The sequence below is a fragment of the Ruegeria sp. D3 genome (assembly GCF_056534465.1).
Genome location: NZ_JBQFPK010000018.1, coordinates 1 through 57,671 on the forward strand (window position 1 = coordinate 1; position 57,671 = coordinate 57,671).

Sequence of the window (57,671 nt, forward strand, 5' to 3'; positions counted from 1 at the left end):
TGGGCATGGGGCAAGACCCGCAAACCTATCTGAAACCCGGCGACAAGATGGAGCTGGGGATCGAGGGACTGGGCGTGCAGCGGCAGGATGTCATTCAAGGCTAGAGCTGGTCCAAAAAACTATTAAATCGCGACCCCGGTTGGTATTTGCCAGCCGGGTTTTTGTTTGTTGGAGCCCTCGGAAAGAAATGCAGTTGCTCTTGCCCCATTGGTGCCAAACCGACCTACGGTTCTTAGTGACCCTACGAAACGAACCTGCAGTGTCCTGCCATGTCGATTTTTCGTCCTCTTCTGACATTGAACGATACGCGGATCGCCTGCAGACAGAATTCATGATCGGCGGGTCACGGTTTTGCGTATCGCGACCTGTCGCCGGATTGAGCGCTTTACGCGATTTAATTGGAGGAAAAATCAGTGACCGAAATCACGTCTGAAGTCATTTGGCCCGATATGGGAGTGGAAATTAACCCCGATAGCTATAGCTCGGTGGTCGAGATGTTCGAGCAGGCCTTTCTAACCTACTCGGAAAAGACGGCCTATGTCGGTCTGGGCGGTAGCCTGACCTATACGGATGCAGATCGGCTATCGCGCGATTTTGCTGCGTATCTGCAATCGAAACTGGGCGTCAAAAAGGGTGACCGCATCGCGCTTATGGTCCCGAATATCCTGGCCTTCCCGATTGCCATGCTGGGTATCATTCGCGCCGGAGGCGTTCAGGTGAACGTCAACCCGATGTACACGCCGCACGAATTAGAGCATCAGTTGAACGACGCAGGCGCCGAGATCATCGTGATCTTCGGTGGTTCGACTCCGACACTGGCAGAGGTTGTCGACAACACTCCGATCAAGACTGTGATTACGGTTGATCTGGGCGATATGACCGCGACGCCGATCCCAAGTCCGGCTGCGGACACGCGCCTGAGCGAAACGCTGAGTTTTGCCAAGCTGGTAGAAGAAGGTGAGGATCTGGAATTCAATCCGCCTGTCATCACTGGCGATGACCTGCTGTTCCTGCAATACACCGGTGGTACTACGGGTCTTTCCAAAGCCGCCGTTCTATCACACCGGAATCTTGTTGCGAATACTGAGCAGACGAAAGCCGCTTTGCCTGAAGCCATGCGGCACGGCCAAGAGGTCATCGTTACCCCGTTGCCACTGTACCATATCTTTGCCCTGATGGTGAATATGATTACCTACAGTTCGATCGGGTCGACCAACTATCTTGTGGCAAACCCGCGTGACCCCGAACAGCTGATCTCGGCTTATCGAGACAGTGGTTTCACTGTCTCAACTGCCGTGAATACGCTTATTGCCGGGCTATGTGCACATCCAGGCTTGAAGGATGTCGATTTTTCTAATTATCGCGCAATGATCGGCGGCGGTGCCCCTGTGCAAGAGGCCGTCTCGAACCGCTGGAGAGAGATCACCGGGCACCATGTTCTAGAGGGTTATGGCATGTCCGAGACCTCTCCGGTCTTGACCCTGAATCCAATGGGGCAAGATGAGTTCTCGGCCGCAGTGGGATATGCCCTGCCGTCGACTGACATCATATTGCTGGATGATGAAGACAACCGGGTCGGTGTTGGCGAAGCCGGTGAGATCTGTGCCAAAGGCCCTCAGGTCATGCAGGGTTATTGGAACCGCCCGGAAGAAACCGCATCAAACTTTACCGAAGACGGTTACTTCCGCACCGGCGACATCGGGGTGCGGGACGAGAAGGGCCTGATCAAAATCGTTGACCGCAAGAAGGACATGGTTCTGGTTTCTGGCTTTAACGTCTATCCGAACGAAATCGAAGCCCATGTGGCCATGCTGGACGAAGTGGCAGAAGTGGCCGCAGTCGGCGTCCCAGACGAAAAGACGGGCGAGGCAATCCGGTTGTTCCTTAGCGTCACGGAAGGGTCTGACCTTACGTCTGAGCAAGTCATCGAACATTGCCGCAAAGGACTGGCCGGATATAAAGTTCCTAAACAGATCAAGTTTTTGGATGAGCTGCCCAAATCGACGGTGGGTAAAATTCTCAGAAAAGACCTGCGGGGTTTGTAAGCCATGAGCGACGACAAGACGTTTCCCATCGACTACACAGTCGAGAATATTGAACAGCATGTGGGCCGAACCTTCGGCCCCAGCGCTCCTGTTACGGTGGACCAGGACCGCATCCAAGGCTTTGCCGATGTTACAGGTGATCAGCAGTGGATTCATGTTGATGTCGAGAAGGCTGAAAAGCACAGCCCGTTTGGCGGCCCGATTGCCCATGGCTATTTGACGTTGTCACTGTTGGCTGCGGCGCAGATGGGCCTTGGTATCGTACCTGACGGCTGCAAGGGCGTGATGAACTATGGTCTGGACAAAGTGCGTTTCTTGGCACCCGTTCCAAGTGGGGCAGCGGTCGAGATTTCGGCAATTCTGACCGGAGTCGAAGTCAAGAGCGGCGGTCGTATTCTTATCAGATCCACCGTTACGGCTCGAGTCGCTGGGCAGGAAGATCCGGCCTTGATCGCCGAAACTCTGGCGATGGCCTTTACCTAATTTCGTAGAATACGGGAGGACATTGAAATGTCTGACAAAGACTTGAAAGACGACGGGTTTGCCGGAGCGATCTCAAATTTCTACAGCGCTATGGCAAAGCAACCCATGGAGTTCATGCGCATGGGTATGAACACTGGGAACCAGATGTTTGGCATTTTCAGTGGCCTTGGCCCTACTCAGGACGCACCTGCCGACAAACGTTTTGCGGACCCGGTTTGGGAAAGCAATCCGGCTTACCGTTCGCTAAAACAAAGCTACTTGGCTTGGTGCAGCAATACGATGAACTGGATTGACGAGCTGGATCTGGATTATCGCGACGCCGAGCGTATGAAGCTGTTGACGGGGACGTTTCTGGATACGTGGTCTCCGACCAACGTACTGATGGGCAACCCGTCGGCTATGAAAAAGACGCTTGAGACGGGCGGTGAAAACATCGTTGCCGGGATGCGGAACTTGTTGGACGATGTTGTCAACAATGGCGGCATGCCGTCTTCTGTAGACCGGTCCAAATTCGAAGTGGGCAAGAACCTCGGTATCAGTAAAGGCGACGTTGTTCACCGTGACGAACTGCGCGAACTGATTCAATATTCGCCTCAAACCGACAAGGTTAAAGGTACTCCGATCCTTATCGTGCCGCCTCAGATCAACAAGTTTTATGTGTGGGATCTCTCACCGGAACGCAGTCTGGTCGAGTTTTTGGTGCAGCAAGGGTTCACCGTTTTCATCGTATCGTGGCGCAATCCGGGCTCGGAAGACGCTGACTACGGTCTGGATGACTACGTGCGGTCGCTGGACGATGCCTCTGAGATCGTGACAAAGATAACCAATTCGCCAAAAGTTCATATCGCGGGTGCTTGTTCGGGTGGGATCACGATGTCGATGCTCCTGAGCTATTGGGCGGCCAAAGGGATTGACCGAGCAGCCAGCGCAACCTTCCTTGTGACTATTTTGGATACGGACGGCGCGGCCAACACCTCGATGGGCCTGTTTGCCAACATGGAGATTCTTGAGCTGGCAAAGACAATATCGCGCGCCAAAGGTGTGATCGATGGGAATGATCTGGCCAAGGTCTTTGCATGGTTGCGTCCCAACGACCTGATTTGGGCATATTGGATCAACAACTATCTGATGGGTCAGAACCCGCCAGCTTTTGACATCCTGTTCTGGAATGACGACACCACCAATATGTCCGCTGGTTTGCATAGCGACTATATGGACCTGTTGCAGGCCAACGGCTTGAAATCCGGGACGGCCGAGGTTTTGGGCGAAGCAGCGGATTTGTCCAAAGTAACCTGCGATTCCTACGTTCTAGGTGGAACCACAGACCACATCACGCCTTGGGATGGTTGCTATCGTACGGTGCACATGCTGGGCGGGACGTCAGAGTTTGTTCTCAGTTCCAGCGGTCATATTCAGGCCATCGTGAACCCACCTTCCAACCGCAAGGCCAAGTTCCGCCGCATGGTCAATCCGCCGGAATCGACCGAAATGTACCTTGAAAACAGCACCGAGGTTGACGGCACCTGGTGGCTGCACTGGGTTGAATGGATGACCGAGCGGTCTGCCAAGGAAAAAGCAGCGCCCAACTCGACTGGGAACAAAGATTATCCCGCCATTTGCGCCTCACCCGGTACCTATGTCCATCTTGAAGCGGGTAAGGCATGAATATAGAACCCCAGCAGACAGAAAAAGCAAAGATGGTCATCCGCACAGCGGATGTATGGGGTCGGCCTGTTCGCTATGCGGATTACCATCCCGAATCCGCTGGGCAAACGCTGTTGCTGTTTAACGGTATTGGCGCCAACATCGAAAGCGCCGAGCGTTTCATCACCAGCTTCGGAAATGTCCGGGTTATCATTTTTGATGCGCCCGGCGTCGGAGGAACGCCGACACCGACACTGCCGTATCGATTGTCACATGTCGCGGATATGGCTGCGTCGCTTCTTAATCAGCTTGGTATTGACGACGTCCATGTCTTTGGCGTGTCATGGGGTGGTGGCGCGGCACAGCAATTCGCGCACATGTATGGCAACCGTGTTCTGTCTCTTACGCTTGCTGCCACGGCTGCGGGCGCAATCATGATCCCGGGATCTCCGAAGACGTTGTTGAAGATGGTCACGCCCAAGCGCCACAGTGACCCAACCTTTATGATTCAGAACGCTTTGACTTTGTATGGCGGTACTGTTGCCGTGCAGGAAGAGTTGATGCGCGAGTTTTCCGAGGCTCTGGATCACGGCACACCTGTCGGATACATGTATCAACTGTCTGCGATTGTCGGTTGGACCAGTTGGCATTACTTGCCCAAGTTGAAAATGCCGGCCCTGGTTCTGATGGGCGAAGACGATCCAATTGTCCCCGTCGCCAATGGTCGTATCCTGGCCAGCCGCCTGGATCGGGGCAAGTTGGAAGTCATGCCCTGCGGTCACTTGTTTATGGTGACCATGCCGGTCGAAACTGCCCAACGAGTCGAGCGTTTTATCTTCGAACCACATTAAGGGTAGCCCGGCATGGGACAACGAGAATTGGACCTGCCGGCCATGCGAAAATTCGCAACGGGAACGCTTGTTGTTCTTGTTGCGATCTATCTGGTGACATTTGTACCAACGGATCCTGGCTGGCCTCTTAAACTTTTGCGCGCTGCCGCCGGTGCTGGAATTGTTGGGGGATTGGCAGACTGGTTTGCAGTTGTTGCGTTGTTTCGGCACCCGCTGGGTTTGCCGATTCCGCATACCGCCCTGTTGCCGCGAAATCAGTCGCGAGTGGCCGTCAATGTCGGGCGGTTCATCGAAGAGAATTTCCTGCAGACCGAACTGATCATGGAAAAGCTGAAGGGCAGCGCCATCTCCGCGAAACTTGCGGCCTGGTTGCTGCGTGAAGGCCAATCAGGATACTTTATAGAAAGACTTTTGCAGGGTGTCGTACAGGTCTTGCGGGCCGATATGCCTGACAAATTGATGCGAATGCTCAGTAAGCTGGTTCGACAGCTGACAGGAGAGGCTGCCGGGAACCCCAAAGTCGCACAAGAACTGTCGAAATTGCTGCAACGGGGCCTAAAGGGCGAGACCCTGACGGAGATTGTTGAGTTTCTGCACGAAACGGTTGATCAGAATCGTGGGGCAGTCGAACGGCTTGTACGTGACAACAGCCGGTGGTGGATCGCATCGAGGCTGGATCGTAATGCCTCGGAGTTGATTGTGAATGGATTGCTGTCGGTCCTTGAAGACCTGGCAAAGCCCGATAGCAAGCTGCGTAAAGACTTCGAAGACGCTGCCGTTCAGGTGCTTGGCGATTTTGCCAAAACGGATCACCTTCAACACGTTATTGAAAACGCTGCCGCTGACTATTCGGGTACGGTAAGTTTCGAGCATAACTTGCGGGCGCTGATTACAAGTATGAAAGGCAAAATGGCGGATTATCTGGAAAGCGACGAAGCTGTCAGCGCCATCCAGACATACATTCGACAGATGGCCGAACGTTTGGCCGATGATGAGGCGCTGCAGCAAAAGCTCGACGCATCCATTGCCGACTTTGCTGCGCGCATTATACCAGAAGCCCGACCTTATATTGGTGAGTTTGTCACTCAGACGATTTCGGGTTGGGACCCAGATTTGCTGGTCGAGCGGTTCGAAACCGAGGCTGGGAAAGACCTGCAATTCATCCGTATCAACGGCGCTTTGCTGGGCTTCGCGATCGGCGGCATTCTTTTTACAGTTGAACATCTGATCGGATAACAAAAAAACCCCGGCGCGAGGCGGCGCCGGGGTATCAACACGTAAACCGTGTTGATCTTATTTCTTGTCGGCTTTTGCGACGGCGTCTTCAACTGCGCTGAACAGAGGTGCCAGAGCTGCTTTGGACTGCTCTTCTGCGATGTCGCTCAGCTCTTTGATCTGGCCGCTAACGGCTTCGATCTGCTTGGTAACAAAGGCTTGCTGCAGCGAAGCGACGTTGGCGATGTTCGGTGCTTTCGCGATGTTGCGGCCATGCTCGACAGTGTTGTCCAGGTTGGCGCGCAGGAAGTTGATCAGCGCACGGTCAAATGCGACGACACCGTCAAAGGTCTTGCGAACAGTTTCGTTTGCAACCGAACCATACTGGGTCAGGTTTTCGCTATAACCTTTGAAGTTGCTGGCAACATCCTTGTATGAGGACGTGATCGAATTCACCATCGAGGTGACGTTGTTTTCTTCAGCTGCGGGTGCCTTGGCAGCGGTTTTTGCAGTAGCCATGTTGGCCTCCTTCCGGGTCTGATTTCGTTGGCACTATGATCATATATTGAGACTTCGCTGCAGCGCAACAAATATTCTGCACTGCAGCATAAGTGCAGGTCAGCGTTAAATCACATCAAAACCAGTGGCTTACGTGTTCATGCGGTCGCTGGATGATTGTTACGTTGGGTCACAACCTGCCATGAGCTACGACCACAGTCATTTGGTGTCGACCCCAGGCATCATCTTCATGAAAACGTTTAGCAGATCAGTGTTTGGAACCAGTGCCCCGGCCCATTTTTCAGCCAGCGCCTCGGGCGACATTTTGGCAATTTCTTCGTTTAGCGACTCTTCCAGTCTGGCGACCCAACGATCCTGCACGGATTTAACATCCGGAAGACCAAGGGCATCGCGTAGCTCTGCCGGAGTCATATCGAGGTCAATGGTAATCTTCATATCAGGTCTCCTCCTGTTTTGCTGTCCTTTTGACGATGCCGAATGCACCACCTAATTTGTCGCGTCATGAAATCTGTGACTTTGAACCCTGTGATTTGATTCATACGGTAGATTCAGACCTAAGCGATGCTAACCTGTCGATGTCTTGTATGTTTATTACCGATCAGGACATAATGGATGACTAGAAAGGCCAACCAGTCAGATTTCTGGTTGAAAGAGGTTTGGGAGGAACCTTGCTGGGACGGGTACACAACGTCGCGAAGATAAACGCAGCACTCGACGTATTGCGGCGGCGTGGCTTAGAAACAGGTCATATGTTCGACGATACGGGGATTGAAACGTCCCAATTGCACGACGTCGATCTTCGGATTTCCAATGATCAGCTGTTGAAGGCGTTCAGGAATATCTCGGACCGGAAATGGCACCCTCACATACCATATGAGATCGGCCAAAACCTGCACGTTTCTTCTTACGGGCTTTACGGATACGCGGTTCTCTGTAGCGTGGATTATCGCGAGACCGCGGAGTTTGCGCAAAAGTACCACTTCTTGGCTGCTCCTACCGCATCGATGGAGTTTGTGCAGGACGAGGGTGCTGAAGGGTGGGGTTTTGAGCCTGTCCCGGCCTCTTACGCCGGAAAAGAGTTTTACGAATTCCTCGTCAATCTACAGTTGGGCATCTACAACTCGCTGCACAGGGATGTCATGGGCGCTGGTTTTACCTCACGCCGTATCGAAGTCAGATATTCCAATGACAGCGCATACACCTTGCCGGCTGATGCAGCAGACGAGATCATTCTGAACGCAGGACGGAACCGGTTCCATGTCGGAGTGGAATGGTTGGAGCATAAAGTCGAACTGGGAAACCAGTTGACTTTCAATCAGCTCGTTCGAATTTGCGAAAACGAACTGTCCGAGATCACCCAAAAAGACGGTGTCAGTGGTCAGGTCCGTCGGAGCTTGATTCAAAATGTTGCACTTTCGTCAAGTATGGATACCGTCGCTCAGAGCCTTGGTTTGACCAGTCGTACCCTCAGGCGGCACCTGAAGCGAGAGCAAACGACTTTTAGTGCAATTGTCGACGCTGTTCGAATGGAGCTTGCGCTAAAGTATTTGCGCGAAGCGACACTGAGCACCGAGCAGATCGCACACGTTCTGGGGTTCTCAGAAACAGCTAGTTTCGTCCGCGCGTTCCGGCGATGGACCGGACGCACGCCTAAATATTATAGAACCTCACAATAAATATGCTTTATGGGTTTGACCACGGAACGCCTATTGTAGGGCCGGGATCCGCAGAAGTTCGCAGCGCGTGCATAAATTGCTTCAAAGAACTTGGATGACCCTTCCGCTCAATCGTCCGTAAGAGTGAAGGCAATTCCATGCGATACAACAGTGTTTCATCGCTTTCCACGAGGTCGGCATTCAACCCTTCGAACAAACCCTTGGCCTTATAGTTTCCGAACAGAACTTCAGCATGAGCGAGCTCGACCCCTAAAGCCAGACAGTCGAACACGGTGGCCGCCAGTAAAAGGTGGGATATGCCGTGACCGTGATAGTCGTCCAAAACCGTACAAGCGATTTCGACATCCTTGTCTTGCCGGTTACCCCGGATTGCATGCACGGCGGCGATGGGCCTCCCATTCTGTTCAGAGTCTACGGCACCCCAAGCTACGTGTTTGTCGCCATCCACGTTGGCCAGAAGGTCCAAAACGGGTTCTGGGGCGTCGTGAAACGCAGAAAAGAAGCGCATGTATCGGGATTGGTCGGACAGATCATGGATTGCTTGCGCAATCAGATGTTTGTCGGAAACGCCCATTGGGCGCACGTAGATGCTGACACCGTTGTCCAACCTTGCCTTGAAGCCTCGGTCATTGTCCAGATGTAGGGAAGTTGAACCCATTGCACCGCCGCTTTCGTTTGGTTCCCCGTTTTTCTTGTCTTCGCGGATCTTTCAAATCACGCTCTGTAATTTAGTCTTATGACGCATTTGGCAAACTTTTTCGAACTGACCTAGCGTTCCAGATGCTTCCTGTCCTGAGCTGTCAGTAAACTGTCCGATTTTGCTTGTTTGATACATGAGTCAGCTATGCACCATGCGCCTCGTGCCGAGTGTTTGTGAGGTAGCAGGCGGGGTGCCCGGCACGTCGTGCCGGGCATATACGTCACACCCATGTGACAATATCGGCCATCTCGCGGCGCGTTTTGGCGAACATCGGACCATCCGCACGATAGCCGAACGCCACCATAACGGCAGGTTTGTAGACGTTGGTATCAATCCCGAAATGATCGCGCAAAACAGCTTCGGTTTTGTCCAACTCGAACCCTTCGATGGGGCATGAATCAATTCCCATCAGCGCACCGGCGGTCATCATGTTGCCGAGAACGATGTAGGCCTGACGCGCAGCCCATTTTTCGATATCCGCGTCGCTTTCCAGTTTGAAATCATGCGCTTGAAACTTGGCGTAAGCCCCGCCGAGCATCTCGATGACTTCTTCGGGGAACTGTTTGACCTCGCGGTTGTGCTGGGCCAAGTAATCCGATCCTGCTTTCATGGTTGCGCCGGTATGTGACAGGATGATCACGTAATGGCTTGCGGTTCCAAGCTGTCCGGCAGTACCATTCGTGGCGCCGTTCGCGCCCCAGGTGAAGTCACGAAACAGCTCTCGTTTCTCGGGGGATTGCACAACCAGCAACTGGAACGGTTCGGTCCCGAATGAGGTCGGCGACAGGCGTGCCGCTTCCAGAATTGTGTTGAATTCGCTCTCAGTGATTTTTCGCTCAGGATCGAACACTTTAGTTGCGTGGCGGAAATTGAAGGCGTCGATGATCTGAGTCTGAACATCGCTGGTTTCGATGAGGTCTTTCATGGAATGAGGCTCCGAATTGGTGATGAGCCGCATCTATGCCCTTCCATTGTCTGCCGCTATCTGCAGAATTCGGAAATGATAATCCCGTATACCGGAAGAATAGCTTCAGATCAGGTCGGCGTAGAGCACCTTGTTGGCGGCGATGATTCGAACACGCATGAAATCCAAAAACGCGCGGACTCGGGCATGCATCAATCGGCCCGGTGGGCGCACGGCCCAGATTTTCGAATCCGGCCAGGCGCGCAGATGTGGCAGAACCCGAACCAGACGCCCGGATCGAATATGCTCTCCGGTCTGCCACAAGCAGGCTTTGTTGATCCCCAATCCGGCCAGCGTCCAATCCATCGCTGCATCACCAAGGCTGACGGTCGCGGGGCCAGACACACGCACATCATGCATGGTGTCCGATTGATCAATCAGGTGCCAGACCTCGCGCGGGTGCATTGTCAGGCAAGCGTGATTGGCCAGGTCGGCCGCAGTTTCAGGCGCCCCTGCCCGTTCCAGATAGGAAGGTGCCGCAACCAGCAGACGCGGATCGTCGTCCAGTTTCTGGGCCAACAGGCTGGACGGGCCAAGATCGCCTAGACGAAACGCCAGATCGTACCCCAGTTCCACAATGTCGAGCACCGTATCGGTTAGGTTCAGATCAAGCTCTACATGCGGGTAGAGCCGAAGGAATTCGGGTACATGTGGCACTATATGTGACCGCCCGAATGAGGCGGATGCTGTTACCCGCAGTTTGCCTGATACTGTTCCAGAGTTTCCAGACAGCATGGTGCGCGCATCTTCGACGTCTTCGAGGATGCGCTTGGCATGCTCTAGAAACAGCTCTCCGTCCGGGGTTAGGGATACAGCCCGCGTGGTGCGGTTCAGCAGTTTGACATCCAGTTCGGTCTCAAGCGCCTGCAGGCGTTGTGAGGTGTTGGTGGCCGAGAATCCGAACTCTGCCCCTGCCCGTCCAATGGCACCCAGGGTGGCCACTCGGACAAACAGGTTTAGGTTTTTCAAATCAAATGACATGCCGTCAGGGATAGTACGAAACACCCATCTGCGCCACTAGCCGGGCCAGGGCAGCGAATAAGTTTTGACGTTGGTAAAGAACTTCATCGCTTCGATTACGCCTTCTTTCACGCCGTTGCCGCTGTCCTTGATCCCGCCAAAGGGCGACATCTCGATCCTGTAGCCTGGTTGTTCCCAGATGTTGCAAGTGCCGACGTCCAACCCGTTGATAAAGGCGATTGCCCGGTTCAAATCGTTGGTGCACACGCCCGAGGACAGGCCGAACTCGGTACTGTTCGAGATTTCCATAACCTTCGCATCGTCATCGGGCACGCGCACGACAGGTACGATGGGCCCAAAAGTTTCTTCCATCACCAACTCGCTGTCATGGGGAACCTTGTCGACCACAATCGGAGGCAGCAATGCCCCCTGGCGACCGGGGTGGTACAGGATTTCCGCACCTTCGGCCTCGGCCATGTGGACGCGTTTTTCAAACAGCGCGGCGGCTTTGTCATGGATCACACAGCCCAGTTGAGTTTCCGGGTTCTGAGGGTCACCGAACCGGATCGCCTTCGCTTTCTCCAACACCAGAGGAACGAATTTGTCGGCCACGCTTTCTTGTACCAAAATGCGTTTGATCGCAGTGCAGCGCTGGCCCGAATTGCCGGTTGCACCTGCGACCGCGATGGTGGCGGCCTTGTCCAGATCATCATCACTGAGATCGTTCAGAACGATCAATGGGTCATTTCCGCCCAACTCCAGCGCCTGGCGTTTGTATCCGGCTTTCGACGCGATCAATTTGCCAACCGGAACACCTCCGGTGAAGGTGATGATGTCGATGTTTTCGTTGGTGATCATCTCGTCACCAATATCCTGCGGCCAACCGGTTACAACCTGGAACATCTCGGGCGGCAGACCGGCCTCATACAGAATATCGGCCAGCGCCAAACAGGTTAGCGGCGTCAACTCGGTGGGTTTGCAAACCATACAGTTATTGGTCGCAATTGAAGGTGCGATCTTGTGGCTGACCATGTTTAGCGGATGGTTGAACGGTGTAATGGCGCTGATTGCCTTGACGGGTTCACGTTTGGTGAAAATCTTACGCTCTTTCCCGTTATGGGTCAGATCGCACGAGAAAATCTCCCCATCGTCTTTTAACGCCTCGGCAGCGGCAAACTGATAGACGTCCTGCGCGCGTTTCGTTTCGTAAATCGAATGCTGATGGCAAATGCCCAGTTCCAACGTCAGCCATTTGGCCAGGTAATCCCGCTTTTCACCGATCAACTCGCCCGCGCGCTGCAGGATCTGGCTGCGTTCGTATCGAGTCAGTTTCGGCGTGTAGTTTGCGGCAATCTCAAATGCCTTGCGTGCGTGTTCCGCTGTCCCTGCCGGGACGGTGCCCACGACCTCATTCGTATAGGGGTAGTGGACCGGTACAGTCGCATCGGTAAAGACAACCTCTCCTCCGATACGCATTCCTTCGTGGCGAATGTCTGAAGCGTTCATGATCCCGTCCATTTTATTGCGCTGCGGCGGTGGTAGCATAGAAAAACGCGTCAAAGTTCCTCAGTTCTGGTTGCGAGGGTAAATCCAGGACGCGGTTGACGATAAAGGGAACTTCTTGCTCGGTCAGGCCGCCATGGCTGCGCAACGGTTCCTTCAAGGCGGCCAGATCGTGACGATCCTCGGAGGTGCCGATGCAGATATTCTCACCCGAGACCATGACAATATCCCCAATCCGATCACCAGGAAGTTCGTATTCCGCGATGGCTTCTTCCTTGGTCAGGACATGGGTGATACCGTCGGTCGCTTTCAGCTTGTCCAAAATATCGGAACGGTTCGCACCTTCAGGAAGATAAGCGGTGGCAAAGCTGCCAAGCGCGCCATGGTGAACCACATAAGGGTCAGTGATCGGCAGGATCACACGGGCTGCATCCTTCCCCATCCAGTCGTCCATTACGTCCTGGACATAAACTACGTTAGGTGTTCCGTCCGTATGGTGTTTGGGCTTCATGCCATGATCTGCAGTGACGACGATGGCTGCGCCCATAGCATCCAACTGCGCCAGATACCGGTCGAACATCGCGTAGAAATCCAGTGCACCCTGCTGGTCAGGCGCGAATTTGTGCTGAATGTAGTCTGTGGTCGAAAGGTACATGATATCAGGCTTGAACTCCTCCAACAGCTTCACACCCGCAGCGAAAACAAATTCCGACAAGTCCGCCGAGTACACTTCGGGCACAGGCATTCCCAGCCATTGACTTGCGTTGTCGATACCGTGTTCGGCCTTTGTCGTCTCGCCCGAGCGTTCGGACGAGAACGCGACGGCGCGCTCTTCGTCAAACTTCAATCCGGCACCAAGCAAAGCGCGCAGCTTGTCCTTGGCAGTCACCATGGCGACCCGGTATCCAGCCTCGTAGAACTTTGAAAAGATAGTAGGCGCGCGCAGAAAACGAACGTCATTCATCATTACTTCTTCACCGCTGTCGGGGTCGATCAAGTAATTCCCACAGATTCCATGAATGCTTGGCGGACGTCCGGTCGCGATTGACAGGTTGTTGGGGTTGGTAAAGGACGGAATGACCGAGTGCGCCAGTCGGTCCGTGCCGGTCTCACGTATTCGCTTGAGCGTGGGCATCAGCCCTTTGGCGATGGCTACATCCAGATACTCTGGCTCGCAGCCATCGAGACAAATCGCAATCGCGGGAACTTTGGGAGTCGGATAAACTCGTTCATTTGCGGTGATTGGGGTTTGAGCTGTCATAGGGCGGTCCTTGCGTATGAGCGATAGTCAGATCAAAAGTAGCTGACACACGGGGTCTGTTTTGAAAGATGGTTCAGGCGACCTTGGGTTTTTTGCCATCCTGCGCGTCCAGCGTTTTCAGGAATGCCTCTTTTGTGCCCGCAAAGTTACGGCCGCGTTCACCGGCAAAGGCTTTATCGACAATATCCATTCGTTGAGCGTCGGATATGCCGTAGTCCGCAAACCGGGTGGAAACACCTAGCCGATTCAGCAAGGTCGTCAGTTCAATCGAAGCGGAACTCAGATCCGAACCGAAAACATCGTGCAGGGCAGCCTGTCTAAACCCGCCAATGCCGTCGACTGAACTTAAGATCACTGGCAGCGTGAACGAACAGGCAATTCCGTGCTGTATACCCCAGCCGAGGGTTATTGGATAAGACAGGTTATGGGCGATGGCAGTCTTTGTGTTGGAAAAGGCCAGCCCGGCGCTGAGTGCTGCATCTGCGATCTGCGTGCGCAGACTAAGGTTGCCTAGATCGTTTAGCAGATCGGGCAAAGTGTCTAGAATGGTGCCAGCTGCATGGGCGGCATGTCGGGCCGAAATAGGGTTTGCATTGATGTTCCAAATGCTTTCCAAAGCATGGGAAAGTGTGTCCAACCCAGTGGACAGGGTCAGTTCATGGGGTTTGTTGACCATAAGTTCAGGATCAATCACCGCAGCTTCTGGGTAGAGATTTTGTCGCGAAAGCGAGTATTTTCGGCCGCGCCGCTCGTCCCAAACTGTGGCCCAACATGTAACCTCACTACCGGTGCCAGCAGTCGTCGGAACCGCAATAATGGGAATGGTTCCCAAGTTTGCCGCGCCGCCGCCGGTTTCTAAATACGTCACTACATTGTCAAAACTGCCATCTGCGGCCGCAAAAACCTTGGCCGAGTCGATTACGGACCCACCTCCTAAGGCTACAATCACCTCGATTTGGTGCCGTATTCCAGCTAACTGCGCGCACTGCTGCCCAAGCAGCTGGAAATCCGGGTTGGGTGCGATGTCGTTTATTACTACCGCAGCTGGTCCAGCGGCTTCTTCGACCCGCTGCGCCAGGCGCTGGAAAGGATCACTTGGATAAGTGACCAAAGCATAATTTCGGCCGCCAATCAGTTTTGGCAGTTCCGAAACAGAACCGGCGCCAAACATGATTTCAACCGGATTGTAATAGCGCCACATTGGACCCTCATAGGAAATTGGCCTACTTTGTTCGGCGGCAATCTGGATCACTTTATTCCATCGGTCCAATAGATTGTTTGGATGATAAGTATTGAGTGTTGCAATAGAATTGCAAAATTCTGACATTACTTATTGAGAGCCTTGGAAATACGCAAGTTACTTTGTATTTTGGATACATACTCCACCACTCGAGATACAACATATGAGCGGAACACGCGCGATCCCACGGCAAAGCCTGCCCGATGTCATAACAAACGATCTGCGCGAGCGGATACTAAGCGGGGAGATGGCCGAGGGAGAGGTTATTCGGCAAGAAGCGCTGGCCGAGGATTATGACGTTTCCCGCATGCCAATCCGCGAGGCACTCAAACGACTGGACGCCGAAGGTCTTGTTCAATTGACGAACAACCGTGGCGCGTCGGTGACCACACATTCTCTGTCCGAGATCGCCGAGATTTTCGATCTGCGCGTTTTGCTTGAGGTCGATCTTTTCCGGCACGCAATACCGCGGATGACCCTAACCCATTTTTCCGAGTGTGAGCGCATTCTGGAGGAGATGGAGAAGTCTTACGATGCCAATGACGTGGGCCGTTGGGGCGGGTTGAACAATGCTTACCACATGGCGCTATATGCTGCCGCTGATCGCGGGTTGAGCAATGAAATCCTGCAACGCGTCAACTTGCAATCGGACCGCTATGTCCGAATGCACCTGAGTGTAATGAAACAGCGAGAGCCTGCTAAGAAAGACCACCGCGAGCTGCTATCGCTAGCCCGAGCCGGACAGGTCGAGAGCGCCTGCGCTCTGTTGACCCGCCACATAGCACGCACCAAGGATCAGTTGCTGGAGATGGTGACTGCCACGCGCAACGGTGACTAAAATCAATCCAGCGGGTGTAGGCAAGCCACCTGATGCGACTCACCACTCAGATCTGGCGGTGCGGCGCGGCATTCATCGGTTGCAAGCCAGCAGCGTTGCGCGAAGGCACAGCCCAAGGGGATGTTCATGGGTGAGGGCAACTCGCCCTCCAGCTTGATCCGTTCCTTGCGCGCCTCAGGGTCCGCGCGCGGCGTGGTCGATAACAGCGCTTTGGAATAGGGATGACGGGGGGCGGCGAACAGTTGGTCTTTCGTGGCGTGCTCGACCGCGCGGCCCAGATACATAACGATCACATCATCGGCGAAGTGTTTAACTACCGACAGGTCATGCGAGATGAACAGATAGGCAAGGTTCAGGCGTTCTTGCAACTCGACCAGCAGGTTCAGGATTTGGGACTGGATCGATACATCCAATGCCGAGACCGGTTCGTCCAGGACCAACACCTTAGGATTCAACATTAGAGCGCGGGCAATGGCGATCCGCTGGCGCTGACCGCCCGAGAACATATGCGGATAACGGTCGTAGTGTTCGGGACGCAGGCCGACAAGGTTAAGCATTTCGCGCGCCCGCGCCTCGCGGTCGGAGGCGGACATGTTGGGGCGGTTGATAGTCAGCGGCTCCTGTAGGATCTGCCCGATCCTTTGCCGGGGGTTGAGCGAGCCATACGGATCCTGGAATACGATCTGAACGGTCTCACGCATTTCGGCCCATTTCGATGGGGTGACATCGGTGCCGTCTATTGTAAGTGTTCCGGACGTCGGTTCTTCGATCATAGTGACGACACGTGCCAATGTGGACTTGCCGCAGCCGGATTCTCCGACGATGGCAAGTGTCTTGCCAGGATTCAGTTCAAAATCTACTCCGGACAGGGCTTTGACCTTTGCGGATTTCGACAACAGCCCGCCTCTGACCTCGTAGTGCCGAGCCAACGCAGTTGCCTGAACGATAGGGGCCGTCATGCGATTTCTCCGGCTGCAATTCTTTCGACATGGTGACACCGGGCTTTGCCGAATGATTCACTATGTGGTGTGGGGGGGATGGATTGGCAGGTGTTATCCGCAAACATGCACCTCGGGCTGAATAGGCACCCCTTTGGTCGGTCAAACTGGCCGGGAACGACACCGGGGATGGTTGGCAGCATTTTCGAAGTTGCCCGTTCCGGCAGTGCGCTTAGCAACGCCGAGGTATAGGGGTGGCGCGGGGTTCGAAACAGATCTTTGACGGGCTGTTCTTCAACCTTTTGACCAGCGTATTGTACCTGCACGCGTTCGGCGGTTTCGGCTACCACGCCCATATCGTGGGTGATCAGCACCAGACCCATCCCCTGTTCATCGCGCAGGCGCACCAGCAGATCCAGAATTTGCGCCTGAATGGTGACATCCAGCGCTGTTGTCGGCTCATCAGCGATCAGCAGCTTGGGGTTGCACGCAATCGCCATGGCGATCATGACCCGCTGGTTCATCCCCCCAGACATCTGGTGTGGAAAGGTGTTCAGCCGGTTTTCCGGCGCGGGAATGCCGACCTGATCAAACAGCTCGATCGCGCGTTGGTGACGATCTTTGCGGTTCATGCCCAGATGGATGCGCAGCGCCTCTTTGATCTGGAACCCCACAGTGAAACAGGGGTTGAGCGACGACATCGGTTCCTGAAAGATCATGGCGATGTCCTTGCCGATGATCTTGCGCCGGTCGCGAGCCGAGATTTTGGTCAGGTCGATGCCTTCGAAACTCAGCTGGTCGGCCGTGATCGTGGCGGTCCAGGGCAACAGGCCCATCAACGCCAGCATCGACACGGATTTGCCCGAGCCGCTTTCGCCGACGATGGCCATCAGCTCGCCCCGGTCGACAGACAGGTCCACCCCGTCGACGGCGCGGAACTTACCCGAGGCGGTAGCGAATTCTACAGTGAGGTTTCGGATGTCCAACAAACTCATATCGTCAGCTCCGCTTCAGTTTCGGGTCCAGCGCGTCGCGCAGGCCGTCGCCCATCAGGTTGATCGCCAGCACCGTGATCAGAATGGCAAGACCGGGGAAGGTGACGACCCACCAGGCGCGCAGAATGAACTCGCGCGCTTCGGCCAGCATGGTGCCCCATTCCGGCGTGGGGGGCTGTGCGCCCATTCCCAGAAATCCAAGGGCAGCGGCGTCCAGAATAGCGGTTGAGAATGACAGCGCCGCCTGCACAATGATCGGGGCCAGACAGTTGGGCAGCACAGTCTTGAACATCAACCGCGCCTTGCCCGCGCCCGCGACACGGGCCGAGGTGACATAGTCTTTCTGTCGTTCAGACAGAACCGAGGCGCGGGTCAGGCGCACGTAATGCGGCTGAAATACGATAGCGATAGCGATCATCGCATTGGTCAGCGACGGCCCAAGGATGGCTACCAGTACCAGCGCCAACAGCAGCGAGGGGAAGGACAGGATGATATCCATTACCCGCATGATCAGCGTATCGACCCATTTCGGCGCAAAGCCGGACAGAAGCCCGATGATTACGCCGCCTGTCACGGCCACACAGACCACAACGATGCCCACAAAGAAGGAATAGCGTGATCCCATGATCAGCCGCGACAGCATGTCCCGACCCAACGGGTCGGTGCCCAGCGGGAAGGCCCAACTGCCGCCCTCTTGCCACGCGGGGGGTTGCAGAATGTTGTCGCGGAACTGCTCGGTAGGGTCATAGGGCGCCAGCAAAGGCGCAAAGGTCGCGCAGATTACGAAGGCCATGAACACATACAACCCGATCACTGCGCCGCGGTTTTCGCTGAAATAGAACCAGAATTCGCGCAGGGCGCTTGGGCGGTCCTCGGTCTTGGGGGTGGTTGCGGAAAGCTCGGCCATCACCGTCTCCGGATTTTGGGGTTGATGATGCCGTAAAGGACATCGACCAGCAGGTTCACCAGCATCACGATCACGGCGATCATCAGCAGCCCGCCCTGCACAACCGGGTAGTCGCGGCGGAAAATACTGTCGACCATCCACTTGCCGATGCCCGGCCAGCTAAAGATTGTCTCGGTCAGGATCGCGCCGGCCAGCAGCGTGCCGACCGACAGACCGATCACTGTTATCACCGGGATAAGAGCGTTGCGCAGCGCATGCAGCCCGTTGATCCGCGTGGGCGCAAGGCCCTTGGCGCGGGCGGTGCGAATGTAATCCTCGCCCAAAACTTCCAACATGGCCGAGCGAGTCTGGCGCGCGATCACCGCCAGCGGGATGGTGCCCAGTACGATGGTCGGCAGGATCAAGTGACGCACGGCTGACGTAAACGCCCCCTCCTGCCCAGATAGCAAGCTGTCGATCAGCATAAAGCCAGTCACACTGGGGAAGTAATACAGCAGGTCGATCCGCCCTGATACGGGCGTCCAGCCCAGATTGCCCGAGAACACGATGATCAGAAGCAGGGCCCACCAGAAGATCGGCATCGAATAGCCAACCAAAGCCGAGGACATCAGCGCGCGGTCAAAGAACTTGCCTCTGTTCACCGCAGCAATCACCCCCGCGGGCAAGCCCAGAGCCACGGCAAAGATCATTGCGCAGATCGACAGTTCCAGCGTGGCGGGGAACAGGGCGAAGAACTCATCCCAGACCGGTTTCTTGGTGACAAAGCTCTCGCCCAGATCGCCATGCATCACGCCGACCAGATAGTCCCAGTATTGCTGCAGTACCGGTTTGTCGAAGCCCAGCTTGACCACCATCTCCTGATAGCGTTCCTCGGTCATGCCGCGTTCTCCGGCCATGACGATGATGGGATCGCCGGGAAGCACCCGGATGAACATGAAGGAAATCAGCGTCACGCCCAGAAATGTCGGAACGAACATTCCTAGGCGCGAAAGGAAGTAGCCAAACATCAGCGACCTATGATTGTGAGATCTTTGGGAAAGCGGGTCAGTGACCGGCAGCCATCCTGCGTCACCAGAACATCATCTTCGATCCGAACACCAAAATTTCCGAGGTCATAAAGCCCGGGCTCATTGGTCCAGACCATGCCGGGAAGGATGTCCTGATGATTTCCACGCATGATATAGGGCGCTTCATGTACGTCGCGGCCCAACCCGTGCCCGGTTTTGGTGCGGATACGGTCAGCATATGGCGATGCCTCAAGTACGCGGGTGACAGCATCGTCGATGTCATGCGCAGTAGTGCCCGGGCGGCAGGCGTTGAACCCTTCAAGGTTGGCACGCAGGACGGTGTCATAAACATCCCTGCCCTCGTCCGAAACTTCGGCCACAAAGAAAGTGCGGGTGATATCGGCGGCAAAGCCGTGTTTGCGCGCGCCAAAATCGAACAACAACGCATCGCCGGGTTTGATCTGATAATTCGCTCGCGCCTTGCCATGCGGTTGGGCCGAATTGTCACCAGCCGCCACAATTGGTGTGAACGCCAACGAGGCCGCACCCTCGGCGAACAGTGCCTGAATCAGCGCCTGTTCGATCTGTTTTTCCGTCTGCCCGATGCGCACATCGGCTATCACACTCTCCAGCGCGCGTTCCGAGATATCAATGGCAGCTTGCAGTGCCGCGATATCGTCATCGGTCTTTATGACCCGCAAGCCCGAGATTTCGCGTTCGGCATCCACAATGCGCAGATCGGGCAGGGCGTTAGTGAAAGCCTTCGACACAAAGACCCGCATCACTTGCCCTTCGACTGCCAGCGATTTCAGCGGCATGTGCGCAGCCAAAGCGGTAAAAGCGCTGTCATAGCCCGTCTGGTCCATCCAATCGAACACTGCACCGTCAAAGCCGACCAGCGCCCAAGTGCCAAGCTCCAGATTGGGGACAACCGCGGCGGGACTACCTTGGGCCGGGATAACGACCACGAAGGGACGCTCATGGCTCATGAAGGGTTTCCCCAACGCGCGGGTGAAATTGGGACCGGGCACGAGGGCCACGGCATCGACTGAGATGTCTTTTGCCAGTTGACGGTACTCGGACAAATCCGGCATGAGGGCCGACCTCCAAAAAAGAAAACCGGAGCCGCCACGTGGGCGGCTCCGATCCGTGAGTGATGATTTATTCGACGCTGACGCCGTAGAAGATGTGGCCGCCCAGCGGGTGGACTTTGTAGCCCTGCACTTCGTTGCGCATCGGCATGTAAACGACCGAGTGTGCGATGGTGGCCCAGGGGGCTTGCTCTTTGAAGATGACCTGCGCCTCTTCATACAGCTTGGTGCGCTCGGCCTGATCAGTGGTCTGCTTGGCCTTCAGGATCAGATCTTCGAAGGGCTCGTGGCACCATTGTGCACGGTTCGAGGCTTCGCGGCCGTCGCAACCCAGCAGCACGGCCAGGAAGTTGTCTGGATCGCCGTTGTCACCGGTCCAACCCAGTAGAACAGCACCGTCGCGGTTCAGTTCTTTAGAGCGTGACAGGTACTCGCCCCATTCATAGGAGACGATCTCGACATCCACGCCGACCTTGGCGAAATCTGCCTGGATCAGCTCGGCCATGCGGCGGGCGTTCGGGTTATAGGGGCGTTGAACCGGCATCGCCCAGACTTTCATCGACAGATCGCTGACGCCTTCGGCTTCCAGCATCGCCTTGGCCGCTTCGGGATCATAGGCATCGTCGGTGATGGCCTCGTTATAACCCCACATGGTTGGCGGAATCGGGTTCTTGGCCGCTTGCCCCGAACCCTGAAACACCACATCAATGATCGCCTGCTTGTCGATCGCCATGTTCAGCGCTTTGCGCACCTTCGGGTTGTCGAACGGCTCCATCGTGGTGTTGTAAGCCAGATAACCCACGTTCAGGCCCTCTTGCTCCATCATGTTGATGTCGGCGTCATCCTGCATCGCCTGAATGTCGGCGGGGTTCGGATAAGGCATGATGTGGCATTCACCCGCCTTCAGCTTTTGATAACGGACCGACGCATCAGGCGTAATCGCAAAGATCAGATTGCTCACTTCCGCCGGTGCTTTCCAGTAATCAGCGTTCTGGGCATAGCGGATCACGGCGTCTTTCTGATAGGCCACGAATGAAAACGGGCCGGTGCCGATGGGCGCGGTGTTCAGCTTTTCAGGTGTGCCCGCTTCCATCATCGCATCGGCATATTCCGCCGACAGGATCGAGGCAAAGTCCATCGCCATGTTGGCGACAAAAGGCGCCTCGGGTTTAGACAGCGTGAATTTCACTGTGTAGTAGTCGATCTTTTCTATGGACTCGACCAGATCGGGCATACCCATGCCCTGGAAATATTCCCACGTACCACCAGACACCTGATTATAGGGGTGGCCTTCATCCTTCTGGCGCATGAACGAGAAGATCACGTCATCGGCGTTGAAGTCGCGGGTTGGGGTGAATTCGTCATTCGAGTGGAATTTGACGCCCTGACGCAGCTTGAACGTATATTCCAGACCGTCATCGCTGGCCTCGACGCTTTCGGCCAAGCCTGGGAGCACATTGGTGGTGCCGGTCTCAAATTCCAGCAGGCGGTTATAGATCGGGTGCGAGGACGCATCAAAGGTGGTGCCAGCGGTGAACAGCGCCGGGTCAAAACCTTCGGGCGAGCCTTCCGAGCAATAGACCAACGTATTTGCCTGTGCCGCAGCGCTGGACAACGCAATCGCTGCGGTTGCGGCCAAAAACTTAAGTTTCATGAGTTTCTCCCAGTAAATATTGCTTGGTTTTCGCTTAGCTTTTTTTTGTCAGAACACTCTTTGGCAACGCTTGCCGTCGCGAAATCACTGCTCAATGTATCCAAAATACAAAATCCATTGTCAACAAAGTTAACAATTCCGCTAACACGTACCCGCAAAGACAGCCATCCGTCGCGGGACGGCCCGGTTCAGTTCCTAGCTTTGAGGGGAATCAGTCGCGCCGACTTTGATACAGCGCAAGTTTCCGGCTTTCCGCGATCACATCTGGAATGTTGGGGTCACACCGATCGGAGGCTGTTCCAGAATGAAAGCCCCGATCCGATCCAAGAGCGGCCGTCTTGGACAGCCCGGACGGGTCGCCGCGCCGAGATCACGCAGGTTGCCCGGCGCGTCAAAGGGGATAAAGCATAAAGGCCAACGGTCGCGTTTGAATTGCTCGGCTGCAAGTGACGACACGATTGTGCAATCGTCGGAATGGCAGATATGTCGACAGATCGTCTCGAACCGCAGCGCGCTCAGGTCGAACCGCTTGCTGGCGCGATTTGCCGGGTCGATTTTGGGCAAGCGGTTTTCCATCTCATAGCCGAAACTATGCGGCAGTCGGATGAAGTCGTGACGGGGCACGTCCTCTGGGGCAATCGATGGCAAGGTGCTTAACGGGTGACCGTCACGAACAGCCAAGAACAGAGGTTCGGACCAGATCGAGGTAAACTCGAGCGCTTCGGAATTGTTGACTTTGGCGACCAGAGCAAGATCCAACGTGTGGTCTTCGACCATACGCAACATATTCTGTGGCAAATCCTCGATCATCGTCACGCGCATATTGGGAAACAATGCGCTAAACAGATCTGAGAAATATTGTGTCAGGTAGGGCGCGAGAGTCGGCGTCATTCCGATCGTGTATGGAACCGCCTCGGGGTCGCGGAACTGGGTCGCCGTATCGCGGATCTTTTGCGCATCGTTCAGAATGCGTTCGGCAATGCGCAACACTTGAACACCGCACAGTGTCGGTCGAACCTCGTTATTGAGGCGCAAAAACAGTTCGGCCCCTAACTCCTGTTCAAGTTTTTTGACCTGATTGGACATCGCAGGCTGAGAGACGTTGCAAGCTGCTGCCGCCTGGCTGAACTGCCCATATTTAGCGATGGCCAGAACGTATTCCAAGTCTCTGAAATTCATGATCACCAACTACTGATACAATTCGCGCACCTTGATGCACCTTCGGATTCATACCCTGACGGTGAGTGTTGCGCATGAAGAAACGATCACTTTCAAACACATAAGTGTCAATAGCCGCTAGTGAATAGGCGGTCAAAGTGACTAGAGGCACGATAACTTATTGATTTCACGTACTACTAACTCACAGATTTTGTGAGTATTCGCGTTGGTTATACCCCTAATTCGAAGGATGAATTTTAGCTGGCCGAAGCGGCTGACTACCCATTGGATACGTGGAACGCCCAAAGCAGCGGGCGGCCCGCAGAATGCAACAATTCTTGACGGAGTATCCCATGCTGTCCCAACTTCTTAGCAGTCTTCGCGCCCGTCTCTTGACATCGTCCACGCTGGCGCAAGAGACCACCCGCGATGGTCAAACCCTTATAAACAACTTTTTCCAGAGCACTGTGGTGGATGACACCCCGGCTTTTGTGCTGGCTAATGATTTTTCGCGCCTGTTGAACTTTGGCGAAATCATCACAAACAACGCTGTTGCTGCAGTGCAGGCGCAAGGTCAGGACGTCGACATCTTTAACTTTCGGTCCGGTCGGATCGAAGCCAATAACGGTCCAGATGCGCTTGCAACAGGCGTTCAGGTCACTGGAAGCGCATCGATCAGAAACTTTGGCGAGATTGTAGGCGAGTTCAACGGCGTTCAGTTTGCGGGGGCTGAAAGCTCGGGCAGTCTGGATAACTTCCGCGGCGGTGTGATCAGTTCTGACAGTCGTGCTGTCGACATTCAGGGTCAAGGTATCGATGTTCGTAACTTTGGTGACATCATCGGTACAGGTGATCAGCGCAACGGAACGATTTACACCAATTCGACTGCGGAAGACATTTCGATCTCGAACTTTTCGGGCGGTACGATTGACGCAGGCGAAGGCAACCAAGGTGCAGGGGTTTCTCTGCAGGTCGGAGATGAAATTGGTGACCGTGTCGAAACCGATATCTTGAATGGTTTTGGTGCAACAATCCAAGGTCGCGGTCAGGCGGCTTCAAACACGTCGCTGGCCGGCGACGGCGTGCGCATCGATGACGGTGCCGAGGGAGCCATCCTAGAAACCGAGATCGTTAACAGCGGGGTCATCTCGACCGAAAGCGATCAGGGTACGGCAGCAGGTCTGCGCATCGCTGATGGCGCCAATACCGAAGGTGAGATCCTAAACACCTCGACCGGTGTGATCGAAGGGCCGCGCAACGGTCTGTACATCGGAGATGGCGAACATGATCTGGACGTTCTGAACTTTGGAACCATCCAGTCCGGCAGCCGCGCTGTGAACATCGATGGTTCCGGTGTTGATCTGATCAATGGTGGCGACATTCTGGGCACCGGAGATCAGCGCAATGGTACAGTCTACGCTGATGACACTGCACGCGACTATTCGATCCAAAACCTTGCATCGGGTACTATTGACGCGGGCGAACACAATGATGGCGCGGGCGTTTCGTTGTCACTTGCCGTCGAAGGTAATGGCGACGTTTCGATCACCAACGACGGCACGATCGCGGGTCGGGGCAATGCAGGTGCAGCTTTGGGCACAGCTGGCGACGGTATCCGTCTGGAGGGTGTCCGCCAGGAGGGCGGCGGCTTTGGCCCGGCCCTCTTTGAAGGTACCATCACAAACACCGGTACGGTGTCGTCCGAAGGTGCAAACGGAACGGTCGGTGCATTCCGCGCCGTGAACAACGTCAACTTCCGTGGCCAGCTGATCAACGAAGAAACCGGCGTTTTCGCAGGCGGCCAGAACGGTGTGTACTTTGGCACCGGTGATCACACAGGCGGCTCGTTCGTCAACCGCGGCACTGTGACTTCGGACAGCCGTGCGGTGAATATCGACGGGATCGGTCTGGATGTTGTCAACGAAGGCGAAATCCTTGGCACTGGCGATCAGCGCAACGGCACCGTCTATGCCGATGGCACTGCTGACAACTACAGCTTCACCAACTCGGGTCTGGTCGATGCAGGCGAAGGCAATAACGGTTCCGCCGTTTCGTTGCAAACCGGCGACGATTCGGGGGACATCGTGTCCGCTGCAGTCATCAACGAAGGTACGCTGCAAGGTCGTGGAGATGCGCTGGAAGGCAACCAGGTCGGTGACGGTCTGCGCCTGTTCACCAGCCAGGACGACGCCTCTTTCGCGGGTGTTGTGGTCAACGAAGGTCTGATCGCCGGTTCCGAGGACTCGGACGCCGCAGCAGGTATCCGCGTTGATGGCGGCCTGAACCTGGTTGGCGCGATCCTGAACGAAGGCGAAATCCGCGGCACGGTCAATGCGATCGACGCATCGGATGCAGGCTTCGTGACCATCGTCAACGACGACGAAGGCGTGATCAACGGCAACGTTCTGCTGAGCGACGGCGACGACATCTTTGTCGACCTGGGCACCACCAACGGTGATATCTCGGGCGGCGCAGGAGATGACGTTCTGATCGCAGGCGACGCAGACAACGTCATCACCGGCGGTCTGGGCAATGACTTCATCGACGGTGGCGAAGGTATCGACACAGCCGATTTCTCGGATCTGGATGTCGCGGTCGAAGTCAGCCTGGATGCAAACGGCAATGGCACTGCCACACGTGACACCGGCTTTAACGTCACCGTCACCGACGCGGTTGTTGCAGCGCCGGATCAGTTCGGATCGTCCATCACCAACGGCGCCGAGTTCGTGGAGCAGGCAGTCCAGGGCAACCTGTACTACAACATCCACACGTCGGACTTCCCGGCTGGTGAAATTCGCGGGCAACTGCTGGTTGACAGCGATGTAACTGTCGAAGGCATCCGCACAGTAACCCTAAGCGGTGGACTGGATGCTGCGCAGGAGCCTGATCCGCTGTCGGATAGTGAGGCGACCGGTCAGGCCACTTTGGTCGTGACCCAGAACCTGTTGACCGGCGAGGTTTCGTATTCCAGCGAACTCAGCGTTACCGGCCTGAACGAAGCAGACTTGCAAACGCCGATCCCGGGTGTTGTCTCGGCCATCCATCTGCACAATGCGCCTGCCGGTCAGAACGGCCCGGTGGTGCAGGACACGTTGGTTGACGCAGGCGCCACACTGGATACCGAAGCCACAGGTGGCACCGGTGTTATTGGTGAAGATGTCATCGACAACCAAATCGAAGTGGACATCCTGCGCTCGATCGAACGGGTTGTTGGATCGGATGACAGCGACACAATCGACGTCTCAGGTTCTGACGGTGTAACCGTTGATCTGGACTTGAGCGGTCCTGCGCCGAATGCGGCTGGAAATGGTGACGAAGGCCCGCAGGATGGCGCCATCATCCAGAACGGTCAGATTGTCGCTGAAATTGACGATTTCGAAAATGTCGTGGGCTCGGACGGGGATGACCTGATCCTTGGTAACAATGAGTTCAACATCCTCGATGGTGGTGCCGGTAACGATGCGATCCATTCCTTTGGTGGTGCTGATATCATCATCGGTGGCGAAGGGATTGACACCGCATTGTTCACCGCAGGGCCGGGCGTTGTTCTGGATCTGGACGAGGACGGCAATGGCGTGGCGCAAGTCAACGCACCCGATGGCGCGCTGATTGATCAGGTGTTCGGCTTCGAAAACATCAACGGGTCGAACAATGCGGGCAGCCCGAATGGTGGCAATGACATCCTGTCGGGCAATTCGGGGTCCAACACTCTGAATGGGCAGGCTGGCGATGACGTCCTGAACGGTGAGGGTGGCGACGACATCCTGATCGGCGGCGCTGGCAATGACACTTTCGTCTTCGAGGGTAACTTCGGTAACGACGTCATTCAGGACTTTGAAGTCGGTCTGGATCAGCTTCAGTTCGGAGACTTTGGGCCTGACTTTGGCGGCAGCGTCGGCGTTGCTCAGGATGGTGATGATGCCGTGATCACCTTCGGCAATGAAGGCTCGGCCCGCCTTGTCGGTATCAATAGCGCCGATCTGAACGACGACGACTTTGTCGCGTAACTGACCAACAGCGGGGCGGCTACGTGCTGCCCCGTTTTTCAAACCGGAAAGGGTCAAGGAAATGTTCAAGCAAGCCAATCCCGTCAAAACTGCCTGGGGGTCACTGCGCAAGGGCTTTGTCGCTGTCGCCTTCTTCAGCCTGTTCCTGAACTTGCTAATGCTGGCCGGGCCACTTTACATGCTTCAGGTCTATGACCGCGTTCTGACAAGCCAAAATGCCGACACCCTGATCGCACTCTCCGTGTTGCTGGCGGGTGTATTCGTCGTGATTGCGTGCCTTGATCTGATGCGGATGCGCATTCTGGGACGTTTGGCGGCCCGTTTTGAATTAAGCGTTGGCGCACCGGTTCTGAACGCAGCCATGCGTCGTCGGGTTCAGGGCGAAACTTCCAGTGGGGAAAACCTGGTCGAAGACGTCAACGGATTTCGTGAGTTTATTTCGGGCACCACCTTAACGGCCTTTTTCGATGCTCCATGGATCCCGATCTACTTGATGGTCCTGTACGTCTTGCATCCGCTTCTGGGCCTGTTGGGCCTGGTCGGAGCAGTTACTCTGACAATCATGGCGCTGATCAACAACGCCCGTGCGCGTGGTCCGATGGAGCAAGCATCGCAGGCCCGAGGTCGCTCGGACGCTCTGTTCGACACAAGCGACCGGAATGCGGAACTGGTTCATGCGCTGGGAATGAAGGGCGATTTGGTTCGCCGCTGGACTGCTTTGCAATCGGACGCGCACCGTTACAAAACAAGCGCAGCGGATCGTGTAGCAAGCTTTTCGGTGGTGTCCAAGACCGTTCGTATGGGTCTGCAATCGGCCATTTTGGGTTTGGGTGCCGCGTTGGCTATTTCGGGCGAGTCGACTGCGGGTGTCATGATCGCTGCGACTATTGTTCTGGCTCGAGCGTTGTCTCCCATTGACCAACTAATCGGCCAGTGGCGCACCTTCCTGGCCGCGCGCGGGTCGTATTCCAAGCTTAAGCAGTTGACCGAAGATTACGCTGATGCGCCACCGAACGTGATCCTGCCCCGAGCCTTCAAGACCCTGGACGTCAAGATCGCGCAGGCTGGCCCTCCGCGCGCTATCAATGCCAACATCCGCATTATCGATTTCAGCCTTAAAGCCGGGGATGTTCTGGCCATTATCGGCCACAGCGGATCTGGCAAAACCACCTTGGGCAAAATGCTTGCCGGTATCTGGTTTCCTCAACGCGGAGAGGTCTTGCTGGATGGAAGTCCGCTGTCGAAATGGAACGGGGAGGATTTGGGTAAACAGATCGGTTACTTGCCGCAGGATGTTGAGCTGTTTGACGGGACCATCCGTGAAAACATCGGGCGCTTTTCCACCGCGATAGACGATGCCGAAGTGCTGCGCGCGGCGCGTGAGGCCGGGGTCCACGAGATGATCAGCAGCTTGCCGGAAGGCTATGAAACACGCATCGGTCAAGGGTTTTTCCTGTCAGGCGGGCAACGTCAGCGTCTTGCTCTGGCCCGCGCCTTATACGGTGATCCGTTCGTTCTTGTGCTGGATGAGCCCAACTCGGACCTTGATGCCGATGGTGAGCAGGCTCTGCGCGATGCGCTGTTGGCGGCTCAAGCTCGTGGTGCCATCGCGATCGTCATGACCCACCGTCCGGCGACATTGCAGGCGGCAAACAAGGTCATGGTGCTGCGCAATGGGAACCAGACCCAGTTCGGCGAAAAAGACGATGTCATGAAGGTCAACCGCCGCAACGTTTTGAACACCCCGACGCAATCGGGCGCGGTCAAGCCGGTTGCCCACCCATCAAGTGAAACTCAGATCAGCGGAGCAGCCCAATGACCGACCTGGTGAAGTATTCCAAATCCAACACCGCGGTGTCCTTTCACGAGGCACAGCTGAAAGAGATCAATGAAACCTCGGCGGGCATCGGACGCTATGTTCTTTTCGGCCTGTTCACGCTGGCGGTTTTCGTCGGCGGCAGTGCCTATTGGGCGGTCGTGTCCAAGCTGGATGGCGCTGTGGTTGCCCCTGCCTCATTCGTGGTCGAAGGCGATCGCAAAACGGTCGAGCATCTGGACGGCGGCATCATCCGTTCGATCCTTGTGGCAGACGGAGAATTCGTGCAGCAAGGCCAACCTTTGGTTCAGTTAGACAGCACCGAGATCGACGTCGAACTAGGCGTGCAAATTAGCCAGTTGGGTGAGCTGTCTGTTCGCCGCGCGCGCCTACTGGCGCAAATGAGCGGGCAGGAGCAATTCGACGAAACCACTGCGATGTCGGCTTATCGGGACGGTATGGATCGCTTGCACTGGGTCTCGCCTTATCTGACACAAAAACAATTATTCGACGCCGAAGCGCGGGCTCGTCGGACCGAGGCGCAGATCAATGCTCAACGTATCTCGGCTCTGCGTAACCAGATTGCAGGGCTTGAGGAACAGCGTCGCAGTACAAAAAATCAGATCGACATTACCAATGTCGAGTTGGCGAACCTGCAAAAGCTATTGGACAAGGGTCTGGTCGCGGTCACGCGCGTCAGCGCACGCCAGATCGAGCTTGAGCGTCTAAACGGCGCAGATGCATCGTTGCGCACTCAGATTGCGCAGGCCGAAGACCAAATGCAGGAACTGGAATTGTCCCTGCTGAGTCAAAGGAAGCTGCGTGATGAGGTGATCGCCGGAGAGCTGGCCGTGGTTGAGGCGCAGCTTGATCTGGTCCGGCCTCAGTTCGCGGGAACGCTGACGCGGTTGCAACGTACTCAAGTTCTCGCCCCAACCAGTGGTCGGGTCGTAAACCTTGCGGTGTCCACCAATGGCGGCGTCATCCGTCCGGGTGAACCCATCATGGATATCGTTCCGGCGGATCAGAACCTGATCGTAGAAGCGCGGATCAAAACGGGTGATATCGACAAGCTCTATATCGGTCAGACCACCCGTATCCGTCTGTCCGCCTTTGCCCAAGCCGATGTGCCGGAGGCCAGTGGCGAGATCTTTGATATCTCGGCTGACGCGCTGGAAGACGACCGCACCGGCGAGGCGTACTACAAGGCGCGCGTCAAACTCGACGCCCGGCAGCCCATCGCTGTAACGGCGCTGGACCTCGTGCCGGGAATGCCCGCCGATCTGTTTGTGAACACAGGCGAACGAGCAGTGTTCACCTATCTGGCTCAACCTATCAGTGACCGTCTTGCGAAGACATTTATCGAGTAAGCCAGATCGCCCGCGCCTAATTTTTGGGCGCGGGCAACTCAATTGACCGGAATTTCGACAGAATGGATTTACATCCCACAAAGCGGGATTTTACCGTTTCAGGACATGATACAACGAATTGACTTAAGCCCGAGATGAAACGCCCGCTGCCTACACTGGTGTTTTCTGATTTGGATGGGACGCTACTGGACCACAACACCTATAGTTGGTCTGCCGCCAAGCCGGGATTGAAACGCCTTGCGGAGATAGGCACCGGTGTGGTTCTTGCCAGCAGTAAAACAGCGCAGGAAATCATCCCCCTACGGGACGCTATGGGACAGGCAGATATGCCTGCGATTGTGGAAAACGGCGCTGGAATACTTTGGCCGGGCGATCCTTATGAGGGTGAAGATGACTATCCGCGCTTGCGCGCCTTGCTGAAAAAGCTGCCTCAGGGATTTGTCGGCTTCGGCGATATGACGATCGATGAGGTTGCGCAGAAAACCGGGTTGAGTTCCCGACAAGCAAACTTGGCGCGCCAACGAAAGTTTAGCGAGCCCGGAGTTTGGACCGGTTCTGATGTGAACCTCGCAGAATTTCTGGAGGCGGCTCGTGCTCATGGGCTTTACGCTCGAAAAGGCGGGCGGTTTCTGACCATTTCCTTTGGTCAGACCAAAGCGGATGCGATGCGTGAAGTCGTGCGGCATTTGCATCCTGTCCGCACGATTGCGCTGGGTGATGCGCCCAATGATATCGAGATGATACAGGCCGCAGATCAGGGCGTCGTTGTCGCCAATCCGCACGGCCCTAACATACCACACTTCCCTGCGCCGATAGAAGCGCGGGTTCTCAGAACACAACAGAGTGGACCGCAAGGGTGGTCGGATGCGATCCTGACCCTGACGGCGGACCTTCGATAAGAACGGGGCATTTCATATGGCAGATTTCCATCAGAACGGAAACATCACGACGCTGCATAATTTGCGCAGCCGACCGGCCGGGCATCTGACGCATGAAATCTCGGTTTTTGCCGAGACCCGAAAAATCACGCTCATTCTGCCTTGCCTTTATTCCGAACTGGAAGGCCCTGCGCTGACCGGAATTCTAAATGAGCTGGCACAGGTGCCTTACCTCCACCGGATCATCATCGGACTGGATCAGGCGGATGAGGATCAATACCGCCGTGCCCGAACCTTCTTTGCCGATCTGCCGCAAAACCATGCGGTCATCTGGAATGACAGCCCCCGCCTGACCGCGCTGGAATCCCATCTGCGTGAAATGGGTCTGGCCCCGCAAGAGCCGGGCAAAGGCAAAAACGTTTGGTCCTGCATCGGTTATCTTCTGGCCTGCGCGGACAGTTCGGTGATGGCGATCCATGATTGCGATATCCTCACCTATAACCGCGAGATGTTGGACCGGCTCGTCTATCCGGTGGTCAACCCGACTTTTCCCTTTCAGATGGCCAAGGGGTTCTATCCCCGCGTCGGCAACGACAAGCTGAACGGCCGCGTCACGCGCCTGTTGGTCAGCCCGCTGCTGATCGCGCTGAAAAAGGTCATTGGCGACCGGGATTACCTCGATTACTTGCGCAGTTTCCGTTATCCGCTGTCAGGCGAATTCGCCATCCGCACCCCTACCCTGCCCGACCTGCGTATCCCGTCGGATTGGGGGCTTGAGATCGGCGTGTTGTCCGAGGCGTGGCGCAATCTGGCCCCGAAATCCGTCTGCCAAGTCGAAATTGCCGATAACTATGACCACAAGCATCAGGACTTATCACCCGAGGACGCAAATCGGGGGTTGTCGCGTATGTCCACGGATATCTGCAAGGCGATCTTCCGCAAATTGGCCGCTGACGGCACGGTGTTCACGCCTAACACCTTCCGCACACTCAAGGCGACCTATTACCGGTCGGCGCTGGATCTGCTCGAGGGTTACTATACTGACGCCAAGATGAACGGGCTGGAACTGGATCGTCACAAGGAAGAGAAATCCATCGAGCTGTTCGCCGAAAACATCATCCGTGCCGGGCAAATATTTCTGGACAACCCGCATGAGACACCCTTCATCCCCACGTGGAACCGCGTGCATTCAGCCGACCCCGAGTTTCTGCTTCGCCTGAAAGCCGCCGTTTCTGACGATCTGGACGAATTCAGCCCGCGTTCGTGATCCAGCGGCACTGATATGGCGCCAGAACAATATCCGGGCCGTTGGTGGCAAGGATTTCGCCCGTCAATGCGTCAGTCCAGACCTCTTCGGCGATCATGTTGATCTCGGCGGGGCTGACATGGACCTGCTCGGCCGAGACATTGTGCAGCGCAAATATCGACTGGCTGCGATCCAGACTCTGCCGCCATATGCCAAAGACGCGATCATCTAGCCGCAGAGTAAACTGCGTGGCGTTAGGGTGAAACGCCGGTTGCTGCGACCGCAGGCGCAGACGTTTGGACAGCTCCGACAACACCAGCGCCTGATTTGACCCCGGATCGGCCAGACGGGTCAACAAATCGGGATAGTGCCAGCGATGCCTGTTGATCGCCCGTTTCATGCCGCGCCGTTCGACCGCCTCGTGATCATTCGGCGTGGCCAACAGGGAATGAATGTAGAAGGCCGGTATCCCCTCTAGCGACATCACGATGGTCTGCGAGCAGATGAACCGCGCCAGATGGTATTGATCGGGGCCATGAAATGTCTCGGTCATGGCTTCAAAATAACCGCAGTTCAGCTCGTAGGGTTCTTCCCGCCCGTCCGGTAGTGCGCGCATCGAGACCAGACCTCCGATCCTACGGACCGTGTCGATCATGCGGTCTTTTTCGTCCGGCGGCAGCAATCCCTCGGCAGGGCGCATCCCGATACCGTCATGAGATGCGGTGAAGTTCAGATATGCGCAACCTAATTGCGCCGGGGGCATGGCGGCCTGCCATTCGCGTAGAAATTGCGCTGTGCCTGATTGCAGCGCGTGCAGGATCAACGGTGGCAGAGGGAAGTTGTAAACCGCGTGCGCCTCGTTCCGGTTGCCAAAATAACTAAGGTTCTCGGTCCGGGGTACATTGGTTTCCGTCAACAGAACCAGCGTTTCGGTCGCATAGTCGCACAGCAGCCGCAGCAGCTGCACGATGGCATGGGTTTGAGGCAGGTGAATACAGTTTGTTCCAATTTCCTTCCAAACAAAAGCAACCGCATCAAGGCGCAGAATACGAACGCCTTTGTCGATGTGCAGTCGTATGATCCGCAGCATTTCGATCAGAACTGCGGGATTTGAGAAATCCAGGTCGACCTGATCGTGGGAAAATGTGCACCAGACGTATTTCTCACCTGCGCTGGTCTCGACTTGCCGCAGCAAGGGCGTGGTGCGCGGCCTGACAACCTGCGACAGGTCGTCTTCGGGAGAGGCCTCAAAGAAAAACCGATCGTGTGGCGCTTTGCCCTGCAAGTAGTTTGTGAACCAACTGCCCTGACTGGACACATGGTTCAGGACCAGATCGGACATCAGATGAAAATCATTGGCTATGCGCGTGATATCGGGCCAATCCCCAAGCTGAGTACTGACGCTGTAGTAGTCTGAGACTGCAAAACCGTCATCGGAGGTGAATGGAAAAAACGGCAGGATATGCACACCGTTGACCACCCCACTTAGGTGTCGCACTAAAAAGTCGTGCAGCAGGTCAAGGGGCTTGTGGACCTGATCTTCGATCGAGTTGCCATAGGTGATCAAGACGCTGTCTTTTTCCGACCACAACTTGTTCCCCGGCTTGCGACCTTGTCTGCGTTTGTGCGTTTGCGACGGCCAAAATGCGTGTGTGATCTGCTCGGCGAGCGCGACCTGATCGTGATCCGGATAAATCCGGTCGAGCAACTCGCCCAACCGGCGCGAAAAACTGTTAGAGTCACTGGTCAATGGTCGAATACCCTTAGCTTGCTGTGATCAAGGGTTCTTCAGAACGCACAACCTGTCAAATCTAAGGACGGCGCTGTGCAGGATGTTGAAACAAGTGCTTAAATTTTGGTCAGTTCAGGTTGTGCCCGGTCGTCAAGCACCGTACCGCGCCATGAACATGTCGACTGCTTGCGAAGCTATTTCATCAATTTCGTCTTGTGAGAAGCTTGTCTGAATACCAAAGGCCGACAATGTCCAAATCCGCACCTTGCACAATTCCGAGAATTGTTCGGCAGCAAGTTGAACATCGTCAATAAGCAGTTCCCCTTTGTCTACCGCTTTTTGCAGATATTCGGCGATGTGGCCGGTGCCGTGTTTTGGTCCCGCCTCGTAGAATGCCTCGCCCAGTTCTGGGAACCTGTCGCGTTCGGCCACGCAAATGCGAAAAACCTGCTGCGCAAAATCTGAGACCAAGAAGGCCGTCAGTTGTTTGGCCGTGATCATCATGACCTCGCGTGCTGGCAGTGAATCGTCGACCAGGGACACCACATGCTCCGCCATACGTGTGCATTCGGTCTGGGCAACTTCCATGAACAAAAGGCGTTTGTCGGGGAAGTAACTATAAAGTGTTGCCTTCGAGACGCCGGCAACGCGGGCGATGTCATCAACGCTCGCACCTTCGAAACCATCGGCCATGAAGACTTCTCGCGCGCCTTTCAGAACCTGATCGAATTTGCGACCTGTGCGCAGAATGGCTGCGGTTTCAGACATGCTCTCTCCCAACAGTATATGCAGGAGTTTATAAACCGGTCAGTTCAGATACAACGATTCGCACCAAAGCAATTCTGAACGCGCAATCTAATATTGTAATTTCGCCAGTCAGGCTGTCGAATATCGGACCTTGCGATGGGGCTTGTCGCGCGATCAATCCGTGCTAACACTTCCGGCATGGTCGATATTTTTCTGCGCACGCTTCCTTTCTTTGCGATCATCGGCCTTGGATATTGGGCGGGTCGTACCCGGTTCTTCACCGAGGAAGCGACGGCTTATCTGACTAAATTCGTGTTCTATTTTGCACTGTCGGCCATGTTGTTCCGCTTTGCTGCAACGCTGCCCTTTGCCGAAATATTCAACCCCAGGCTTGTTGTCGGGTATCTCGCGGGAACAGTAGTGGTTTATCTGCTGGCAACGCTTGTCGCCTGGTTCCGAGGGCTGGACGTGCCGACCGCAGCGGTCGAAGCACAGTGCGCAGCCATCGGCAATGTCGGTTTCCTTGGCTTGCCTATGCTGGCCCTTCTTTTCACAGAAGCTGCAATTGGCCCCGTGATGCTGGTTCTGACGGTTGATCTGGTGGTGTTTTCGTCATTGATCGTGATCCTGATCAACGGGGGCAGAGACGGACGGCTCACCCCAGCCACTTTCAAACTGATTGGGTTGGGCCTGGTAAAAAACCCGATGATCGTCTCGATTTCGGCGGGGATGCTTTGGTCCGCGTTTCAGATGCCTGTTCCCGCGCCGCTTAATGATTTTCTCACGATCCTTGGGGGGGCTGCTACGCCCGGCGCTCTGTTCGCTATCGGAGCCTCGCTGGCCAGCAAGTCGGCTGAGCGCGTGCATGTGGCCGGTTGGCTGAGTTTCTGCAAACTTGTCATCCATCCGGCATGTGTGGCCATTGCGTTGCTTTGGATATTTCCCATCGCGCCCTTCCCCGCTGCTGTCGCGATTGCGGCGGCCGCGCTGCCGGTCGCTGGGAACGTCTATATGCTTGCGGCGCATTACAACGTTGCGCCACATCGGGCGTCGGCCGCGATCTTGCTGTCAACTGCAGCCAGTATCCTGACTGTGCCATTGGTGATCGCTTGGGTCGGAACGCCCTGATCTTCACCTTTTTAAAAATGCCAGCAGTATTGACCACCGCACTTTACGAGCCGTGTTGGGAACGTTAGCCATGGCGCAAACCTAACGTAAGGACAAAAGCCAGATGGAAACCGTTTCGGAAAACACCTGCTTCGGAGGCGTTCAGGGCGTCTACCGCCATGCCTCGACTGCCTGCCAATGTGACATGACCTTTGGACTGTTCCTGCCGGCCGAGGCCAAGGACGGCCCCGTCCCGGTCCTCTGGTATCTTTCGGGCCTGACCTGCACCCATGAAAACGCCATGAACAAAGCGGGCGCGCAAGCCTGGGCGGCGGAACAGGGCATCGCAGTGGTGTTCCCCGATACCTCGCCCCGTGGTGAAGGCGTGGCTGATCACGAGGACTACGATCTGGGTCAAGGTGCGGGCTTTTACGTGAACGCGACCCAGACCCCCTGGGCACCACATTTCAACATGTGGGATTACGTGGCCGAGGAGCTGCCCGCCCTGCTGGCCGAGAACTTTGCCATCGACATGGATCGTCAGGCCATCACTGGCCATTCGATGGGCGGCCACGGCGCGCTGACGCTGGCGATGAACCTGCCGGGGCGCTATCGCTCGGTCTCGGCCTTTGCGCCGATCTCGAACCCAACGGGGGCCGATTGGGGCCGCAAGCAGCTGAGCGCCTATCTGGGTGAGGATGAGGCCGCATGGGCCAAACATGACGCCTCGCTTATGATGAAGGAAAAGGGCTTTGACGGCCCCGTCCTGATTGACACCGGTGCTAGCGATCAGTTCATCGACCTGTTGCGCCCCGAGGCGCTGGCGCAGGCGATTGCAGAGCGTCGCCAACAGGCAACCTATCGCCTACAGCCGGGCTATGACCATTCGTATTTCTTTGTGTCGACCTTCATGGAAGATCACATCACCTTCCACGCCGAGGCGCTGTACGGGGACTAACGCATGAGCGATTACGATTACGACCTGATCATCATCGGGTCTGGCCCCTCAGGGCGGGCGGCCGCGATTCAGGCAGGCAAACTGCAAAGACGCGTATTGGTGATCGACCGCAAGGATAGGCTGGGCGGAGTGTCGGTACATACTGGCACCATCCCGTCAAAGACCCTGCGGGAAACGGTGCTGAACCTATCAGGCTGGCGCGAGCGCAGCTTTTACGGCCGGTCGTATCGGGTAAAAGATCAGATCCGGGCCGAGGACCTGAAGGCGCGCCTGCATATGACGCTGGACCACGAAGTTGACGTTCTGGAGCATCAGTTCAACCGCAACCATGTGGAAACGCTGAACGGTCTGGCCAAATTCACCGGCCCGCATGAAGTTGAGGTTGCCACTGACGCGGGCGAAACCTCTCGCCTGACTGCCGCCAAGTTCCTGATCGCCACTGGCACCAAGACCTACCGGCCCGATTACGTGCCCTTCAACGGTAAAACCGTGGTCGACGGCGATGATTTCCTTGAGATGGCCGAGATCCCTCGGTCGCTCTGCGTGATCGGCGCGGGCGTGATCGGGGTGGAATATGCCACCATGTTCTCGGCGCTGGATGTGCGGGTCACGCTGATCGAACCGCGCGAGACATTTCTGGACTTTATCGACAGCCGGTTGATCCATGATTTCACCCATCAAATCCGCGAAAACGGTGTGGATTTACGTCTGGGCTCGGCGGTCGAAAAGATTGAGGATGCCGGAGGTCATGTGGAAGTCACGCTGGACAACGGACGCCACGTGCGGGCAGAGATGCTGTTGTTCGCCGCCGGTCGCATGGGCGCGACCTCGGCCCTGAACCTGTCGGCTGTGGGGCTGGAGACCGACCACCGCAACCGGATCAACGTGGATCGCAAGACCTATCAAACCGCTGTGCCGCATATCTATGCCACAGGAGACGTGATTGGGCACCCCTCGCTGGCGTCAACGTCTTTGCAACAAGGTCGCGTCGCCGCGTGCCACGCGTTGGAGACCCCGACCCTGCCGGAAAGCCCGTGGTATCCCTATGGCATCTATTCGGTGCCCGAAATCTCGACCTGCGGCATGTCCGAGGAAGAGCTGCAGGAGCGCGGCATCCCCTATGAGGTCGGCGTGGCGCGGTTCCGCGAAACCTCGCGCGGGCATATCATGGGGCTGGAACACGGGATGCTAAAAATGTTGTTCTCGCTCAAGACCCGCCGGGTTCTTGGGGTTCAAATCGTCGGCGAAGGCGCGACCGAGTTGATCCACATTGCGCAGGCCGTGCTGAACCTGAAGGGCACCGTGGACTATTTCGTGCAGAACACGTTCAACTATCCGACGCTGGCCGAAGCCTACAAGATCGCCGGATTGGATGCGTTCAACCGGATGCCGATCCCCGAGGAATTCAAGGTCAAGAAAAAGCCCGCCGCGAAACAGGCGAAGAAGGCGTGACGACGCTCTATGTCGACGGCGACGCCTGCCCGGTGAAAGCAGAGGCCGAGCGGGTCGCCACCCGCCACAAAGTGCCGATGGCGCTGGTGTCCAATGGCGGGCTGCGGCCGTCGGCCAACCCGTTGGTGCAGGTCGTAATCGTCTCTGAGGGCGCGGATGAGGCGGATAAATGGATCGCCGAACGCTGTGGGGTTGGGGATGTGGTGGTGACGTCCGACATCCCCTTGGCCGCGAAATGCGTTGAGGCTGGCGCGCGGGTGCTGCGCCCCAATGGTGAGGCGTTCACGGCGGCCAACATAGGCCAGCAACTGGCGATGCGCGATCTGATGGCCGATCTGCGCGCAGCCAACCCGTTGGGCGCGGGCGGCGGTGGCAAACCGTTCAGCAAGGCCGACCGGTCGCGGTTTCTGGATGCGTTGGAACGGGAACTGAGGGCGGCGCTGCGGGCGTAACCCTCCCGCCGGTTGTCAGCGCATCAAAGATGCGCATCCTCCCGTTGGGCCAGGCAGCGCGTTCCGCGCTGCGGTTTCGCCTTGTAAATTGCGTTGGGGGTTGGTTCAGTCGGTGCAATCACAGATTGATTTGACAGGGGCGCATCATGCCGATTGAAGCCGTGGTCTTCGACATAGGAAATGTTTTGATCGAGTGGCAACCGGAGCGGTATTACGACAAGACCATTGGCGAGGATCGCCGTCGCGCCATGTTTGCCGAAGTGGACCTGCACGGCATGAACGATCTTGTCGATCAGGGGCATCATTTCACGGACACGATCTATGACTGGGCCGAGAAATACCCGGAATGGCGCGATGAGATCCGTATGTGGCATGACAAATGGATCGAACTGGCGGCCCCTGAAATTCCGCACTCGGTCCGGCTGCAGCGGGCGTTGCGGGCAAAAGGTGTTCCGGTCTTTGCGCTGACCAATTTTGGGGTGCAGAATTTTGACTATGCCACCACGGTTTATCCGTTTCTGAACGAATTTGACCGGCAGTATGTCTCGGGGCGGATGAAGGCGGTCAAACCTCATGCGCCGATCTATGAAATGGTCGAGGCCGATTGCGGTTTGCCACCTGCATCGCTGCTGTTCGCTGATGACCGGCTGGAAAATCTCGAAACAGCACGCGCGCGTGGCTGGCAGACGCATCATTTCGATGGGCCTCAGGGTTGGGCCGACCGGCTGGTGGCTGAAGGATTACTCGACTCGGAAGAGGCGCTCTAGCTCAGGCGGCGACTGCACTGCGGTTTTCGCGGATCGGTAGGTGGACGATGGCGCTGAACGCGCCGATGGCGACGCCGATCCACCACACCATCGTGTAATCTCCGTAAACGTCGTACATGCGCCCGCCCAGCCAGACACCCAGAAAGCTACCAAGCTGATGGCTGAAGAAGATGATGCCATAAAGCGTGCCCATGTAACGCAGCCCATAAAGATGCGCGACCAACCCCGAGGTCAGGGGCACCGTTGCCAGCCACAGCGACCCCATCACCAGCGAAAAGACGATGACCGAGATCGGTGTGATAGGAAAGATGATGAACCCCGCCGCCGCGAATGTGCGCGCGGTGTAGACCCCTGCCAGCAGGTATTTCTTGGGAAAGTGGTTGCCCGCCCAACCGGCCAGCAACGTTCCGCCGATATTGGCCAGACCGATCAGTGAGATCGAGATGGCCCCTAGCGCGGATGTCGAGGTGATGCCGACCGAATGGAGGACGCCGCCAGGCTGAATGGGGCCACACATCTCGGTCACAAAGGCGGGGAAATGGGCAGTGACAAAGCCCAATTGATAACCGCAGCTGAAAAAACCCATAAATATCAGCGCATAAGACGGATCACGAAAGGCCCGCCCTACGATCTGGCCCATGCTTTCTTCCAGTTGCGCGCGTGTGGCGGGTTGCGGCGCGCGCATGAAGGGTAAGGTCAGCACAAGGGCCAAAATCGCCACGGCAAAGACGATGAATACCTGTTGCCAGGGCAGAAAGCTCAGCATCCACTCGGCAGCGGGCGCGCCCAGTACCTGTCCGAAACTGCCCGCTGCCGTGACGATGGCCAGCGACATCGAACGGTTTTCGTCTGACGAGGCCCTGCCTACGACGGCCAGAACCACGCCAAATCCGGTGCCTGCGATGCCAAACCCCACCAACCACGCATAGGTCTGATGTTCAAACGGGGTCACGGACCAGGCAGACAAGACCATCCCAGCCGCATAGGTCAGCGCACCCAGCACGATCGCGCGCCTGTCACCCACTTTTTCGGCAATTGCGCCAAAAATCGGTTGGCCGATGCCCCAGGCCAGGTTCTGGATGGCAATGGCCATCGAGAAATCGGTACGCAGCCAGCCGAACTCCTCGGCAATGGGGATCTGAAACACGCCGAACGAGGCGCGCACGGCAAAGCTGACCGTGATGATGATGCAGCCCACGATCAGGATCGGATTAAAAAGACGCGCAGAGTGGGGCATTCAGACCTCGAAGTTGCTTTTGCCCGAACGCTAGAGGTTTTTCGCCACCGGTCAAATCAGCAGATTTGCCGGTTGAGTTAAGGAAATTTGATGCGTCAGGAAAATGCCCGCTTTTCAAGCGGCAACCCGGCGGGTAAGGCTCGGGCCTATGACGGATTTGATTTCGCTGTACGAAGCACGCGTCGCCGATGGCACCCTGACGCGGGATGACGCGCAAGAGGCGGTGCTGCCCCATTTCGAACGCATCCGCGCGGCCCTGTCCGTGCCGGTCAAGCGGGGGTTTTTCCGCAAGGCCCCGCCCGCGCCGCAGGGGCTTTATCTGTGGGGTGGTGTCGGGCGCGGCAAGTCGATGCTGATGGATATGTTCGTAGACGCGCTGGACGATATCCCGGCGCGGCGGGTGCATTTTCACGCCTTCATGCAGGAAATCCACGCCGGGATGCATAAGGCGCGGCAGGAGGGCGTCGAGGATGCGCTGGCCCCGGTTGCGCAAGAGGTGATCAAGGCAGTGCGCCTGCTGGCCTTTGACGAGATGCAGATCACCGACATCACCGATGCGATGATCGTGGGGCGGTTGTTCGACCTACTGCATGCGGGAGGCGTTGTGGTCGTCACCACGTCGAACCGGCACCCGGATGATCTGTATAAGGACGGGCTGAACCGACAGCTATTTTTGCCCTTCATCGCGCATATCAAAGAGCAGTTGCAGGTGTGGGAGCTGGTCTCTCCCACCGATTATCGTCAGAACCGGCTGGAGGGCGTTCCGGTCTACTTCACGCCAATTGGCCCCGAGGCACGGCAGAACGTGCGCAGTGTGTGGAATGACCTGTCGGGTGGGACGGCAGAACCGCTTGTGCTGCAGGTCAAAGGGCGTGCGGTTGAGTTACCGGCCTTCCGCAACGGCGTGGCGCGGGCTTCGTTTTATGATCTGTGCGGGCGGATGCTGGGCCCGGCAGATTATCTGGCCATTGCCGAAGAGTTGAAAGTGTTGGTGCTGGAGGATATCCCCCGCCTGTCGCGCAACAATTTCAACGAGGCCAAGCGGTTTGTGACGTTGATCGACGCGCTGTACGAGGCAAAGGTCCGGTTGATTTGCTCGGCTGCCGCAGAGCCCGAGATGCTATATGTCGAAGGCGAAGGAACGTTTGAATTTGAACGCACCGCGTCACGCCTGCGGGAGATGCAAGATCGGGACTGGGGGGAATAGGGGGCTCTGCCCCCGTCGCGCTGCGCGCGCCTCCCCCGAGGTATTTTTAGCCAGATGAAGCTACGCGGATTTGGTTCATCCGTTTTCGCGCAGGATGTGACCGGCCAGATAGAGTGAGCCACAGATCAGGACGCGGGCCTGCGGGTCTTTGGTGGTGATGGCTTTGAGGGCATCAGCGACGCTGTGTGCGGTGGTGGCTGGCAGGTTGACTTTGGCAGCAGCGGATGCGGTGTCTTCCGCGCTGAGTGTTGCGGCCTCACCGGGGATGGACACGGCGGTCAGGCTTTGGGCCTGTTGGGCCAGCGGGGCCAGATAGCCGGTGACGTCTTTAGTGTTGAGCATCCCGCAGATCATATGCGTGGGGCGTTGCGGCAGTTTCGCCAGCACATCGGCCAGAGCAATCCCGGCGGCGGCGTTGTGCCCTCCGTCCAACCACAGTTCGGCCTGGGCGGCGGCCTCGACCAGCGGACCTGTTTTCAGGCGCTGCATTCGTGCGGGCCATTCGGCACGGGTCACGGCAGCCTCATAGGCGTCATCGCCCATATTCAGGTGGCGCAGAACTGCGACTGCAGCGCCTGCATTCTGATTCTGGTGTGCGCCCAACAGGTTCGGCAGCGGCAAGTCGCGCAACCCGGTTTCGTCCTGATAGATCAGGCGTCCGTTTTCCTCATGGACATGCCAGTGTTGGCCGTGGATCAGCAGCGGAGCGCCCAGACGAGCGGCGGTGTACTCGATAACCTCGAGCGCCTCATCCTGCTGCGGCCCGACGATACAGGGCACGCCGGGTTTGATGATGCCTGCCTTTTCTGCGGCAATCTTGCCAAGCGTGTTGCCAAGGAACTGTTCGTGGTCAATGGACACGGGCGTGATCACCGTAACAGCGGGCTCATGTATCACGTTGGTGGCGTCCAGACGGCCACCCAAGCCCACCTCGAGCAATGTGTAGTCCGCTTGCGTTCTGGCAAAAGCCAGCAGGGCGGCGCAGGTCGTGATTTCGAAATAGGTGATGTTTTCGCCATTATTCGAGGCGTAGCATTCGTCCAGTACCTCGGTCAGAGCGGGTTCCGAAATCAACTGTCCGGCAAGACGGATGCGTTCATGAAAACGAGCCAAATGCGGTGAGGTATAGGCATGAGCCGATAGCCCTGCCCCTTCAAGACCGGCTCGGATCATCGCCTGTGTCGAGCCCTTGCCATTGGTGCCCGCGACATGGATCACCGGTGGCAGTTTGGTCTGCGGATTGTCCAGTGCGGCCAGCAAACGCCAGACGCGGTCCAAGGTCAGGTCAATGATCTTGGGGTGCAGCGCCATCATCTTGTCAAGGATGACGTCAGAAGAGGAGGATATCATTTTTCAGCCGAGGGTGCGGCCGCTTCGGCCTCTTGGGGTGTGGGTGCAGGCAGATCGCCTTTGACCGCGGGCGGCTGGTTCATCAGCATACGGGTGATGGTGATCAGTTCGTCGCGCATTTCGGTCCGCTTGGTCACACGGTCCAGCATTCCGTGATCCAGAAGGTATTCGGCCCGCTGGAACCCTTCGGGCAGTTTTTCACGAATAGTCTGCTCGATCACGCGGGGGCCGGCGAAACAGATCAGTGCGTTGGGCTCGGAAATATGTACGTCGCCCAGCATCGCATAAGACGCGGTCACACCCCCGGTAGTCGGGTGGGTAAGGACGACGATATAAGGCAGGTTCGCTTCTTTTAGCATCTCAACCGCGACCGTGGTGCGGGGCATCTGCATCAGGCTCAGGATGCCTTCCTGCATCCGCGCTCCACCGGCTGCAGAAAACAGGATCAGCGGGCGTTTCAGCTTTACCGCCTCTTGCGCGGCAGCGATGATGGCATTGCCAACGTACATGCCCATCGAACCGCCCATGAACGAGAAGTCCTGAGCAGCGGCAATGATCGGGGTTCGGCCAATTTCGCCAGCGGCGACCAGCATCGCCTCTTTTTCGCCGGTCTTTTTCTGCGCCGCCTTCATGCGATCAGGGTATTTTTTCTGATCGCGGAACTGAAGCGGATCATCCTTGGGGGCAGGTACGTCGACTTCGGTGAAAATGCCGCCATCAAAGAGATGCGCAAAGCGGTCGCGCGGGGTGATTGCCATGTGATGGTCGCACTGGGTGCAGACATTCTGGTTTTCTGCCAATTCGCGGTGAAACAACATGGTTCCGCATTCGTCGCACTTGTGCCAGAGATTTTCTGGCACTTCCCGGCGAGAGAAAATCGAGTTGATCCGGGGGCGGACGTAGTTTGTGATCCAGTTCATATCGGAACCTTGCTGATGCGGCTTTGACGTCAAATAAGACGCTACGGAAAGAAATGCAATCAACGCCTGAGTGCATTTCGTGCAGCGAGCCATCCGACAATCATCACAGCGAAATCCACAAGTAGCCACTGCCGCAGAACATCGGTATCCGACGTGTCGTATGGTAGCACGTAAAGCGCAAGACTGCTGAGGCTATCAGGCAGCGAGATAAACAATAACGCAATGATGTTATTAAAGAAGTGTAGCGCGATTGCGGGCCCCAATGTGCCTGCTCGGGCCGTTAGGTCCGCAGCCAAAACGCCAAACATGCAGGACCACAGCGCAATAAGACCAGCATTGGAACCTGCGGTTCCGGGTGCGTAGTGACCAGCTGCAAATAAAATGGACGGCACACCGATCCAAATAAGTGGCGACCTGAATCGCGCCGCCAAAGACTGTTGTATGTAACCGCGGAACAGGATCTCTTCAGCGCTGGTTTGAATCAGGACAGCTGCAAGCGACAAAGGTAAAAACATCAGCCATGTCGCAAGTGGTGTATTGGAGATCAACTCGGTGCCCATGTCGTAAGGTGGCAAAACGGCAACGACCGCTCCAAGCAAGAGCAAAGTTCTGAAAACGCGCCAGAATTGGACAAGGGTTTCCGGAAACGGGCCCAAGACCGATCGCAAGTTTCTGTGGTGTACTTGCCGTACGGCCAATCTTACTCCGACAGTCACGAATGCAAAGCTGGCCAGCAACACAAGCAGCGCGAATGGTGTCGATCCGGTCAAAAGCCCAGCGGCCCAAGCGGAGGATCCCACCCAAGCCGCGAAAGCGAAAATCAGAAGGTTCAATGCGATAACGACCGCCACGATCAATCCTAGACCCGCAAAAAGCCTCCACAATTCAGGGTTTGATCTGGCCTGTGCCACCAGCACTTCATGGGCCGCATAAGTCGGACGTGTTCGCTTGCCCATGTTCAAGTTTCCGGACCTGCAGCGTCGGTGCCTTCAAAGAAGATGGTCGAGTCCTTTTCGTTTACACGGACGGCGAGTGATGTCAGGTACCCGGCCACTGTTTGCAAAAGCTGCGTTGCGACTTTTGCGTCGCTATCAACAACAGCGCGTAGTTCTTCGGCCCCTATCCGCAAAAAAGAACAATCGCTAACAGCCACGAGGTCCAATTGGCGCGGATCGCCTGTGATGACGGACAGATCCCCAATCAATCGACCAGGTTCGACATCTGAGATCGGCCGCGCTTCTCCGCCTTCTTCGGGCCATTCCAGCCTCGCTTGACCAGAAATACACAAATAGGCGGCATCTGGAGCCTGTCCGCGTGAAAAGATCACCTGACCGGCAGTTGCGTCATACCATTGGGCAGAAAAGGCCAGCAGTCTTTGGTTGCGTCCATCGACGCCCGAAAACAGCTCGGTCGAGGAAATGATCTTGAGCTTGCGGCTCAAATCGGCCGTGGCATCCGGCTCGTCTTCAACGCGAGCTTTAGATACGCCGTCAATCCGACCGTCCTTGATTTCCACAAAAAGGTCATAGGCTTCGGGATGGTCAAACCGGTTTTCCATGAAAATCATGATTGAGTCGGGCAGCAATTCACGCAGCTTAAGACGTGTACGCAAACGGCTTTCCGAATCGTGGCTTGCCAACGCTGTGTCCAGAATCAGAACGTCGGGTCGCTTGATCCCTGCACGGGAAAACGCCGCACGTTCCTGGAACACTGTCGGCAGATTGTTCCCGCCCAGACCGGATGGCAGGTCATAGATTATGGCCGCTGCGCGGCGGCGCAGACCCGCTTCGTTCATCGCTTCGGCGACTACATCTTCGATGTCGTCGGCGTGGGCACCCGCTGTAAGAGAAATCCGTCCGAACAATGCGTTTTCCATAACGGTCATGCGGTCGATATAGGTGTCTGGGGCGACAGGAATGAACATGCCATTCATTGAGGCGCGCAACCTTTCGGCCTGACCGCTGCGGATGGAAAGAATCTTTTCCTTATATTCATCGGGAAAGTCGGGGCCAATTTGCTCGGCAGTCAACAAAAATGGAACGGTTAGCAGCAATGCGCGTTCACGTTCGTTGATGGCATCGTCGCCCTTGGCCTTTCGGCGATCTTCGATGTCCAGCAGACGGTAGTACATGTCCTTTGTCATGCCCAGCCGCAGGAACAGAGGGTGATCTGTTCCATCGCGCCCGAAAGTCTGGTTCAGCGTGTGCAGAACGGCCCGGGCTATAGCCATTGCTTCGTCATCCAGATCATGTGCCCGCAGCATTGCCAGAAACCGCCCGTCACCGGCCAGAATGTCCGGAGAAATATCACGGGACGGGGCTGCGTACAGCAGGTTGCCGCCCAACGGCACAGCCGGGTTAAACCGGTCGGGATCGAACCGGTACACATATCGGTCCAGGTTCTTTTCGCGCAGCCGCTGCGCGACGCTCTCGCGAAGCGCTACAACGTCGCGCGCCAGCGCCGGATGTTGCGCTGGATCAAACTGTGTACGCAAAGTGCGGCGGAACATGAACTCGTCGATCCCCATCGCTTCGACCAGCTCGAACCACCAGTCGCGAATCTGGTCAGCGTTTTCCAGCCCCGCTAGGCCTGGGTCAATCCATTCCGCGGAAAGTGAGTCGGTTGGGTTCCCGGATCGCTCGGCTTCTATCTTCCACCGTGTTGGGGTATTCGCTTCATCATCTGATTGTTGCGGATGGGTGCGCAGCGGCATCAAGAGGTTGTCGCCCAATGTCCCGTCAAACAAGTAAGGGCGTGAATAGGCGTATCCGATACGGGCGGCAATGACGGCTTGATGCAGGCTCGCAAGGTTATGGCCTGCGATCTTGATATCGCCCTGAACTGGTAACAACTCGCGTGTCAGCACCTGTGCCAGAGCACTTCGTTCTGCTGCGCTCGACGACTTGATGGCGACCCGAGCGCCACTTGGTATCGTCAGGTCGATGTCTTCGAGGATCGTTTTGCCGTCATCGTCGCGGACAGTCACATTGTGCAACTTGATGTCGCCTGTAAGGCGCGGGATCGTTTCAGGCTCACCTACGAACAGCTCTTCCGGGATCATGTTGTCCGGCGCAAAACGCTCGGTCACGATTTCCCAGCGCAATGACATGTCCTGAACCTGATTGTAGTAGGTCAGAAGATCCTTCCAAGGGCCACTCAGATCTTTATACGCGCCCAGAGCCGCAACAAGCGCGCCGACCGTGACCTCTCCGGTGATCGCAAGATAACCGCCGACCGAATAAAACAGAAAAGGGGTCATCTGAGTGATCAGATTGTTGAGGAACTTCATGAAGAACTTTTTGTTGTAAATCTTGAAGCGGATCTCGAACAAAGTCCCAAGTCGAGAACTGAACTGCGCTAGGCGATAGCGCCATCCACCGTTCGCGCGCAGATCACTGATGCCAGCTGCACTTTCGCCAATCTCCGAGCTCAGCTGTCGCACCTGCTGAATACGATCCTTGTTCAACAGGTTAATCTGGCGCTGTAGTTTTGGGATCAGCCACGCCTGCAATGGGATCAGGGCGATACTGGCAAGGCCGAACCACACACTTTGCATGAACAAAAAGGTCACGATGGTCATCATCTGGCCGAATTGGAACACTGGCTGTGCGATGGCGTCACCCATCAGCCCACCCATCGGTTCGGCCTCAGATGTGATCATCGACACCAACTCACCCTGACTGGTGGTGGCAAAGTACGATTTGGGGAACCGCATGGTGCGGTGGATCAAGGTGAATCGCAAACGCCGCAGCATCCGCTCGGCCAGCACGCCCTTCATGGTGTTGATGCGCATCTTCATCAACCCGCTGGCGATGACCGTGGCCAGAAATGCCACACATAAGATCAGCAGGTACTGAACTTGTGTGACCGTTATTCCGAACACTGTGACGGTATCTGCTGGCGCGCCAATCGCGTCATTGATGATCTGTTTCGGCAACTCCAATGAGGCGTAGAGAAACGGAAAAGACAAGACGGTGAGCACCAACAGAATTAGCTGCTGTTTCTTGGAATATTTCCAAATGAATGAAAAAAGAGTGGGTTCCATGCCCCGGCCCTGCCTCACGGTTTTGGTACGTAGTATTCGGATGATCCACGGCAATCAGGTGCCGGACGGTACGCATTGGCCCGACCGATTGCAAGAATGGTGGACCGCCTATCAGACAACAAACCGCCTGCCCACTAGAAAGCGTTAGCTAAAAATCAAAATTTAATCCCCGCTACACCGTTTGAGCCTTATCTTTGACCCGGTCTTTGATTAAAGAAAGGCAATTTCAGGCGATGGGACCATGGGCAAACTTCTGGATCGCTATATTCACCAACGGGTTCTTGCCCGTTGGCGCCAAGCTGCGCAGGATGCGTCGGCTACAAAAACGCTGCAGTTGAGAAAACAACGTGATGAAGCCCGCAAACTGCGCTCTCATCTGGACAGTTTGATTTCTCAAGCCGACAGTAGGTTAAGGTGGCCGTCGGTCGGGTCCGAGCAGTTTCCCAAACCTCTTGGAACGGATTGGTCCTGGCGTCCGGATTTGTGGCGTCGGCCCTTGCCCCGCCGAGGCGTCGCGTCGGCCCCGCGCAAAGCAGAGTTGGACGGTCAGGTGACATTGTTCCATGACTGCGCCCTGTGTGAGATAGCCGCGCGACAAATTAGAAATACCGGGGATAAAGACCTCGCTCCATTCGGCCTAAGCACAGAGGTATTTGCGTTCAGCGGGTCGTTCCTATCGGTATCAGTGGAACTTCCACCTGAAGCGACCCGGAATCTGACCAAAGAGCATCTTTTCCGGGTCGATCTCGGTTTGCAGACGGAACGCGAGATAAGCGCCATGGCCCGGCTGAACATACAGCACGGACCGAACACAGATCAGGTGCTGCGCGGGTTAGAGCGATGTGATATGTCCCACGCGATCGATTTTGACCTGGCGCATCTGCCTTTGAATGAACAGCGGATTCAGAAGGTCTGGTTGGACGTGATTTTTGACCGTCCTTCTATGAACAGCGTTGTGCTGCACGATCTGACCTTCTGCCGACACCACCGAGCCGATTTGTGAGGCCCCGTCAATGAAACAGCTTTCTCTCACGCCTCTATTTATGGAAAACGGCATTTGGCAAGCTCATCTGACCGCAGACGAAGAACCTTGCGTCAAGGTCAGATACCGAGATCAGGAAATCGTGGACACCGAACTGACAGAGGTGGATGACGGATGGCGTTTAACTGTGCCGGTCCCCAATTCAGCTTTATCGGATGGGGTGCACACATTTTTAGTTGTCGATGAAGCGACCTCTGAAAAAATAGGCGATTTCTCGATCATAGCAGGTTCACCGGTTGAAAATGATCTGCGGGTCGAGGTGGAGCTGCTGCGTGCCGAGTTAGATATGTTGAAGCACGCGTTCCGCAGGTCACACAGCGCTTCGGACTAACCTTCTGCGAATACGTTCCCTCTTTTTTCTATCTTAAAAACCAATTTCATGCATCACTGGTTCCATTTTTTAGACTCAGGATGTTTACATGGATCGCACCAGTATAATCAAAGTCATCGCGTTGATGGTGACTGGGTTTGGCATCGGAATAGATTTTACCGGTGCATTGATCCTCGTACCGGCGATCGAAAACAGCTTTGACGCGGATATCACCAGTACTCAATGGGTTTTGAACATCTATGCTCTGTTCTTTGCGATGACGATGGTCGCCGGAGGGCGGATGGGAGATATGTTTGGCCATCGTCGTATGATGCTGAACGGCCTTGTTATTTTTCTGTTCGCGTCCCTTATGTGCTTTTTTGCGCCCAGTTTGGATTTTCTGATCGTGTCTCGGGCGTTACAGGGCATCGGTGCGGGCTGTGTCTGGCCGTGTACATTGGCCTTTGGTGCGACCAAAATATCGAAGCCTGAACATCGCGCGATGATTATGGGGATGATCCTCGCTGGCGTCACGACCGGGAACGTCATCGGACCGCTGATCAGTGGCGCGGCGGTCAGTTTTGGTGACTGGCGTTTGTTTTTCCTGGCTAACGTGGTGTTCTCAACCATTTCAATGGTCACCGCGCTGGTGCTGATGGAGCGGGAAACCCAACACAAACAGGGCGAACATTTGGATTTTGCCGGGATGGCCGTTTTGTCTTTTGCCGTTTTGCTTTTGCTCTACGGGCTGGACGTCGGTGCGGATTGGGGATGGGTGTCGCCGCCGCTTCTGATGCTGTTCTTCGTCAGCGCCGCATTGTTCGTTGCCTTTCCAAAGGTCGAAAAGCGCGTGAAAGAACCGTTGCTGTTGCCTCAAATGATGCAAAATCGCGAGTTTCGGATCACGTTGGGCCTGAATATGTTCAATGTGTCGGCGGTTTTTGTAGGGTTACTTTATTTCCCTCAATACATGCAAAAGGTTCTGGGCTGGTCCGTCTTTCACTCGGCGCTGGGATTGGCGCCCCTCACCATGTTGCTGGCAGTCGGATCCATTGTTTCCGGTACTCTGTACAACGACTTCGGTCCCAAACGCCTGTTGCTATGGGGGTATCTGTTCGCCACGTTTGGAGCAATCAGCATCGTGGTGATGCCAACTGGTCTTGGATATTTCCAGATATTGCCCGGCATGGCCATGATCGGGCTTGGTGCAACATTAACGGTCGGGCCTTCGGGTACAGCCGCCGTGAGCGCAGTCAAGCCTGAACGCGCCGGACTTGTAGGCGGGTTAAGCTTTATGGCCCATCTCGTGTACGGGGCGATCTCGGTCGCGATAGCCACGGCCATTATGTACGTCACCAGCTTGTCCAACCTTACCAGACAGCTTGGCGCGGACGGGATTCAGATGTCTGAGACCGACCAGAGGGCCATAAACGGCGGCACGCTCACCACGGAATCTGCAAAAGCTGTCATGGCTAAACTCAGCTCGGCCGAAGGTGAAAAGGTTAAAGCTGCGATCGCTTCGGCGTTTGATGCTGGAATGAATATGGCCTTTGTTTTTGCCGCCCTCTCCGTTTCGGTCGGAGTAATCCTTGCCCTACGGTTGAACGAAGAAAAATTACGAAAGATCGAGGAGTAGAAAAGGGCCGCCTTTTGAGCGGCCCTTTCTTGTTACTGGGATGGGCCGTTCGGGTTGAAGGCCGACAAACCCTTGAGGATATCTATTGCGTAGGCCAACTGATAATCCTCTTCGCGCAACTCAGCTGTTGCTTCGGCTTTCGCACGATCTTCTTCGATTTGCCGGATTTCATCTTCGCTGAGGCTGTCATTGTTCAGGCTTCCACGCAGGTCAGCTTCGGAGCGTGAGGGACGGTTGTCTTCCTCTTCTTCAGTCGCTGGCGCGGGGCGTGGCTGTTCCACGATGATATCCGGGCTGACCCCAAGTGCCTGAATCGAACGACCTGATGGAGTGTAGTAACGCGATGTGGTCAGACGCATCGCTCCATCGCCACGCAACGGCATGACCGTTTGGACCGAGCCTTTGCCAAAGCTTTTGGTGCCGACAACGATAGCGCGGCGGTGATCCTGCAGTGCGCCGGCCACAATCTCGGAGGCCGAGGCAGAACCGCCGTTGATCAGAACCACGATCGGCTTGCCCTCAGCCAGATCGCCAGCGGTGGCGTTGAACCGTTCGCCCTCGCCCGGATCGCGACCACGGGTCGAGACGATTTCGCCTTCGTTCAGGAAGGCGTCCGAAACCTTGATGGCTTGTGTCAGCAACCCGCCAGGGTTGTTTCGAAGGTCCAGTACGACCCCGTTAACTTTGTCGATTCCACCGATCTCTTTGATCTGTTCGTCCAGACCGGCCTGCAGGTTCGGGAAGGTCTGATCATTAAACGTGGTCACTCGCAGCACAACGCTAGTGCCCTCAGTCCGCGCGCGTACGGCGGTCAGTTTGATGGTATCGCGAACAATTGTCACGTCGAATGGTTCCTGCTCGCCTTCGCGCACTACGGTGATCACGATCTCGGACCCAACTGGGCCACGCATCAGATCAACGGCCTTGTCTAGCGTCAGACCCAGAATGCTTTCACCATCGACATGCGTGATGAAATCGCCTGCCTCGATTCCAGCTTCGTCCGCCGGAGTGCCATCTATAGGCGAGACGACTTTCACAAACCCTTCTTCTTGGGTGACTTCGATTCCCAACCCGCCAAATTCGCCTCGGGTCTGCACGCGCATCTGTTCCGCGTCATTCGGGGACAGGTAACTGGAATGCGGGTCCAACGATGTCAGCATCCCGTCAATTGCAGCTTCGATCAAATCTTCCGAGTCGACCTCTTCCACGTACTGTGCGCGAATGCGTTCAAAAATGTCGCCAAACAGATCAAGCTGTTCGTAGACACTGGCCTTGCTTTCGGCCTCTTGCGCTAGCAACGGCCCAGCAATCTGGGTTGTTGCAATTACGCCTGCCAGGGTTCCGGCCAGACCGGCAATCACAAATTTCTTCATACTCGTTTATCCATCCTTGTCGGTCCGAAACCAAGATTCCGGGTCCACGGGGCTATTATCCTGTCTTACCTCTATATAGAGCGTTTCTGACCGATCAGTTCCAGTGCCATCACCGCTTGTTGACAAAATAGCGCCTATTTCGGGTGTCTCACCGGGCATCAAGCCAACCGGAGAGCCTTCGGGGATGACCTGTCCGGTCTCACCGTAAACCTCCTGCAGGCCCGAAAACACGAACAAAAGCCCAGGTTGAGGTTCGAGAATTACCAGATTCCCTAAATCCAGCAGTGGTCCGCGGTATCGGATCGTTGCCGCTGTCGGGGATGTAACAATTGCCCGAGGCCGCGTTGCAAGCACAATACCGGGACGTGTTACGCCCGCAGCATCTGTTTCGTCCGCGTGATGCAGAATGACACCCTGAGTTGGCAGCTGTATCTGCCCTTTCTTACCAGAGACATCCGCGTTTGTGGCTGCAATCTCACCCTCGGAAATCTGAGACAACCCGCTGGCGAACCCGTCCAGAGTTTCGGTGGACGAGATCAGGATCGCGGTGCGGATCGGATCTTCGACAAAGCGGCGAGGCAAGTCGGTGCGGTCGGCGATGGCTTCGCTTAAACGGGTGCGCGCGGTTTGTACGCCAGCCAACCCCTCGACCAGTGTCTCGGATGCATTTTGCTGCAGCAAACGTAGTGTTTGTACTTCTTGCAGGTCTCTCGCAAGCGACTGCGCGCGGGCGTTCAGGCCGGGTGTGACCTCGGACAGCATCATCCCGGCGCGCGCCGACCCGAGCGGGCCGGACGGGTGCAGCATCAAAACAGGCGGGCTTGTTGTTTCTATGGTTTGTAAAACACCAAGCAGCTGCGCGACGTCCTTTTCGCGCGCCCGCAGCTCGGCGGACAGTTGCGCTTCACGTGTTGCCGCTTGTCGAAGCCCGTCGCGCATGGCCGTCAATCCAGCCTCATAGGCCTGAATGGTTGCTGTCAGGGCGCGAACCCTGTCACGGGCGCTGTCTGCCTCGGCTAGGGTGATTGACGCTTGCTCCAGTTGCCGGGCTGCATTCAAGGCCGCCGTAGCAGGATCTGTCTGCGCGTAAACAGGTGATCCAAGAATGACAAAAGCAAGAGCCGCACGTAGCCTCATGACAGCAGGCTCTGCCCAGTCATTTCCGGCGGTTGGTCCAACCCCATCAGGTCTAGCAAAGTGGGGGCCAAATCGGACAGGCGTCCGTCGCGCAAAGTTGCGGCCTCAGGGCCACCAACCAGGGCCACTGGCACCGGATTCAGCGTATGCGCCGTGTGCGGTCCGCCGGTTTCGGGGTCGACCATCATCTCACAGTTGCCGTGGTCGGCGGTCACGATCATCGCACCCCCTGCCTTGTTCAGCGCCTCAATCACCTGTGCCAGCCCCTGATCCACCGCCTCACACGCCTTGATCGCCGCCTGCAGATCGCCGGTATGGCCGACCATATCCGGGTTGGCATAGTTGGTGACGATCAGGTCATACCCGGCCTCAATCGCCTCAACAAATTTCGCTGTCACCTCGGCCGAGGACATCTCGGGCTGCAAATCATAAGTAGCGACTTTGGGCGATTTAGGCATGAAGCGGTCCTCGCCCACTTCAGGGGTTTCTATGCCGCCGTTCAGGAAGAAGGTGACATGGGGGTATTTCTCGGTCTCGGCCAAACGGAACTGACGCAGACCTTGTTTGGCCACCCATTCACCGAGGGTGTTCACGATGTCTCGCTTGGGGAATACAGTGGTCATATAGGCGTTGTGGCCGTCTGAATATTCCACCATCCCCAGCAAGGCCGACAGATGCGGACGCGGCCCGGTGTCGAAATCGGCAAAACCCGGCTCGCCAATCGCGCGCAGAATTTCGCGGGCGCGGTCGGCGCGGAAGTTCAGGCAGAAGAAACCGTCGCCATCCGTCACCCTGTCGAACCCGTCCAGCACCGTGGGCACGATGAATTCATCGGTTTCCGACTGATTGTAGGCGTGGTCGATGGCCCCATGCGCCGTGCTCGCCGCCCGCCCCTGCCCGTTGATCATGGCAGCATAGGCTTCGCTGACACGCTCCCACCGATTGTCGCGGTCCATCGCAAAATAGCGCCCGCTGACGGTGACGATGCGTGCGCCTTTGGGTAGACGCTCTTCCAGCTCGGCGATATATGTGAAAGCCGATTTGGGCGCCACGTCCCTGCCATCGGTCACCGCGTGAAGCGCCACGGGCACGCCCGCATCTGTGATCGCCTTGGCCGCCGCGACGATGTGGTTTAGGTGCCCATGCACCCCCCCGTCCGAGACCAGACCCATCAGATGCGCCGTGCCGCCCACCGCCTTAACGTTGGCGATGAAATCCTGAAGGGCCGCGTTGTCAAAAAATGACCCATCCTCGATCGCCAGATCAATCTGCCCAAGATCCATAGCCACCACGCGGCCTGCGCCAATATTGGTATGGCCGACCTCGGAATTACCCATCTGGCCGCTGGGCAGACCCACGTCAGGGCCGTGTGTGATCAGCTGCGCGTGCGGCCCCCGCGCCATGATCGCGTCAAATGTCGGGGTCTGCGCCAGATAGGGGGCGTTGGCCTCGGTGTCCTCGGACAGACCCCAACCATCAAGAATGCACAGGACGACAGGTTTGGGGGCGGTCATTCGGACTCTCCGGGATTGCTGCTCTTGCCTGACCTTTTACCCCTTGGCCGACGCCGGGTGAACCGCCTTTTGGCGTAAGACGCGGTGAATTTAATCCTTGCCGACATTCTCCCGATACGGGCGCGCTTTGCGGCCTCGGTATTTCACCGTCAACTCCAACGGCATGTCGTTTTCATCATAGATGCCGACAACAACCCCCCTGCCCCGGCTTTTGGTGCGCATCTCGATCAGTTGCGCCTCGGACCGCGTGGTGCGCTGAGACTGCCTGCGGGTCCACGTAAACAGATGGTCATACATCTGCGCGATGATGTCGGCGTGGTCGGCGCTGTCGCCCAGATCGGTCAATTCCCGCGGATCGTTTTCCAGATCAAACAGCAAAGGACGATGGCCGCCCTCGCAATGGATCAGCTTCCACTTCCTGTCGGCGACCATGAACATCACCGCATCGCGGACCGAGACATTCAGTTTCTCCGCCAGCGGTGAAGCCGAATAATCATATTCGCAAATCACCACGTCCCGCGGAGTTTCCGCCTGTGTCCCTTGCAGGATCGGCAACAGGGAATGCCCTTCAAGGATATGTGAGGCATCTGCGCCGCCCGCCACATCCAGAAAGGTCGGGGCAAGATCAATGGACTCCACCAGCGCATCAGAGGCCGTGCCGCGCGTGGTGTCAGCGGCGGACGATGGATCATAGATGATCAGCGGCACTTTGGTCGAAGCGTCGTGGAAGAATGTCTTCTCCCCCATCCAGTGATCGCCCAGAAAATCGCCGTGATCCGAGGTCAGCACGATCATCGTATCCTCCATCCGGCTGGTTTTTTCCATCCAGTCGAACAGGCGACCCATGTTATCGTCGGCCTGTTTGATCAGACCCATGTAGGCGGGGATCACCGCCTCGCGCACATCCTGCCGCGAGAATGTCTGGCCGATCTTTGTGTCCATGAAGGCGCGCAGTACCGGGTGAGCATTGTCACGCTCGGCCTTGGACCGGTTCACCGGCAGCACGTCATCGGGGCCGTACATCGAGGCATAGGGCTCGGGCACGATGTAAGGCCAATGGGGTTTGATGAAGCTCAGATGGCAGCACCAGGGGCCGTCATGAGTATCCATGAACTCGATCCCGCGCCCGGTCAGGTATGGGGTTTCGCTGTCTTCCTCGGCGATATTTGCCGCCTCAGTCGAATGCTTCAGGAACCAGCCAGACAGTACGTTGCCATCTGCGTCCAGACCAGAATTGGCAAAATCGTGCCACGGGTTGTCACTCTCATACCCTTTGGCAGAGAGGTACTTGTTGTACTCTTTCGCGCCGTCCGGATCATAATAGCCATCCGGCCCCTCGGGCAGCATCCCGTCATCGCGTTCGAACACGTCAAAACCGCATTCGGCCACACGGGCCCCAATCAGGCTGTCAGGCTCCAGACCCAGCCGGGCCATCCCCTCGGCATCCGCGCGCATATGGGTTTTGCCGACCAGCCAACACTCCATTCCGGCCTTGCGCAGGTGATCGCCCATCGTCATCTCGCCAACCTTCAGTGGGATGCCGTTCCACGAGGCGCCGTGCGAATGCACATAGCGTCCGGTATAGGTCGACATGCGAGAGCTGCCGCAAATGGGTGATTGGATATAAGCCCGGTCAAATCGCACACCCTTCGCGGCCAACCGGTCGATATTCGGAGTATGCAGATGCGGATGGCCGTAACAGCTCAGGTAATCCCAGCG

At 56.4% G+C, this 57,671-nt stretch carries 47 protein-coding genes and 1 pseudogene (1 of these 48 running past the window's edge); 22 read left to right on the forward strand and 26 right to left on the reverse strand.

Annotated features, from left to right (window positions below):
- The 6 genes and pseudogenes from ACR0DX_RS20110 to ACR0DX_RS20135 form a co-directional block, all read left to right on the forward strand.
- Positions 1-104, forward strand: a pseudogene (locus ACR0DX_RS20110) (2-hydroxyhepta-2,4-diene-1,7-dioate isomerase); the annotation flags it as partial.
- A 309-nt stretch (positions 105-413) separates the two neighbouring features.
- Positions 414-2,045, forward strand: a complete 1,632-nt coding sequence (locus tag ACR0DX_RS20115) for an AMP-binding protein (RefSeq protein ID WP_480847175.1) — start codon at positions 414-416, stop codon at positions 2,043-2,045.
- 3 nt (positions 2,046-2,048) lie between these two features.
- On the forward strand, positions 2,049-2,528 hold the full coding sequence (locus tag ACR0DX_RS20120; protein ID WP_170356505.1) for a MaoC family dehydratase: 480 nt from the start codon (positions 2,049-2,051) through the stop codon (positions 2,526-2,528).
- Between the two features lie 27 nt (positions 2,529-2,555).
- Positions 2,556-4,193, forward strand: coding sequence for an alpha/beta fold hydrolase (locus tag ACR0DX_RS20125; protein WP_170356506.1), 1,638 nt, complete (start codon positions 2,556-2,558; stop codon positions 4,191-4,193).
- The gene (locus ACR0DX_RS20130) at positions 4,190-5,023 is read left to right on the forward strand and encodes an alpha/beta fold hydrolase (protein WP_170356507.1); all 834 of its coding nucleotides are present in this window, start codon (positions 4,190-4,192) and stop codon (positions 5,021-5,023) included. The genes ACR0DX_RS20125 and ACR0DX_RS20130 overlap by 4 nt, the downstream gene beginning before the upstream one ends.
- Before the next feature lie 12 nt (positions 5,024-5,035).
- A complete protein-coding gene (locus ACR0DX_RS20135; protein ID WP_170356508.1) occupies positions 5,036-6,259 on the forward strand; it encodes a DUF445 domain-containing protein in 1,224 nt (407 codons plus the stop codon).
- Between the two features lie 57 nt (positions 6,260-6,316).
- Here ACR0DX_RS20135 and ACR0DX_RS20140 read toward each other — a convergent pair whose 3' ends face one another.
- On the reverse strand, positions 6,317-6,757 hold the full coding sequence (locus ACR0DX_RS20140) for a phasin family protein (RefSeq protein ID WP_170356509.1): 441 nt from the start codon (positions 6,755-6,757) through the stop codon (positions 6,317-6,319).
- Positions 6,758-6,955: 198 nt separating this feature from the next.
- Positions 6,956-7,192 (reverse strand): DUF6489 family protein, encoded by a 237-nt coding sequence (locus tag ACR0DX_RS20145; RefSeq protein ID WP_170356510.1) that lies wholly within the window; start codon positions 7,190-7,192, stop codon positions 6,956-6,958.
- A 233-nt stretch (positions 7,193-7,425) separates the two neighbouring features.
- On the opposite strand from ACR0DX_RS20145, the gene ACR0DX_RS20150 reads away from it, so the two are divergent.
- On the forward strand, positions 7,426-8,433 hold the full coding sequence (locus ACR0DX_RS20150) for an AraC family transcriptional regulator (RefSeq protein WP_170527743.1): 1,008 nt from the start codon (positions 7,426-7,428) through the stop codon (positions 8,431-8,433).
- Positions 8,434-8,440: 7 nt separating this feature from the next.
- Here ACR0DX_RS20150 and ACR0DX_RS20155 read toward each other — a convergent pair whose 3' ends face one another.
- From ACR0DX_RS20155 to psrA, 6 genes are all read right to left on the reverse strand, one after another.
- Positions 8,441-9,091, reverse strand: coding sequence for a GNAT family N-acetyltransferase (locus ACR0DX_RS20155; protein ID WP_170356512.1), 651 nt, complete (start codon positions 9,089-9,091; stop codon positions 8,441-8,443).
- Positions 9,092-9,353: 262 nt separating this feature from the next.
- Entirely contained in the window at positions 9,354-10,058 is a 705-nt protein-coding gene (locus ACR0DX_RS20160) for an NAD(P)H-dependent oxidoreductase (protein ID WP_170356513.1), read from the reverse strand.
- A gap of 105 nt (positions 10,059-10,163) precedes the next feature.
- Complete coding sequence (locus ACR0DX_RS20165; protein WP_170724848.1) at positions 10,164-11,078, reverse strand: LysR family transcriptional regulator; 915 nt, start codon at positions 11,076-11,078, stop codon at positions 10,164-10,166.
- A gap of 36 nt (positions 11,079-11,114) precedes the next feature.
- Positions 11,115-12,563, reverse strand: coding sequence for a phosphonoacetaldehyde dehydrogenase (gene phnY, locus ACR0DX_RS20170; RefSeq protein WP_170724847.1), 1,449 nt, complete (start codon positions 12,561-12,563; stop codon positions 11,115-11,117).
- 13 nt (positions 12,564-12,576) lie between these two features.
- On the reverse strand, positions 12,577-13,821 hold the full coding sequence (gene phnA / locus ACR0DX_RS20175) for a phosphonoacetate hydrolase (RefSeq protein WP_170356516.1): 1,245 nt from the start codon (positions 13,819-13,821) through the stop codon (positions 12,577-12,579).
- Positions 13,822-13,894: 73 nt separating this feature from the next.
- Entirely contained in the window at positions 13,895-15,022 is a 1,128-nt protein-coding gene (gene psrA / locus ACR0DX_RS20180) for an iron-containing alcohol dehydrogenase PsrA (protein ID WP_170356517.1), read from the reverse strand.
- Positions 15,023-15,224: 202 nt separating this feature from the next.
- Between psrA and ACR0DX_RS20185 the strand changes: the two genes are divergently transcribed.
- The gene (locus ACR0DX_RS20185; RefSeq protein WP_480847181.1) at positions 15,225-15,899 is read left to right on the forward strand and encodes a GntR family transcriptional regulator; all 675 of its coding nucleotides are present in this window, start codon (positions 15,225-15,227) and stop codon (positions 15,897-15,899) included.
- A gap of 2 nt (positions 15,900-15,901) precedes the next feature.
- Here ACR0DX_RS20185 and ACR0DX_RS20190 read toward each other — a convergent pair whose 3' ends face one another.
- The 7 genes from ACR0DX_RS20190 to ACR0DX_RS20220 all read right to left on the reverse strand — a co-directional run bounded on the left by ACR0DX_RS20190 (position 15,902) and on the right by ACR0DX_RS20220 (position 23,670).
- Complete coding sequence (locus ACR0DX_RS20190; RefSeq protein ID WP_170356519.1) at positions 15,902-16,858, reverse strand: dipeptide ABC transporter ATP-binding protein; 957 nt, start codon at positions 16,856-16,858, stop codon at positions 15,902-15,904.
- On the reverse strand, positions 16,855-17,832 hold the full coding sequence (locus ACR0DX_RS20195; RefSeq protein ID WP_170356520.1) for an ABC transporter ATP-binding protein: 978 nt from the start codon (positions 17,830-17,832) through the stop codon (positions 16,855-16,857). Before ACR0DX_RS20195 ends, ACR0DX_RS20190 begins: the two co-directional genes overlap by 4 nt.
- A gap of 4 nt (positions 17,833-17,836) precedes the next feature.
- Complete coding sequence (locus ACR0DX_RS20200) at positions 17,837-18,739, reverse strand: ABC transporter permease subunit (protein ID WP_170356521.1); 903 nt, start codon at positions 18,737-18,739, stop codon at positions 17,837-17,839.
- Positions 18,739-19,746, reverse strand: a complete 1,008-nt coding sequence (locus ACR0DX_RS20205; RefSeq protein WP_170356522.1) for an ABC transporter permease subunit — start codon at positions 19,744-19,746, stop codon at positions 18,739-18,741. The genes ACR0DX_RS20200 and ACR0DX_RS20205 overlap by 1 nt, the downstream gene beginning before the upstream one ends.
- Positions 19,746-20,840 carry a M24 family metallopeptidase gene (locus tag ACR0DX_RS20210; RefSeq protein ID WP_170356523.1) on the reverse strand — a complete coding sequence of 365 codons (1,095 nt, stop codon included), beginning with the start codon at positions 20,838-20,840 and terminating at the stop codon, positions 19,746-19,748. The genes ACR0DX_RS20205 and ACR0DX_RS20210 overlap by 1 nt, the downstream gene beginning before the upstream one ends.
- 67 nt (positions 20,841-20,907) lie before the next feature.
- On the reverse strand, positions 20,908-22,491 hold the full coding sequence (locus ACR0DX_RS20215) for an ABC transporter substrate-binding protein (protein ID WP_170356524.1): 1,584 nt from the start codon (positions 22,489-22,491) through the stop codon (positions 20,908-20,910).
- A 258-nt stretch (positions 22,492-22,749) separates the two neighbouring features.
- The gene (locus ACR0DX_RS20220) at positions 22,750-23,670 is read right to left on the reverse strand and encodes a LysR substrate-binding domain-containing protein (protein WP_170356525.1); all 921 of its coding nucleotides are present in this window, start codon (positions 23,668-23,670) and stop codon (positions 22,750-22,752) included.
- 332 nt (positions 23,671-24,002) lie between these two features.
- Here ACR0DX_RS20220 and ACR0DX_RS20225 point away from each other — a divergent pair, with 332 nt between their 5' ends.
- From ACR0DX_RS20225 to ACR0DX_RS20245, 5 genes are all read left to right on the forward strand, one after another.
- Positions 24,003-27,656, forward strand: a complete 3,654-nt coding sequence (locus ACR0DX_RS20225) for a beta strand repeat-containing protein (protein ID WP_480847187.1) — start codon at positions 24,003-24,005, stop codon at positions 27,654-27,656.
- Between the two features lie 61 nt (positions 27,657-27,717).
- Entirely contained in the window at positions 27,718-29,475 is a 1,758-nt protein-coding gene (locus tag ACR0DX_RS20230) for a type I secretion system permease/ATPase (protein ID WP_170527746.1), read from the forward strand.
- Positions 29,472-30,842: an HlyD family type I secretion periplasmic adaptor subunit gene (locus ACR0DX_RS20235; protein ID WP_480847190.1), complete on the forward strand. Its 1,371-nt coding sequence runs from the start codon at positions 29,472-29,474 to the stop codon at positions 30,840-30,842. The genes ACR0DX_RS20230 and ACR0DX_RS20235 overlap by 4 nt, the downstream gene beginning before the upstream one ends.
- Before the next feature lie 134 nt (positions 30,843-30,976).
- The gene (locus ACR0DX_RS20240; RefSeq protein ID WP_170356529.1) at positions 30,977-31,741 is read left to right on the forward strand and encodes an HAD-IIB family hydrolase; all 765 of its coding nucleotides are present in this window, start codon (positions 30,977-30,979) and stop codon (positions 31,739-31,741) included.
- Positions 31,742-31,757: 16 nt separating this feature from the next.
- On the forward strand, positions 31,758-32,987 hold the full coding sequence (locus ACR0DX_RS20245; protein WP_170356530.1) for a glycosyltransferase family protein: 1,230 nt from the start codon (positions 31,758-31,760) through the stop codon (positions 32,985-32,987).
- Here ACR0DX_RS20245 and ACR0DX_RS20250 read toward each other — a convergent pair.
- Together ACR0DX_RS20250 and ACR0DX_RS20255 are read right to left on the reverse strand one after the other, a co-directional pair.
- Positions 32,971-34,716: a sugar phosphorylase gene (locus tag ACR0DX_RS20250; protein WP_170356531.1), complete on the reverse strand. Its 1,746-nt coding sequence runs from the start codon at positions 34,714-34,716 to the stop codon at positions 32,971-32,973. The genes ACR0DX_RS20245 and ACR0DX_RS20250 overlap by 17 nt on opposite strands.
- Positions 34,717-34,848: 132 nt before the next feature.
- Positions 34,849-35,466: a TetR/AcrR family transcriptional regulator gene (locus ACR0DX_RS20255; RefSeq protein WP_170356532.1), complete on the reverse strand. Its 618-nt coding sequence runs from the start codon at positions 35,464-35,466 to the stop codon at positions 34,849-34,851.
- Positions 35,467-35,643: 177 nt separating this feature from the next.
- Between ACR0DX_RS20255 and ACR0DX_RS20260 the strand changes: the two genes are divergently transcribed.
- The 5 genes from ACR0DX_RS20260 (at position 35,644) to ACR0DX_RS20280 (ending at position 40,181) form a co-directional block, all read left to right on the forward strand.
- A complete protein-coding gene (locus tag ACR0DX_RS20260; RefSeq protein WP_170356533.1) occupies positions 35,644-36,573 on the forward strand; it encodes an AEC family transporter in 930 nt (309 codons plus the stop codon).
- Between the two features lie 103 nt (positions 36,574-36,676).
- Positions 36,677-37,510, forward strand: a complete 834-nt coding sequence (fghA, locus tag ACR0DX_RS20265) for an S-formylglutathione hydrolase (protein ID WP_170356534.1) — start codon at positions 36,677-36,679, stop codon at positions 37,508-37,510.
- A 3-nt stretch (positions 37,511-37,513) separates the two neighbouring features.
- Positions 37,514-38,962: a Si-specific NAD(P)(+) transhydrogenase gene (gene sthA, locus ACR0DX_RS20270; RefSeq protein ID WP_170356535.1), complete on the forward strand. Its 1,449-nt coding sequence runs from the start codon at positions 37,514-37,516 to the stop codon at positions 38,960-38,962.
- Positions 38,959-39,414, forward strand: a complete 456-nt coding sequence (locus ACR0DX_RS20275; RefSeq protein ID WP_170356536.1) for a YaiI/YqxD family protein — start codon at positions 38,959-38,961, stop codon at positions 39,412-39,414. Before sthA ends, ACR0DX_RS20275 begins: the two co-directional genes overlap by 4 nt.
- A gap of 146 nt (positions 39,415-39,560) precedes the next feature.
- Positions 39,561-40,181 carry an HAD family hydrolase gene (locus ACR0DX_RS20280; RefSeq protein WP_170356537.1) on the forward strand — a complete coding sequence of 207 codons (621 nt, stop codon included), beginning with the start codon at positions 39,561-39,563 and terminating at the stop codon, positions 40,179-40,181.
- 1 nt (position 40,182) lies between these two features.
- Here the strand turns inward: ACR0DX_RS20280 and ACR0DX_RS20285 are convergent, their stop codons facing one another.
- Positions 40,183-41,418, reverse strand: a complete 1,236-nt coding sequence (locus ACR0DX_RS20285; protein ID WP_170356538.1) for an MFS transporter — start codon at positions 41,416-41,418, stop codon at positions 40,183-40,185.
- Positions 41,419-41,566: 148 nt separating this feature from the next.
- On the opposite strand from ACR0DX_RS20285, the gene zapE reads away from it, so the two are divergent.
- On the forward strand, positions 41,567-42,625 hold the full coding sequence (gene zapE, locus ACR0DX_RS20290) for a cell division protein ZapE (RefSeq protein ID WP_170356539.1): 1,059 nt from the start codon (positions 41,567-41,569) through the stop codon (positions 42,623-42,625).
- 75 nt (positions 42,626-42,700) lie between these two features.
- Here zapE and ACR0DX_RS20295 read toward each other — a convergent pair whose 3' ends face one another.
- From ACR0DX_RS20295 to ACR0DX_RS20310, 4 genes are all read right to left on the reverse strand, one after another.
- Positions 42,701-43,975 carry a bifunctional folylpolyglutamate synthase/dihydrofolate synthase gene (locus ACR0DX_RS20295; protein ID WP_170356540.1) on the reverse strand — a complete coding sequence of 425 codons (1,275 nt, stop codon included), beginning with the start codon at positions 43,973-43,975 and terminating at the stop codon, positions 42,701-42,703.
- Positions 43,972-44,895, reverse strand: coding sequence for an acetyl-CoA carboxylase, carboxyltransferase subunit beta (gene accD / locus ACR0DX_RS20300; protein WP_170356541.1), 924 nt, complete (start codon positions 44,893-44,895; stop codon positions 43,972-43,974). Before accD ends, ACR0DX_RS20295 begins: the two co-directional genes overlap by 4 nt.
- Positions 44,896-44,954: 59 nt before the next feature.
- On the reverse strand, positions 44,955-45,455 hold the full coding sequence (locus ACR0DX_RS20305; protein WP_480847196.1) for a CPBP family intramembrane glutamic endopeptidase: 501 nt from the start codon (positions 45,453-45,455) through the stop codon (positions 44,955-44,957).
- A 398-nt stretch (positions 45,456-45,853) separates the two neighbouring features.
- On the reverse strand, positions 45,854-48,940 hold the full coding sequence (locus tag ACR0DX_RS20310; protein ID WP_170356543.1) for an ABC transporter transmembrane domain-containing protein: 3,087 nt from the start codon (positions 48,938-48,940) through the stop codon (positions 45,854-45,856).
- A gap of 241 nt (positions 48,941-49,181) precedes the next feature.
- Here ACR0DX_RS20310 and ACR0DX_RS20315 point away from each other — a divergent pair, with 241 nt between their 5' ends.
- The 3 genes from ACR0DX_RS20315 (at position 49,182) to ACR0DX_RS20325 (ending at position 51,928) form a co-directional block, all read left to right on the forward strand.
- Positions 49,182-49,943, forward strand: a complete 762-nt coding sequence (locus ACR0DX_RS20315; RefSeq protein WP_170356544.1) for a DUF6478 family protein — start codon at positions 49,182-49,184, stop codon at positions 49,941-49,943.
- Between the two features lie 10 nt (positions 49,944-49,953).
- Positions 49,954-50,313 carry a hypothetical protein gene (locus tag ACR0DX_RS20320; protein WP_170356545.1) on the forward strand — a complete coding sequence of 120 codons (360 nt, stop codon included), beginning with the start codon at positions 49,954-49,956 and terminating at the stop codon, positions 50,311-50,313.
- Between the two features lie 88 nt (positions 50,314-50,401).
- Entirely contained in the window at positions 50,402-51,928 is a 1,527-nt protein-coding gene (locus tag ACR0DX_RS20325) for an MFS transporter (protein WP_170356546.1), read from the forward strand.
- 32 nt (positions 51,929-51,960) lie between these two features.
- Here ACR0DX_RS20325 and ACR0DX_RS20330 read toward each other — a convergent pair whose 3' ends face one another.
- The 4 genes from ACR0DX_RS20330 to ACR0DX_RS20345 form a co-directional block, all read right to left on the reverse strand.
- Positions 51,961-53,301 (reverse strand): S41 family peptidase, encoded by a 1,341-nt coding sequence (locus tag ACR0DX_RS20330; RefSeq protein ID WP_170356547.1) that lies wholly within the window; start codon positions 53,299-53,301, stop codon positions 51,961-51,963.
- Positions 53,302-53,307: 6 nt separating this feature from the next.
- On the reverse strand, positions 53,308-54,438 hold the full coding sequence (locus ACR0DX_RS20335; RefSeq protein WP_170356548.1) for a peptidoglycan DD-metalloendopeptidase family protein: 1,131 nt from the start codon (positions 54,436-54,438) through the stop codon (positions 53,308-53,310).
- Positions 54,435-55,952, reverse strand: a complete 1,518-nt coding sequence (gene gpmI, locus ACR0DX_RS20340) for a 2,3-bisphosphoglycerate-independent phosphoglycerate mutase (protein WP_170356549.1) — start codon at positions 55,950-55,952, stop codon at positions 54,435-54,437. The genes ACR0DX_RS20335 and gpmI overlap by 4 nt, the downstream gene beginning before the upstream one ends.
- 90 nt (positions 55,953-56,042) lie before the next feature.
- On the reverse strand, positions 56,043-57,671 hold the 3' portion of the coding sequence (locus ACR0DX_RS20345) for a sulfatase-like hydrolase/transferase (protein ID WP_170356550.1). 45 nt of this gene lie beyond the right edge of the window; only the last 1,629 of its 1,674 coding nucleotides appear in the window; the start codon falls outside the window, past its right edge — the gene reads right to left on this strand; it ends in the stop codon at positions 56,043-56,045.

Excerpts from the sequence above, each read along its gene's own strand:
- ACR0DX_RS20195 (WP_170356520.1), bottom strand. The coding sequence starts at position 17,832 with ATGAGTTTGTTGGACATCCGAAACCTCACTGTAGAATTCGCTACCGCC.
- ACR0DX_RS20140 (WP_170356509.1), bottom strand. The coding sequence starts at position 6,757 with ATGGCTACTGCAAAAACCGCTGCCAAGGCACCCGCAGCTGAAGAAAAC.
- ACR0DX_RS20295 (WP_170356540.1), bottom strand. The coding sequence starts at position 43,975 with ATGATATCCTCCTCTTCTGACGTCATCCTTGACAAGATGATGGCGCTG.
- ACR0DX_RS20125 (WP_170356506.1), top strand. The coding sequence starts at position 2,556 with ATGTCTGACAAAGACTTGAAAGACGACGGGTTTGCCGGAGCGATCTCA.
- ACR0DX_RS20260 (WP_170356533.1), top strand. The coding sequence starts at position 35,644 with ATGGTCGATATTTTTCTGCGCACGCTTCCTTTCTTTGCGATCATCGGC.
- accD (WP_170356541.1), bottom strand. The coding sequence starts at position 44,895 with ATGAACTGGATCACAAACTACGTCCGCCCCCGGATCAACTCGATTTTC.
- ACR0DX_RS20130 (WP_170356507.1), top strand. The coding sequence starts at position 4,190 with ATGAATATAGAACCCCAGCAGACAGAAAAAGCAAAGATGGTCATCCGC.
- zapE (WP_170356539.1), top strand. The coding sequence starts at position 41,567 with ATGACGGATTTGATTTCGCTGTACGAAGCACGCGTCGCCGATGGCACC.
- ACR0DX_RS20120 (WP_170356505.1), top strand. The coding sequence starts at position 2,049 with ATGAGCGACGACAAGACGTTTCCCATCGACTACACAGTCGAGAATATT.
- ACR0DX_RS20165 (WP_170724848.1), bottom strand. The coding sequence starts at position 11,078 with ATGTCATTTGATTTGAAAAACCTAAACCTGTTTGTCCGAGTGGCCACC.
- ACR0DX_RS20315 (WP_170356544.1), top strand. The coding sequence starts at position 49,182 with ATGGGCAAACTTCTGGATCGCTATATTCACCAACGGGTTCTTGCCCGT.
- phnY (WP_170724847.1), bottom strand. The coding sequence starts at position 12,563 with ATGAACGCTTCAGACATTCGCCACGAAGGAATGCGTATCGGAGGAGAG.
- ACR0DX_RS20280 (WP_170356537.1), top strand. The coding sequence starts at position 39,561 with ATGCCGATTGAAGCCGTGGTCTTCGACATAGGAAATGTTTTGATCGAG.
- phnA (WP_170356516.1), bottom strand. The coding sequence starts at position 13,821 with ATGACAGCTCAAACCCCAATCACCGCAAATGAACGAGTTTATCCGACT.
- ACR0DX_RS20285 (WP_170356538.1), bottom strand. The coding sequence starts at position 41,418 with ATGCCCCACTCTGCGCGTCTTTTTAATCCGATCCTGATCGTGGGCTGC.
- ACR0DX_RS20210 (WP_170356523.1), bottom strand. The coding sequence starts at position 20,840 with ATGCCGGATTTGTCCGAGTACCGTCAACTGGCAAAAGACATCTCAGTC.
- ACR0DX_RS20200 (WP_170356521.1), bottom strand. The coding sequence starts at position 18,739 with ATGGCCGAGCTTTCCGCAACCACCCCCAAGACCGAGGACCGCCCAAGC.
- ACR0DX_RS20225 (WP_480847187.1), top strand. The coding sequence starts at position 24,003 with ATGCTGTCCCAACTTCTTAGCAGTCTTCGCGCCCGTCTCTTGACATCG.
- ACR0DX_RS20230 (WP_170527746.1), top strand. The coding sequence starts at position 27,718 with ATGTTCAAGCAAGCCAATCCCGTCAAAACTGCCTGGGGGTCACTGCGC.
- ACR0DX_RS20220 (WP_170356525.1), bottom strand. The coding sequence starts at position 23,670 with ATGAATTTCAGAGACTTGGAATACGTTCTGGCCATCGCTAAATATGGG.
- ACR0DX_RS20145 (WP_170356510.1), bottom strand. The coding sequence starts at position 7,192 with ATGAAGATTACCATTGACCTCGATATGACTCCGGCAGAGCTACGCGAT.
- ACR0DX_RS20330 (WP_170356547.1), bottom strand. The coding sequence starts at position 53,301 with ATGAAGAAATTTGTGATTGCCGGTCTGGCCGGAACCCTGGCAGGCGTA.
- gpmI (WP_170356549.1), bottom strand. The coding sequence starts at position 55,952 with ATGACCGCCCCCAAACCTGTCGTCCTGTGCATTCTTGATGGTTGGGGT.
- ACR0DX_RS20335 (WP_170356548.1), bottom strand. The coding sequence starts at position 54,438 with ATGAGGCTACGTGCGGCTCTTGCTTTTGTCATTCTTGGATCACCTGTT.
- ACR0DX_RS20190 (WP_170356519.1), bottom strand. The coding sequence starts at position 16,858 with ATGACGGCCCCTATCGTTCAGGCAACTGCGTTGGCTCGGCACTACGAG.
- ACR0DX_RS20155 (WP_170356512.1), bottom strand. The coding sequence starts at position 9,091 with ATGGGTTCAACTTCCCTACATCTGGACAATGACCGAGGCTTCAAGGCA.
- ACR0DX_RS20245 (WP_170356530.1), top strand. The coding sequence starts at position 31,758 with ATGGCAGATTTCCATCAGAACGGAAACATCACGACGCTGCATAATTTG.
- ACR0DX_RS20235 (WP_480847190.1), top strand. The coding sequence starts at position 29,472 with ATGACCGACCTGGTGAAGTATTCCAAATCCAACACCGCGGTGTCCTTT.
- ACR0DX_RS20135 (WP_170356508.1), top strand. The coding sequence starts at position 5,036 with ATGGGACAACGAGAATTGGACCTGCCGGCCATGCGAAAATTCGCAACG.
- ACR0DX_RS20255 (WP_170356532.1), bottom strand. The coding sequence starts at position 35,466 with ATGTCTGAAACCGCAGCCATTCTGCGCACAGGTCGCAAATTCGATCAG.
- ACR0DX_RS20215 (WP_170356524.1), bottom strand. The coding sequence starts at position 22,491 with ATGAAACTTAAGTTTTTGGCCGCAACCGCAGCGATTGCGTTGTCCAGC.
- fghA (WP_170356534.1), top strand. The coding sequence starts at position 36,677 with ATGGAAACCGTTTCGGAAAACACCTGCTTCGGAGGCGTTCAGGGCGTC.
- ACR0DX_RS20185 (WP_480847181.1), top strand. The coding sequence starts at position 15,225 with ATGAGCGGAACACGCGCGATCCCACGGCAAAGCCTGCCCGATGTCATA.
- ACR0DX_RS20320 (WP_170356545.1), top strand. The coding sequence starts at position 49,954 with ATGAAACAGCTTTCTCTCACGCCTCTATTTATGGAAAACGGCATTTGG.
- ACR0DX_RS20305 (WP_480847196.1), bottom strand. The coding sequence starts at position 45,455 with ATGGGCACCGAGTTGATCTCCAATACACCACTTGCGACATGGCTGATG.
- ACR0DX_RS20205 (WP_170356522.1), bottom strand. The coding sequence starts at position 19,746 with ATGTTTGGCTACTTCCTTTCGCGCCTAGGAATGTTCGTTCCGACATTT.
- ACR0DX_RS20240 (WP_170356529.1), top strand. The coding sequence starts at position 30,977 with ATGAAACGCCCGCTGCCTACACTGGTGTTTTCTGATTTGGATGGGACG.
- ACR0DX_RS20160 (WP_170356513.1), bottom strand. The coding sequence starts at position 10,058 with ATGAAAGACCTCATCGAAACCAGCGATGTTCAGACTCAGATCATCGAC.
- psrA (WP_170356517.1), bottom strand. The coding sequence starts at position 15,022 with ATGTGGCGCTATTACAATCCGGTTGAAATCATGTTTGGCGCCGGTTCT.
- ACR0DX_RS20325 (WP_170356546.1), top strand. The coding sequence starts at position 50,402 with ATGGATCGCACCAGTATAATCAAAGTCATCGCGTTGATGGTGACTGGG.
- ACR0DX_RS20310 (WP_170356543.1), bottom strand. The coding sequence starts at position 48,940 with ATGGAACCCACTCTTTTTTCATTCATTTGGAAATATTCCAAGAAACAG.
- sthA (WP_170356535.1), top strand. The coding sequence starts at position 37,514 with ATGAGCGATTACGATTACGACCTGATCATCATCGGGTCTGGCCCCTCA.